This window comes from Halobacterium rubrum, assembly GCF_021729015.1.
GTDB classification, from domain to species: domain Archaea; phylum Halobacteriota; class Halobacteria; order Halobacteriales; family Halobacteriaceae; genus Halobacterium; species Halobacterium rubrum.
The window spans coordinates 54,652-109,343 of sequence record NZ_JAJQQZ010000002.1 but is presented as its reverse complement, the minus strand read 5'-3'; the positions used below and the strand labels follow the sequence as shown (position 1 = coordinate 109,343).

The 54,692-nt window shown below is 70.8% G+C and carries 56 protein-coding genes (2 of these 56 only partly in view); 25 read left to right on the top strand and 31 right to left on the bottom strand.

The genetic code is table 11. The annotated features are described in order from the left end of the window. Positions 1 to 87 carry the 5' end (the start) of a DUF373 family protein gene (locus LT971_RS08095; protein WP_237006381.1) on the bottom strand. It extends 1,065 nt beyond the left edge of the window, so 87 of the gene's 1,152 nt are visible here — the first part of the coding sequence; the start codon lies at positions 85 to 87; its stop codon lies off the left edge, out of view. A 182-nt stretch (positions 88 to 269) separates the two neighbouring features. After that, positions 270 to 1,172 (bottom strand): coiled-coil protein, encoded by a 903-nt coding sequence (locus LT971_RS08090; RefSeq protein ID WP_237006380.1) that lies wholly within the window; start codon positions 1,170 to 1,172, stop codon positions 270 to 272. Positions 1,173 to 1,473: 301 nt separating this feature from the next. Between LT971_RS08090 and LT971_RS08085 the strand changes: the two genes are divergently transcribed. After that, on the top strand, positions 1,474 to 1,887 hold the full coding sequence (locus LT971_RS08085; protein WP_237006378.1) for a DUF371 domain-containing protein: 414 nt from the start codon (positions 1,474 to 1,476) through the stop codon (positions 1,885 to 1,887). 45 nt (positions 1,888 to 1,932) lie between these two features. Then, entirely contained in the window at positions 1,933 to 2,793 is an 861-nt protein-coding gene (locus LT971_RS08080; RefSeq protein WP_237006377.1) for an endonuclease III domain-containing protein, read from the top strand. Between the two features lie 3 nt (positions 2,794 to 2,796). Here LT971_RS08080 and LT971_RS08075 read toward each other — a convergent pair whose 3' ends face one another. The 3 genes from LT971_RS08075 to LT971_RS08065 all read right to left on the bottom strand — a co-directional run bounded on the left by LT971_RS08075 (position 2,797) and on the right by LT971_RS08065 (position 5,744). Then, positions 2,797 to 3,171, bottom strand: a complete 375-nt coding sequence (locus tag LT971_RS08075; RefSeq protein ID WP_237006376.1) for a DUF7522 family protein — start codon at positions 3,169 to 3,171, stop codon at positions 2,797 to 2,799. A gap of 44 nt (positions 3,172 to 3,215) precedes the next feature. Beyond that, positions 3,216 to 3,692, bottom strand: a complete 477-nt coding sequence (locus LT971_RS08070) for a DUF7332 family protein (RefSeq protein WP_237006375.1) — start codon at positions 3,690 to 3,692, stop codon at positions 3,216 to 3,218. A gap of 126 nt (positions 3,693 to 3,818) precedes the next feature. Continuing rightward, the gene (locus LT971_RS08065; RefSeq protein ID WP_237006374.1) at positions 3,819 to 5,744 is read right to left on the bottom strand and encodes a beta-CASP ribonuclease aCPSF1; all 1,926 of its coding nucleotides are present in this window, start codon (positions 5,742 to 5,744) and stop codon (positions 3,819 to 3,821) included. A gap of 320 nt (positions 5,745 to 6,064) precedes the next feature. Between LT971_RS08065 and LT971_RS08060 the strand changes: the two genes are divergently transcribed. Beyond that, a complete protein-coding gene (locus LT971_RS08060) occupies positions 6,065 to 6,547 on the top strand; it encodes a cupin domain-containing protein (protein WP_237006373.1) in 483 nt (160 codons plus the stop codon). Between the two features lie 99 nt (positions 6,548 to 6,646). Here LT971_RS08060 and LT971_RS08055 read toward each other — a convergent pair whose 3' ends face one another. Together LT971_RS08055 and LT971_RS08050 are read right to left on the bottom strand one after the other, a co-directional pair. Next, on the bottom strand, positions 6,647 to 6,841 hold the full coding sequence (locus tag LT971_RS08055; protein ID WP_237006372.1) for a hypothetical protein: 195 nt from the start codon (positions 6,839 to 6,841) through the stop codon (positions 6,647 to 6,649). Positions 6,842 to 6,908: 67 nt separating this feature from the next. After that, complete coding sequence (locus LT971_RS08050) at positions 6,909 to 7,493, bottom strand: DUF5789 family protein (RefSeq protein WP_237006371.1); 585 nt, start codon at positions 7,491 to 7,493, stop codon at positions 6,909 to 6,911. 92 nt (positions 7,494 to 7,585) lie between these two features. Between LT971_RS08050 and proS the strand changes: the two genes are divergently transcribed. The 7 genes from proS (at position 7,586) to LT971_RS08015 (ending at position 17,719) form a co-directional block, all read left to right on the top strand. Then, positions 7,586 to 9,091, top strand: a complete 1,506-nt coding sequence (proS, locus tag LT971_RS08045; protein ID WP_237006369.1) for a proline--tRNA ligase — start codon at positions 7,586 to 7,588, stop codon at positions 9,089 to 9,091. Positions 9,092 to 9,176: 85 nt separating this feature from the next. Beyond that, positions 9,177 to 13,664, top strand: a complete 4,488-nt coding sequence (gltB, locus tag LT971_RS08040) for a glutamate synthase large subunit (protein ID WP_237006368.1) — start codon at positions 9,177 to 9,179, stop codon at positions 13,662 to 13,664. A gap of 116 nt (positions 13,665 to 13,780) precedes the next feature. After that, the gene (locus LT971_RS08035) at positions 13,781 to 14,347 is read left to right on the top strand and encodes a hypothetical protein (RefSeq protein ID WP_237006367.1); all 567 of its coding nucleotides are present in this window, start codon (positions 13,781 to 13,783) and stop codon (positions 14,345 to 14,347) included. Between the two features lie 55 nt (positions 14,348 to 14,402). Continuing rightward, entirely contained in the window at positions 14,403 to 14,939 is a 537-nt protein-coding gene (locus LT971_RS08030) for a hypothetical protein (protein WP_237006365.1), read from the top strand. Positions 14,940 to 14,974: 35 nt separating this feature from the next. Next, positions 14,975 to 15,964, top strand: a complete 990-nt coding sequence (locus LT971_RS08025; RefSeq protein ID WP_237006364.1) for an SDR family oxidoreductase — start codon at positions 14,975 to 14,977, stop codon at positions 15,962 to 15,964. A 154-nt stretch (positions 15,965 to 16,118) separates the two neighbouring features. Next, positions 16,119 to 16,592, top strand: a complete 474-nt coding sequence (locus LT971_RS08020) for a GNAT family N-acetyltransferase (protein WP_237006362.1) — start codon at positions 16,119 to 16,121, stop codon at positions 16,590 to 16,592. Between the two features lie 68 nt (positions 16,593 to 16,660). Continuing rightward, on the top strand, positions 16,661 to 17,719 hold the full coding sequence (locus tag LT971_RS08015; protein WP_237006361.1) for an NAD(P)-dependent glycerol-1-phosphate dehydrogenase: 1,059 nt from the start codon (positions 16,661 to 16,663) through the stop codon (positions 17,717 to 17,719). On the opposite strand, the gene LT971_RS08010 is transcribed toward LT971_RS08015, so the two are convergent. Genes LT971_RS08010 through LT971_RS07990 form a run of 5 tightly spaced genes read right to left on the bottom strand, consistent with a single transcriptional unit; the run spans position 17,712 to position 23,445 of the window. Further along, a complete protein-coding gene (locus LT971_RS08010; protein WP_237006360.1) occupies positions 17,712 to 18,737 on the bottom strand; it encodes a lysylphosphatidylglycerol synthase transmembrane domain-containing protein in 1,026 nt (341 codons plus the stop codon). The genes LT971_RS08015 and LT971_RS08010 overlap by 8 nt on opposite strands. A 21-nt stretch (positions 18,738 to 18,758) precedes the next feature. Next, positions 18,759 to 19,826 carry a M48 family metalloprotease gene (locus LT971_RS08005; protein WP_237006359.1) on the bottom strand — a complete coding sequence of 356 codons (1,068 nt, stop codon included), beginning with the start codon at positions 19,824 to 19,826 and terminating at the stop codon, positions 18,759 to 18,761. Between the two features lie 30 nt (positions 19,827 to 19,856). Further along, positions 19,857 to 21,650, bottom strand: a complete 1,794-nt coding sequence (locus LT971_RS08000; RefSeq protein WP_237006358.1) for a S9 family peptidase — start codon at positions 21,648 to 21,650, stop codon at positions 19,857 to 19,859. Between the two features lie 24 nt (positions 21,651 to 21,674). Then, positions 21,675 to 22,502: a formyltransferase family protein gene (locus LT971_RS07995; protein WP_237006357.1), complete on the bottom strand. Its 828-nt coding sequence runs from the start codon at positions 22,500 to 22,502 to the stop codon at positions 21,675 to 21,677. Next, on the bottom strand, positions 22,495 to 23,445 hold the full coding sequence (locus LT971_RS07990) for a polysaccharide deacetylase family protein (RefSeq protein ID WP_237006356.1): 951 nt from the start codon (positions 23,443 to 23,445) through the stop codon (positions 22,495 to 22,497). Before LT971_RS07990 ends, LT971_RS07995 begins: the two co-directional genes overlap by 8 nt. A gap of 110 nt (positions 23,446 to 23,555) precedes the next feature. On the opposite strand from LT971_RS07990, the gene LT971_RS07985 reads away from it, so the two are divergent. Beyond that, on the top strand, positions 23,556 to 24,623 hold the full coding sequence (locus tag LT971_RS07985) for a glycosyltransferase family 4 protein (RefSeq protein WP_237006355.1): 1,068 nt from the start codon (positions 23,556 to 23,558) through the stop codon (positions 24,621 to 24,623). 33 nt (positions 24,624 to 24,656) lie between these two features. Here the strand turns inward: LT971_RS07985 and folP are convergent, their stop codons facing one another. Continuing rightward, positions 24,657 to 27,113, bottom strand: a complete 2,457-nt coding sequence (gene folP / locus LT971_RS07980) for a dihydropteroate synthase (RefSeq protein WP_237006354.1) — start codon at positions 27,111 to 27,113, stop codon at positions 24,657 to 24,659. Between the two features lie 145 nt (positions 27,114 to 27,258). Between folP and LT971_RS07975 the strand changes: the two genes are divergently transcribed. After that, positions 27,259 to 28,104: a hypothetical protein gene (locus LT971_RS07975; RefSeq protein ID WP_237006353.1), complete on the top strand. Its 846-nt coding sequence runs from the start codon at positions 27,259 to 27,261 to the stop codon at positions 28,102 to 28,104. A gap of 269 nt (positions 28,105 to 28,373) precedes the next feature. Here LT971_RS07975 and purN read toward each other — a convergent pair whose 3' ends face one another. Beyond that, entirely contained in the window at positions 28,374 to 30,032 is a 1,659-nt protein-coding gene (gene purN, locus LT971_RS07970) for a phosphoribosylglycinamide formyltransferase (RefSeq protein ID WP_237006351.1), read from the bottom strand. A 169-nt stretch (positions 30,033 to 30,201) separates the two neighbouring features. Between purN and purB the strand changes: the two genes are divergently transcribed. Both purB and LT971_RS07960 read left to right on the top strand, forming a co-directional pair. Continuing rightward, positions 30,202 to 31,578, top strand: coding sequence for an adenylosuccinate lyase (gene purB, locus LT971_RS07965; RefSeq protein ID WP_237006350.1), 1,377 nt, complete (start codon positions 30,202 to 30,204; stop codon positions 31,576 to 31,578). Positions 31,579 to 31,632: 54 nt separating this feature from the next. Then, complete coding sequence (locus LT971_RS07960) at positions 31,633 to 31,836, top strand: zinc ribbon domain-containing protein (RefSeq protein WP_237006349.1); 204 nt, start codon at positions 31,633 to 31,635, stop codon at positions 31,834 to 31,836. Here the strand turns inward: LT971_RS07960 and LT971_RS07955 are convergent, their stop codons facing one another. Genes LT971_RS07955 through dapA form a run of 6 tightly spaced genes read right to left on the bottom strand, consistent with a single transcriptional unit; the run spans position 31,837 to position 37,452 of the window. Continuing rightward, complete coding sequence (locus LT971_RS07955) at positions 31,837 to 32,910, bottom strand: M20/M25/M40 family metallo-hydrolase (RefSeq protein WP_237006348.1); 1,074 nt, start codon at positions 32,908 to 32,910, stop codon at positions 31,837 to 31,839. It lies immediately after the preceding gene. Then, entirely contained in the window at positions 32,903 to 33,730 is an 828-nt protein-coding gene (dapF, locus tag LT971_RS07950) for a diaminopimelate epimerase (protein ID WP_237006347.1), read from the bottom strand. Before dapF ends, LT971_RS07955 begins: the two co-directional genes overlap by 8 nt. Continuing rightward, positions 33,727 to 34,974 carry a diaminopimelate decarboxylase gene (lysA, locus tag LT971_RS07945; RefSeq protein ID WP_237006346.1) on the bottom strand — a complete coding sequence of 416 codons (1,248 nt, stop codon included), beginning with the start codon at positions 34,972 to 34,974 and terminating at the stop codon, positions 33,727 to 33,729. The genes dapF and lysA overlap by 4 nt, the downstream gene beginning before the upstream one ends. Next, a complete protein-coding gene (locus LT971_RS07940) occupies positions 34,971 to 35,804 on the bottom strand; it encodes a 2,3,4,5-tetrahydropyridine-2,6-dicarboxylate N-succinyltransferase (RefSeq protein ID WP_237006345.1) in 834 nt (277 codons plus the stop codon). The genes lysA and LT971_RS07940 overlap by 4 nt, the downstream gene beginning before the upstream one ends. Next, positions 35,801 to 36,550 carry a 4-hydroxy-tetrahydrodipicolinate reductase gene (gene dapB, locus LT971_RS07935; RefSeq protein WP_237006343.1) on the bottom strand — a complete coding sequence of 250 codons (750 nt, stop codon included), beginning with the start codon at positions 36,548 to 36,550 and terminating at the stop codon, positions 35,801 to 35,803. Before dapB ends, LT971_RS07940 begins: the two co-directional genes overlap by 4 nt. After that, positions 36,547 to 37,452: a 4-hydroxy-tetrahydrodipicolinate synthase gene (gene dapA, locus LT971_RS07930; RefSeq protein ID WP_237006342.1), complete on the bottom strand. Its 906-nt coding sequence runs from the start codon at positions 37,450 to 37,452 to the stop codon at positions 36,547 to 36,549. The genes dapB and dapA overlap by 4 nt, the downstream gene beginning before the upstream one ends. 299 nt (positions 37,453 to 37,751) lie before the next feature. Here dapA and LT971_RS07925 point away from each other — a divergent pair, with 299 nt between their 5' ends. After that, positions 37,752 to 38,393, top strand: a complete 642-nt coding sequence (locus LT971_RS07925) for a metallophosphoesterase family protein (protein ID WP_237006341.1) — start codon at positions 37,752 to 37,754, stop codon at positions 38,391 to 38,393. Between the two features lie 36 nt (positions 38,394 to 38,429). Then, complete coding sequence (locus tag LT971_RS07920; RefSeq protein WP_237006340.1) at positions 38,430 to 38,927, top strand: LabA-like NYN domain-containing protein; 498 nt, start codon at positions 38,430 to 38,432, stop codon at positions 38,925 to 38,927. On the opposite strand, the gene LT971_RS07915 is transcribed toward LT971_RS07920, so the two are convergent. Then, positions 38,924 to 39,112 (bottom strand): hypothetical protein, encoded by a 189-nt coding sequence (locus LT971_RS07915; RefSeq protein WP_237006338.1) that lies wholly within the window; start codon positions 39,110 to 39,112, stop codon positions 38,924 to 38,926. The genes LT971_RS07920 and LT971_RS07915 overlap by 4 nt on opposite strands. An 83-nt stretch (positions 39,113 to 39,195) precedes the next feature. On the opposite strand from LT971_RS07915, the gene LT971_RS07910 reads away from it, so the two are divergent. Next, positions 39,196 to 39,672 carry a PUA domain-containing protein gene (locus tag LT971_RS07910; protein WP_237006337.1) on the top strand — a complete coding sequence of 159 codons (477 nt, stop codon included), beginning with the start codon at positions 39,196 to 39,198 and terminating at the stop codon, positions 39,670 to 39,672. Here LT971_RS07910 and LT971_RS07905 read toward each other — a convergent pair. After that, positions 39,669 to 41,012 (bottom strand): cytochrome P450, encoded by a 1,344-nt coding sequence (locus LT971_RS07905; RefSeq protein ID WP_237006336.1) that lies wholly within the window; start codon positions 41,010 to 41,012, stop codon positions 39,669 to 39,671. The two genes, LT971_RS07910 and LT971_RS07905, sit on opposite strands and share 4 nt — an antisense overlap. A 129-nt stretch (positions 41,013 to 41,141) precedes the next feature. On the opposite strand from LT971_RS07905, the gene LT971_RS07900 reads away from it, so the two are divergent. Continuing rightward, positions 41,142 to 41,546: a nascent polypeptide-associated complex protein gene (locus LT971_RS07900; RefSeq protein WP_237006335.1), complete on the top strand. Its 405-nt coding sequence runs from the start codon at positions 41,142 to 41,144 to the stop codon at positions 41,544 to 41,546. After that, entirely contained in the window at positions 41,546 to 42,265 is a 720-nt protein-coding gene (locus tag LT971_RS07895) for a methyltransferase domain-containing protein (RefSeq protein WP_425293288.1), read from the top strand. Before LT971_RS07900 ends, LT971_RS07895 begins: the two co-directional genes overlap by 1 nt. A 203-nt stretch (positions 42,266 to 42,468) precedes the next feature. Here LT971_RS07895 and LT971_RS07890 read toward each other — a convergent pair whose 3' ends face one another. Both LT971_RS07890 and LT971_RS07885 read right to left on the bottom strand, forming a co-directional pair. After that, on the bottom strand, positions 42,469 to 42,783 hold the full coding sequence (locus LT971_RS07890) for a transcription factor S (protein ID WP_237006333.1): 315 nt from the start codon (positions 42,781 to 42,783) through the stop codon (positions 42,469 to 42,471). Between the two features lie 40 nt (positions 42,784 to 42,823). Beyond that, on the bottom strand, positions 42,824 to 43,081 hold the full coding sequence (locus LT971_RS07885) for a DUF5789 family protein (protein ID WP_237006332.1): 258 nt from the start codon (positions 43,079 to 43,081) through the stop codon (positions 42,824 to 42,826). A gap of 93 nt (positions 43,082 to 43,174) precedes the next feature. Between LT971_RS07885 and LT971_RS07880 the strand changes: the two genes are divergently transcribed. Next, positions 43,175 to 44,440, top strand: coding sequence for an MFS transporter (locus LT971_RS07880; protein WP_237006331.1), 1,266 nt, complete (start codon positions 43,175 to 43,177; stop codon positions 44,438 to 44,440). Here LT971_RS07880 and LT971_RS07875 read toward each other — a convergent pair whose 3' ends face one another. Next, complete coding sequence (locus tag LT971_RS07875; protein WP_237006330.1) at positions 44,441 to 45,214, bottom strand: enoyl-CoA hydratase/isomerase family protein; 774 nt, start codon at positions 45,212 to 45,214, stop codon at positions 44,441 to 44,443. An 83-nt stretch (positions 45,215 to 45,297) separates the two neighbouring features. On the opposite strand from LT971_RS07875, the gene LT971_RS07870 reads away from it, so the two are divergent. Continuing rightward, positions 45,298 to 45,786 (top strand): DUF5797 family protein, encoded by a 489-nt coding sequence (locus LT971_RS07870; protein ID WP_237006329.1) that lies wholly within the window; start codon positions 45,298 to 45,300, stop codon positions 45,784 to 45,786. 10 nt (positions 45,787 to 45,796) lie between these two features. Here LT971_RS07870 and LT971_RS07865 read toward each other — a convergent pair whose 3' ends face one another. Both LT971_RS07865 and LT971_RS07860 read right to left on the bottom strand, forming a co-directional pair. Further along, the gene (locus tag LT971_RS07865; protein WP_237006328.1) at positions 45,797 to 46,855 is read right to left on the bottom strand and encodes a DUF5787 family protein; all 1,059 of its coding nucleotides are present in this window, start codon (positions 46,853 to 46,855) and stop codon (positions 45,797 to 45,799) included. Positions 46,856 to 46,982: 127 nt separating this feature from the next. Then, the gene (locus LT971_RS07860) at positions 46,983 to 47,411 is read right to left on the bottom strand and encodes a bis(5'-nucleosyl)-tetraphosphatase (protein ID WP_237006327.1); all 429 of its coding nucleotides are present in this window, start codon (positions 47,409 to 47,411) and stop codon (positions 46,983 to 46,985) included. 123 nt (positions 47,412 to 47,534) lie between these two features. Between LT971_RS07860 and LT971_RS07855 the strand changes: the two genes are divergently transcribed. After that, a complete protein-coding gene (locus LT971_RS07855) occupies positions 47,535 to 47,870 on the top strand; it encodes an uS10/mL48 family ribosomal protein (protein WP_237006326.1) in 336 nt (111 codons plus the stop codon). A gap of 131 nt (positions 47,871 to 48,001) precedes the next feature. Here the strand turns inward: LT971_RS07855 and LT971_RS07850 are convergent, their stop codons facing one another. Continuing rightward, the gene (locus tag LT971_RS07850) at positions 48,002 to 48,271 is read right to left on the bottom strand and encodes a DUF7513 family protein (protein ID WP_237006325.1); all 270 of its coding nucleotides are present in this window, start codon (positions 48,269 to 48,271) and stop codon (positions 48,002 to 48,004) included. After that, complete coding sequence (locus tag LT971_RS07845) at positions 48,268 to 49,818, bottom strand: Na+/H+ antiporter NhaC family protein (protein WP_237006324.1); 1,551 nt, start codon at positions 49,816 to 49,818, stop codon at positions 48,268 to 48,270. Before LT971_RS07845 ends, LT971_RS07850 begins: the two co-directional genes overlap by 4 nt. Before the next feature lie 96 nt (positions 49,819 to 49,914). On the opposite strand from LT971_RS07845, the gene LT971_RS07840 reads away from it, so the two are divergent. After that, positions 49,915 to 51,195 (top strand): amidohydrolase, encoded by a 1,281-nt coding sequence (locus tag LT971_RS07840; protein ID WP_237006323.1) that lies wholly within the window; start codon positions 49,915 to 49,917, stop codon positions 51,193 to 51,195. A gap of 61 nt (positions 51,196 to 51,256) precedes the next feature. After that, a complete protein-coding gene (locus LT971_RS07835; protein WP_237006322.1) occupies positions 51,257 to 51,850 on the top strand; it encodes a plastocyanin/azurin family copper-binding protein in 594 nt (197 codons plus the stop codon). Here LT971_RS07835 and LT971_RS07830 read toward each other — a convergent pair. Beyond that, on the bottom strand, positions 51,847 to 53,217 hold the full coding sequence (locus LT971_RS07830; protein ID WP_237006321.1) for a geranylgeranyl reductase family protein: 1,371 nt from the start codon (positions 53,215 to 53,217) through the stop codon (positions 51,847 to 51,849). The genes LT971_RS07835 and LT971_RS07830 overlap by 4 nt on opposite strands. 125 nt (positions 53,218 to 53,342) lie before the next feature. On the opposite strand from LT971_RS07830, the gene LT971_RS07825 reads away from it, so the two are divergent. Further along, positions 53,343 to 53,672, top strand: a complete 330-nt coding sequence (locus LT971_RS07825) for a 2Fe-2S iron-sulfur cluster-binding protein (protein WP_237006320.1) — start codon at positions 53,343 to 53,345, stop codon at positions 53,670 to 53,672. Positions 53,673 to 53,708: 36 nt separating this feature from the next. On the opposite strand, the gene LT971_RS07820 is transcribed toward LT971_RS07825, so the two are convergent. Next, positions 53,709 to 54,692: the 3' portion of an MBL fold metallo-hydrolase gene (locus LT971_RS07820; protein WP_237006319.1), read on the bottom strand. Its footprint extends 147 nt past the window's final position; 984 of the gene's 1,131 nt are visible here — the last part of the coding sequence; its start codon lies beyond the right edge, outside the window — the gene reads right to left on this strand; the stop codon is at positions 53,709 to 53,711.

Genomic DNA, 54,692 nt, shown 5'->3' with positions numbered 1-54,692 from the left:
CGCCTCCCAGCCGGCGACTGGCGTCCGCAGCCCGGTCTTCCGGGAGACGTCGCCCGTCCGGTCGACGCACACCACCAGCGTACGCATCTATCACCTCGACGGTCACGCCGCCACCACAAAAGCTTCGCGGGGACGCGGCCGCCGCTGTCGGGCGACGTGAAGAACGGGAGAACGGAGCGCCAGACGGGGAGCCCGGCGCTTCCGGAGATACTGCCGGCCCGTGTGACGGTGGCCGGCGTCGTCGGGGGTCGCAGTCGTCGCGTGCCGGCTTACAGGTGGCCGGACTTCTGGAGCTTCCGGAGGTCCTCGGTGTCGAGGGTCTCGCCCTCCTTGAAGCGCTCGTAGATCTCCTCGGCCTCCTCGCGGGCCTCTTCCTGCTCGGCCTGCCGCTGGTCTTTCTCCTCTTCCTCTTCCTGCTTGTCCAGTTCGCGCAGGCGCTTCTGGACCAGAACGAACGCCTCGTGGTGGGCGTCGGCGGCTTCCTGGGCCTCGACGAAGGCCTCGTGCATCTCGTCGGCCTCGTCGCGGATGTCGTCGGCCTCCCGGTAGGCCTCGATCATCTGGTTGTGGTGTTCCTGGGCCTCGTCGGCGAGCTCGGTGACCTTCTCGTGGTGCTTGGAGGCTTCCGCGCGAACGGACTCGGCCTCCTCGACGAGCTCCTCGAGGTTCCCGGACTGGTCGAGCTTCTCCTTGCGGTCCTGGTACTCCTCGCGCTTGTTCTCGATCTTCTCGATGAGTTCGCGCTCGTCCTCGGTAGACAGGACTTCGGTCTGCTGCTTGAACTCGAGCTCCTCGATCTCCTCTTTGAGCTGTTCGAGGTCTTTGCCCTCGTCGAGCTCGAGGTCCTGTTTGCGCTGTTCGACCTCGTCGAACAGCTCGTTGGCGTCCGCGTTCAGCTCGTTGCGGACTTCCTTGTGTTCCTGGACGCGCTCGTTGAGCTCGTCTCGCTTCTCGCGGTGCTCCTGTGCCTCGTCGACCTTCTCTCGGGTCTTGGCGTTCAGGTCGTCTCGCTCGGACGCGCGGGAGCTCGCGAGCTGGTTCAGCTCGTTACGCCGGTCGCGGAACTGGCCGGCGTTCTTGATGAGCTGGCCCTTGGACTTGTTCTGGAGTTCGTCGTCAGTAATGAGTTCGTCGGCGGTCGATACCTCGATTGTTGTTTCTTCCTCAGCCATTGTTCAAACCTCGATGCCATTCCGCTGGCGCGCCCGGTACAGCCGTCGCTCGAGAGGTAGTCCGTTCCGGTCGTGGGGAGAACGTCCTGTCATTCTCTCGGGCTGTGCACGAACGCTCGCAGCGTTCAGGTGGCAGGTAGTACTCCGGCCCGCCACTTAAAATTTGCGTGTGTCACACCGCCGCAATCAGTCCAGAGGGCCGCTCACGACCGTGGGAACGCCTCACAGACCACTCCGTGTGTAACTTAAAACGAGGGCGTCGAGCGAGGCCCACAAGTGCGTCCGGCGGCTCCCCGTTGCCATGAACGAGACTGTTCGCGCGCACGGCCACGAACACGTCACCGCCGCCCACGAGAGCACGCTCGAGCTCACCACCGACGACTACCTCACGCCCGCGGGCGACTGCATCCTCGGCATCGAGGCCGACCGCGCGCCCACCGACTTCGCCGACGACTTCGCCGACGCCTGCCGGGACGCCGACGCCACCATCACGCTCGTCCTCGAGGCCGACGGCCACCGCGAGACGGTCACCGGCTCCGGCCACCCGGACCTCGCCTTCGAGAACGACCGCAGCATGGTCGCTCGCACCAGCACGTACGTCGACGACCGCACGATTCTCGTCGACGCCGACACGGCAGCCGCCGACGTGGACCGCGACCTCGTCGCCGCGCTCGCCGACGGCGCCGACCTCACCGCGACCCTGCGCGTCGAGTAGCCGTTCGGAGCCACGCTTTTCCTCGCGGCGCCCCCACCGGCGGACATGGACGACGAGCCCTCGGTGAACATCTCCGGCGGCGACGCCGGCGGCGGGGAGTTCGCGGATGTCGACGCGGACGCCGACACGCGGGCCGCCGCCATCGTCGCCGACCTGGGGGACGTGTACTGGGAGAAGACGTACGGCGGGCGGGACGCCTTCGAGTGCCTCGTCCGGACCGTGCTCAGCCAGAACACGAGCGACGTGGCGAGTCAGCCGGCTCACGACGCCTTGTTGGACCGATACGACCCAGCAGACCCCGAGGACCGCCCCGCGTCGGACGGCGACCGCGAGAGTGGCGCCGGCAGCCGCGGAGACGGTGACCTCGCCGAAGCGCTCGCAGACGCCCACCGCGACGAACTCGCCGAGACCATCTCCTCGGCCGGCCTCTACAACCAGAAGTCCGAGACCATCGTCCGACTCGCAGGCCGAATCTGCGAGGAGTACGACGGCGAAGACGGCTTCGACGAGTTCGTCCGCGACGCCGACCCCGACGCCGTCCGGGACGCGCTGCTGGACATGAAAGGCGTCGGCCCGAAGACGGCCGACTGCGTGTTGCTGTTCGCGGGCGGCAAACCCGGCGTTTTCCCCGTGGACACGCACGTCCACCGCATCGCCCGGCGGATGGGGCTGGCGCCGCCAGACGCCGACCACGAGGGCGTCCGGGCAGCACTGGAGGCGTCGGTGCCGGCCGACGCCTGCGGCTTCGGGCACACGGCGATGATCCAGTTCGGGCGCGACTACTGCACGGCCCGGAAACCGGCGTGTCTCGACGGCCCGGAGGCCTGTCCGCTGTACGACTACTGCGACAGGGCCGGCGTCGACGAGGTCACGGAGACGGTCGTGGACCCGGCGGACGCCGACTGACGCTCACTCCGACGGCTCGAGGTACTCGCGGCAGGTGTCGGCGAACGACGCCAGCCGGACGTCCGCGTCGGCGTCGATGGAGACGAACAGACCGGTGTACTCGTCGGCGAGGAAGTGGAACGCGGTCAGGTCCTCGAAGCGGTGCACGGAGCAGTGCAGGCGACCGGCGTCGAACAGCGACTCGAGGTGCTCGCGGCCGACGCCCTGGAGGACGAGGTCGTCGTGGATGTCCGGTGCGCGCTCGGCCATCCGGCCGGCCACGTCGTCCCGGCAGTACACGGTCTCGTAGCCGTCGATGTCGTAGGTGGCGACGGCCCGCAGTGCGTCACCGGTTTCCGCCCGCAGGGCGGCCGTGAATCCGTTCGGGACGTCGACCATCTCGTGGAAGCGAAGCCACTCGCGCCGGATAACACTGCTGGCCGTCAGGCCGACCCGTTCCCGGCGGTCTCGTTCCCGATGGAGCCGTTCCCGTCGCCGCCGCCGATGGTCTCGTTGTCGCGGTACGTGAAGTCCTCGTCGGCGGCCGGGCCGGCCGACAGGAACGGGAGGTTGAGCTCCCACTCGGCGGTCACCGAGAACCGCGAGAACGGGTTCACGAGGAAGTCCCCGAGCGGCCCGACACCGTCGAAGTTCAGCTGGACGTCGATTGCGACGACCCGGGTGTCCATCGCTGTGCCGACCGCGCTGAACCCGAGGTCGCCGGCGGCGCCGAGGTTCGTGAGGAGGTCGAGGTGCAGCCAGAACGTGATGTGGGGGCTGTCGCCGCCGACGTCGAAGCGGTGGCCGCCGTCGCGGTCGACGTTCGGCCCGTTCGGCGCCGTCTGGGCGGCGGCGCCGCCGACCAACGCGACGAGCACGACGAGGGCGACTGCGGCGGCGCGAAGCGACGGACGGGACACGTTCGCCAGTAGCGAAACCGCGACAATAGGTCTGTCGGCGAGTGGTCGACGACAGGGGTGGAACTGGCCAGTACCCGGTGGCGGCAGGGGCTGGCAGGTCTCGGGCAGTGGAGTGGTCCGGTAGCCTCAGATGAAGCGGAAGGTCTCGAGGTTCTTCGGCGCGAACGTCCGCATGTTGAACTCGTGGTAGAGCGCCGAGGAGAGGTCCTGGGCGGACGACTCGTCGCCGTGCACGCACAGCACCTTCTCGGGCCGGGGGTTCATCGTGCGCACGAAGTCCTCGAGGCCCTGGCGGTCGGCGTGCCCGGAGAAGCCGTCGACGGTCTCGACGTCCATGTTCATCGTCAGGTGCTCGGTGCGGCCGCCGTCGCGGGCGTCCGGCATCGGAATCTCGTCGCGGCCGGACTGGATGCGGCGGCCGAGCGTGCCCTGCGCCTGGTAGCCGACGAACGTCAGCGTCGAGTCCGGGTCGGGCGCGATGTGCTCGAGCCACGACATGATGGGGCCGCCGGAGACCATGCCGGACGTCGAGAGGATGATGCACTGGTCGCCGTCGGCGACTTCCTGGCGTTCCTCCTCGCCGCCGTCGATGTGGTTGAACTGGGGCGCCAGGAAGGGGTTGGAGTCGCCGTGGAAGATGCGGTCGCGGAGGTCGTCACGGAGGTACTCGGGGTACGTGGTGTGGATGGCGGTGGCCTCCCAGATCATGCCGTCGAGGTGGATGGGCATCTCGGGGATGTCGCCCTCCCGCATCGCCTCCTCGAGGACGAGCATCATCTCCTGAGAGCGGCCGACGGCGAACGCCGGGATGAGGACTTTTCCGCCGTCCTCGTAGGTCTCGTTGATGACTTCCGTGAGCTTGCGCTCGGAGTCCTCCTGGTCGGTCTGGTAGTCGTTCCGACCGCCGTACGTCGACTCGAGGATGAGTGTCTCCACGCGCGGGAAGTCGTTGACGGCGCCGTTGAACAGCCGCGTGTCCTCGTAGTGGATGTCGCCGGAGAACGCGACGTTGTAGAGGCCGTCGCCGATGTGGAAGTGCGAGACGGCCGAACCGAGGATGTGGCCGGCGTTGTGGAGCGTGAGCTTGACGTCGGGTGCGATGTCCGTGACGTCGCCGTACTCCAGCGGGATGCAGTGCTTGATGGCCTCCCGCACCATCTCGGAGTCGTACGGCGGCGTGCGGCCTTCCTTCGCCGCGACGTCGAGGTAGTCCAGCGTCAGCAGGCCCATCAGGTCGCGGGTCGGTTCAGTGCAGTAGATGGGGCCGTCGTAGCCGTACTTGAACAGCAGCGGGATGAACGCCGAGTGGTCGAGGTGCGCGTGCGTCAGCACCACGGCGTCGATGGTGTTGGCGCCGCCCGCAAGCGCCTCTTGAACCTGGAGGTAGGGCACCTCGTCCTCGCTGCCGGGCTTGTCGCCGCAGTCCACGAGGATGCGCGTCTCGGGCGTCGAGAGGATGAAGCTCGCACGGCCGACCTCCCGGCAGCAGCCCAGCGTGGTGACGCGGACGTACTCGTCGTCCTGCATCTCCTCGCGGTGGATCTGGCGGCCGACCTTCTCGAGGATGTCGCGGCGCTCGTCGCGCTCCTGTTTGAGGAAGTTCCGGACGTTCGACACCGTGGAAGACTCGATGGGCGGCGTGCGAACGACCTCTGGCGTCCAGCCCGCCTCCTGGGTGATCTCGCGGAGCGTGGAACCGTGGCGGCCGATGACCATCCCGGGCTTCTCGGCCTCGATGACGACCTCGCCGGTGTCCTCGTGGAAGTCGAGGTTGGTGACGCCGGCGTCGTCGGGCACGACGTCCATGACCTTCTCGCGGGCCCGGTCGGGCTTCGAGAGCACGTCGGGGTCCGGACGGACGGTGATGCGCTTCCGGAGCTTCGACGCGAGCCGGCGCACGAGGTCGCCGTCCTGCGCGAACTGCTTGGGGTCGCGGGTGTAGACGACGAGCTCGGGGCCCTCGTACTTGACATCGGTGACCGAGATGTCCGGCGGAATTTCGCTGACAATTTCGTCCTGTAACTCCTCGAGTTGTCGGTCTACAGTACTCATAGTAGTCGGTGAGTGCGGGGTCCCTGGGTCGTGGCGTCACCGACGGGGGTGGCTCTGCGCCGGCGCGAGCCGGGACGAGTGGAGCCCGGAGAACGTGGTGACGACCACAGCTTCGTCATGGCAGTAGGGAGATGCTGTTCCCGGCCGGCCGACGGCCGGGCCGCGGGAACGGTGCGTGAGAACCCGCTTACAACCAGCTAAACAGGGCCGGTTATAAAAGCCTTCGCAAAGCCTGTGTGTCAGCCGACACGCTCGCCGGTCCCGTCGTGGGGCTGTCGGCGGCCGCCCACACTTATGCAGCCAGCGGCCGCCGTGCCCGCATGGAGAAAGTCACCGTCGAAGACGTGTCGAACCGACCGAACCCGATGGGCGTCCACAGCACCCGCAGGCCGGTCTCGCGCGCACTCGGCGCCGAGCACGTCGCGCTCGTCGAGTACGAACTCGAGCCCGGCGAGGAGTTCTCCGGCGGCCTCCACACCCACCACGACCAGGAGGAGATCTTCTACGTCCAGGAGGGCACGGCGACCTTCGAGGTGGGCGAGGACCGCGAGCACGTCACCGTCGAGGCCGGGCAGGTCATCCGGTTCCCGCCGGGCGAGTTCCAGAACGGCCACAACCACTCCGACGAGCCGGTCCGCGCGCTTGCGGTTGGCGCGCCGGGCGCACGCCACAACTGGTCGGACATCGAGTCGCTGGCGCCCTGCGGCGAGTGCGGCGAGGAGACCAGCCACGACGTCCGGCCGCCCGACGAGGACGGCGTGATGCAGCTAGTGTGTCGGGAGTGTGGTACCGAGATGTTCTGAAGGCGTCGCCCGGTCCGCGCCGGCCGACGACGGGGAACGCGACGGACGCGCGGCTGGTCGGTGTCGCGGTCGTCGAAAGAAACGGTGGGGTGCTGCGCCTCAGCTGGAGACGTTCTCGTCGAGGCTGATGTGGTCGAGGTCGACCTCGTCGAGGTCGACCGCTTCGTCGTCGGGGAACTCGGGCGGCTCCGCCGGCTCGTTCGTGGCCTCGAGGGTGCGCTCTACCTCGCGCTCGCGGAGTTGTTCGCGCTTCTTCTTGCCGTTGCGCTCGCGGCCACGCTTCGTGTCACCCATACCCTGTGAAATGCCTCCACACCACTTAATCTTCCCGGCGGTAGTGGTTCTCTCTCACACCGCCGGCTCAGGCGCCCAGCCAGTCGTCGTCCCGAACCTCGTAGCCGTGCTCCCGGCAGAACTCCGCCGCGAAGTTCCGGACGCGCCGGGACTTCGGTAGCGACCCCGTCTCCTCGAGGTGCTCGACGACCCACGCCGTCACGGCGGCGACGCCCTCGTCGTCGTCGTCCGCGTCGATGTTCTCCAGCGCGCGCAGCGTCTTCTCGAAGGTCTCCGCTTTCGCGCGGTACTCCGACCCGAGGCCGCCGTCGTCGCTGGCCGCCCGCAGCCGCCGCAGCGACGCGGCGACCGACGGCTTCTGGATGCGCTCGCGGGCCTCGTCCGGGGAGTCGAAGGCCTCGACAGTCGAGCGCTCCACGATCTCGGCGACCGGAATCGCCTCGTCGTCGCTGACCGCGACCTCGTAGTCGCCGACCGTCTCGGCGACCTCGTCGGCAGTCACGGGGTACGACAGTGACTCGAGTGCGTCCTCGAGCTCCCGGGGCGGCTCGGTCTCGTGCCAGCGGTCCAGCTCCTCCTGGACGGCGCGCTGTTGCTGTCGTTCGAGTTCCTCCTGTGCCTGGTCCTCGCGGCCCTTTCTCGTGTCACCCATGATAACACGTACACTGTCCGGCCGGATAACCCTGCGGGCGACTCGCGGTCGCTTCACGGGATTTAAGAGCGCGTCAGGCGAGTGTTCCAGCAATGAGCGACGACGACCAGGAACTCGGCATCACCGAGTCCAAGGAGCACAGCCCCGGCGACTGGTACGCCGAGGTCGTCCAGAAGGCCGGCCTCGCCGACTACGCGCCGATGGGTGGATTCATCGTCACCCGGCCGCGCGGCTACGCGCTCTGGGAGGCCATCCAGGACAACCTCGACGGCTGGTTCAAGGAGACGGGCGTGGACAACGCCTACTTCCCGATGTTCATCCCCGAGAGTTACCTCGAACGGGAGAAGGACATCGTGGAGGGCTTCGACCCCGAGGTCGCGTGGGTGACCCACGGCGGCCACGACGAGCTCGAGGAGCGCCTCGCCGTCCGGCCGACCTCGGAGTCCATCATCGCGCCGTACATGTCCCAGTGGGTGCGGTCCCACCGCGACCTGCCGCTGCGCGTGAACCAGTGGAACTCCGTGGTGCGCTGGGAGGCGACGGAGACGAAGCCGTTCTTCCGCACGAAGGAGTTCCTCTGGCAGGAGGGCCACACGGCCCACGCCAGCGACGAGGGCGCGTGGGCGGAGACGACGCTGCGGCTCGACCAGTACCAGCGACTCTACGAGGACGTGCTCGGCATCCCGGTGCTGCGCGGGCAGAAGCCCGACCACGACAAGTTCCCGGGCGCGGACACCACCACCACGGTCGAGGCGCTGATGCCCGATGGGAAGTCCGTGCAGGGCGGCACGAGCCACCACCTCGGGCAGTCGTTCGCCGACGCGTTCGACATCACGTTCAGCGACGAGGACGAAGCCGAGAAGACGGCGTACACGACGTCGTGGGGGCTGTCGTGGCGTGCCATCGGCGCGCTCGTGATGAGCCACAGCGACGACCAGGGGCTGGTGCTGCCGCCGACCGTCGCGCCCAAACAGGTCGTCATCGTCCCGATCTGGCAGGAAGACACGAAAGAGGAAGTCGAGCAGTACAGCGCCGAAATCGCCGCCGAGCTGGAGGCGCAGGGCGTGCGCGTGCACTTCGACGACCGCGACGGCCGGAATCCCGGCTTCAAGTACAACGAGTGGGAGCTCAAGGGCGTCCCCGTCCGGTTCGAGGTCGGGCCCAACGAGGTCGAGGACGAGGAGGTCACGGTCGTCCACCGGCCCGACGGCGAGAGCACAGTCGAGGACCGTGCGGACATCACTGCTCGCGTCCACGACCACCTCGATGAGGTCTACGAGAAGCTCTACGACGCGGCCGCCGAGCGCCTCGACGAGAACGTCCGCGAGGCCAGCGACCGCGCGGAGATCCTGGGCACCATCGGCCAGCACGGCGGCTACGTGAAGGCGCCGTGGTGTGGCGACGAGGACTGCGAGGCCGAGATCAAAGACCAGATCGCCGCCGAGATCGTGATGGTGCCGCTGGGCGAGGACTCCGCAGCGCGCGCGGCCTCCGAGTTCGAGGGCGAGCGGGTGCCCGAGCCCGACCACGAGGGCGAGGACTGCGCGGTCTGCGGCGAGGCCGCCGAGGAGACGGCGTACTTCGCGAAGTCCTACTGACTTCCTTATACGTCCTTAGTTTCTCCTCTGCCGTATCTAGTCATTCAGGGGTAGCGTCTTGTTTGCGTGTGCTACTCCATGCCATATGGACGGTATCGACGCCGGTGACGACGACAACCAGCTCCTCGCGGACCCGGGGGACGCGCGCTCGAACTGCGGGGTCGGGGTCGTCGTCGACCTCGACGGCGGCCAGTCGCATCGCGTCCTCGCGGACGCACTGGACGTCCTCGCGAACCTCGAACACCGCGGGACGACGGGCGCAGAACCGAACACGGGCGACGGCGCGGGCGCACTGATACAGACGCCCGAGGGCTTCTTCGCGGACGTCTTCGACGGCCTCCCCGACGAGTACGCCGTCGGGTCGCTGTTCCTCCCCCAGAGTCCGGTCGAGCGCGAGTCGGTGGTCGAGACGGTCGAGGCGACGCTGGCCGACCACGGGCTCGCCGTCGAGGGCTGGCGGACGGTCCCGACAGACAACGCCGACCTCGGGGAGACTGCACTGGGGTCAGAGCCACACGTCACGCAGGTGCTCGTCGAGCCCGCGGGCTGCGACGACTTCCAGCGGGCGCTGTACGTCGGCCGGCAGGCAGTCGAGGCCGCCGTCGACCACGACCGCTTCTACGTCTGCTCGCTCGACCCGGACACCGTCGTCTACAAGGGCCTGCTGAAGGGCGAACAGCTCGCCGACTACTACCCGGACCTCACCGACGACCGCGTCGAGACGGGGTTCGCGCTGGTGCACGCGCGGTTCTCCACGAACACGCTCGGCGCGTGGCACCTCGCCCACCCCTACCGGACCATCGTCCACAACGGCGAGTTCAACACCATCCAGGGGAACGTCAACTGGATGCGCGCCCGGGAGGCCGACATCGCGACCGAGGGGTTCACCGACGAGCAACTGGAGACGGTGCTCCCGGTCATCGACGACCCCGAGCAGTCCGACACGGCGAGCGTCGACAACGCCCTCGAGTTGCTCATGCAGTCGGGGCGGTCGCTCCCGCACGCGCTCCGGATGCTCGTTCCGGAGGCGTGGCAGGGCGACGACGAGCTGTCCGAGCCACGCCGGGACTTCTACGACTACCACGCCAGCCTCGTCGAACCGTGGGACGGCCCGGCGCTGGTCGTCGGCACGGACGGCGACCGGGTCGGCGCCGTTCTCGACCGGAACGGGCTGCGGCCCTGCCGCTACGAGGTACGCGACGACGGCACGCTCGTGATGGCGTCCGAGCAGGGCGCGCTGGACGCCGACGCCAGCGAGGTGAGCGAGCGCGGCCGTCTCCAGCCGGGCGAGCTGTTCCTCGCCGAGCCCGGCCGGGGCGTCGTCGACGACGAGGACGTCTTCGCCGACCTCACGGACGACCGGTACGGCGAGTGGGTCGCCGACGAACAGGTCCGCCTCGAGACGGGCGGCGGCGACCTGCTGCCCAGCGACCCCGCGGCGGACCTGCGCGCCGAGCAGGCGATGTTCGGCTACACCGAGGACGAGCTCGAGGAGCTGGTGGCGCCGATGGCCGAGGACGGCAAGGACCCCGTCGGGTCGATGGGCGACGACGCGCCGCTGGCCGGGGTCTCGACGTTCGACCTGCCGCTGGCCTCGTACTTCCGGCAGCTGTTCGCGCAGGTCACCAACCCCCCGATAGACTACCTCCGAGAGGACCTCGTGACGAGCCTGGAGACCCGGCTCGGCCGCCAGCGCAACCTCCTCGGAGAGTCCCCCGAGCACGCCCGGCAGGTCGTCCTCGACAGCCCAGTCCTGACGGACGCGGACCTCGACGCCGTCCGGCACGCCGGCCGGCCGACCGAGACCATCGACCTCGCGTTCGACCCCGGCGAGGACCTCGAAGCCGCCGTCGAGCGCGTGCAGGCGGCGGCCGCCGAAGCAGTGGAGGACGGCGCCGAACTGCTCGTGCTCTCCCAGCGGTCGGCGGGCGAGGACGCGCTCCCGGTCCCCTCCCTGCTGGCGACGGGCGCCGTCCACCACCACCTCGTTCGCGAGGGCCTGCGGGCGCGCGTCGGCATCGCCGTCGAGGCGGGCGACGTCCGGACGGTCCACCAGCTCGCCACGACGGTCGGGTACGGCGCCGGCGCCGTGAACCCCTACCTCGCGGTGCAGTCCGTCCGCGACCTCGTCGCCGGCCCCGACGGCCCGGACGCCGACGCGGCGGTGGCGTCGTACGTCGAGGCGCTCGAGGACGGTCTGCTGAAGGTGCAGTCGAAGATGGGCATCTCGACGGTGGAGTCCTACCGGGGCGCCCAGATCTTCGAGGCGGTCGGCCTCGACGAGTCGGTCGTCGACCGCTTTTTCGAGGGGACGCCGAACCGCACCGGGGGCGCGACGCTCGCGGACCTCGAAGCCGACGTGCGCGCCCGCCATCGGGCGGGCTTCGGCGAGACCGAGGACGGTGCTGGCGCGGCGGGCGTCGAGCGCGTCGGCGAGTTCGAGAACCGGACGAGCGGCCGGTTCCACCAGTGGAACCCGGACACCGTCCACAGCCTCCAGGAGGCGGTCGAGGCCGGCGACTACGGGGCGTTCGGCGAGTACGCCGGCTACGTGAACGACCAGACGGAGCAAACGGGAGCGCTCCGGGGGCTGCTAGACGTCGACACCGCCGACCGGGAGTCGGTTCCCGTCGACGATGTCGAGCCGGTCGCGGACATCGTCGAGCGGTTCTCGACGGCGGCGATGAGCCTCGGCTCCATCAGCCCGGAGGCCCACGAGACGAACGCCGAGGCGACCAACCGGCTCGGCGCGAAGTCCAACACCGGCGAGGGCGGCGAGCCGCCTGAGCGCTTCGACACCGACCGCGAGTGCGCCATCAAGCAGGTGGCGTCGGGTCGCTTCGGCGTCACGTCGACGTACCTCGGGGCGGCCGACGACCTCCAGATCAAGATGGCACAGGGCTCGAAGCCCGGCGAGGGCGGCCACCTCCCGGGGTCGAAGGTCAACGAGATGATCGCCGACGTGCGCTGCTCGACGCCCGGCGTCGGGCTCATCAGCCCGCCGCCCCAGCACGACATCTACAGCATCGAGGACCTCAAGCAGCTGATTGCCGACCTCCGGTCGGCGAACCCGGACGCCCGCGTCCACGTGAAGCTCGTCGCCGAGGCGGGCATCGGCACCGTCGCGGCGGGCTGCGCGAAGGCCGGCGCCGACTGCATCCACATCTCCGGGCACTCCGGCGGCACGGGAGCGAGCCCGAAGACGAGCATCAAGCACGCCGGCCTCCCGTGGGAGCTCGGGCTCGCCGAAGCCAACCAGCTGCTGCGCGAGACCGGGCTGCGGTCGCGGGTGACCCTGCGCGTCGACGGCGGGCTGAAGACCGGTCGCGACGTCGCCGTCGCCGCCCTGCTGGGTGCCGAGGAGTTCGCGTTCGGCACGGCGTCGCTCGTGTCGGCCGGTTGCGTGATGGCGCGCATCTGCCACACGAACAACTGTCCGACCGGGGTCGCCACCCAGGACCCGGAACTCCGCCAGCGCTACCGGGGGACGCCCGAGCGCGTCGCGAACTACCTCCGGTTCGTCGCCCGGGGGCTGCGCGAGATCACGGCCGCCCTCGGCTACGAGTCGGTCGACGACCTCGTCGGGCGCGTCGAACACCTCTCCCAGACCGACGTCGACGAGGGGCGGGCGAGTCGCCTCGATCTCTCCCGGGTGCTCGCCGAGCCGTCGGGCGACGACGACCGCATTCGGACGCGCGGGCAGGACGCCCCGGACGTGTCCCTCGACGAGGCCCTGATTGCGGCCGCCGAGCCGGCGCTGGCGGGCGACGGCAGCGTCTCGCTCGCGCGGGACGTCGACACGAGCGACCGCTCCGTCGGTGCCCGCCTGTCTCACGCCGTCACCAGCGAGCACGGCACCGTCGGACTCCCCGAGGACAGCGTCCACGTCTCCCTGGACGGCGCTGCGGGTCAGTCGTTCGGCGCGTTCCTCGCGTCCGGCGTCACGCTCAGTCTCACCGGCGCCGCCAACGACTACGTCGGCAAGGGCCTCTCGGGCGGCACGGTCGCCGTCCAGACGCCCCCGGACGCGGGCTTCGACCCGGCCGAGAACACGGTCGTCGGGAACGTCGCGCTGTACGGCGCGACCGACGGCGAGTGCTACGTGAACGGCGTCGCCGGCGAGCGGTTCGCCGTCCGGAACTCCGGCGCCCACGCCGTCGTGGAGGGCGTCGGCGACCACGGCTGCGAGTACATGACCGGCGGCATCGTCGTCGTGCTCGGCGACGTCGGCCGGAACTTCGCGGCGGGGATGAGCGGCGGCGTGGCGTACGTCCACGACCCCGACGGCGACTTCGCCGACCGCTGCAACACCGAGATGGTGCGGGTCTCCCGGGAGCTCTCCGAGCGCGACGAGGCGGCACTCCGGCGCCTCGTCGAGAACCACGCCGCCCGCACGGACAGCCGGCGTGCGGCCGACCTGCTGGCCGACTGGCCCGCCGCCGTCTCCGAGTTCGCCGTCGTGATGCCCGATGCCTACCGCGAGGCCATCGACGAGCGCCCGGAGGCCGACGCGCGCCGGTCGCTCCCGGCGAGCGTCCGCGACGACCGCTCGGTCCCCGGTAGCGCCGACTGACCCGCTCAGTCGGTTCGACCGGCCGCCGAATCCACTGACTGACCGCCGGGTCGCTCACTCAAACGCCGATTTGAGTCCGCGACACGTCTTTTGTCCGGTACTGCGTAGCCGCTGTCGTGTCTCGGAAGGTTACTCGCCGGGGAGCCATCGGCGTCCTCGGCGTGGGGCTGGCGGCGTTCACTGGCGCGTCCTCGCGGCGCTCGCGCTGTGCGACGGTGACCGGCCGGGGGGACGCGACCTGCGGCGACGCCCTCGCGCTGTCCGGTCCCGGAGAGGTCGCTACCGGCGGCCCGAACCCGAAGTTCGTCGCCGCCAACGACGCCCAGCACAGCGGCGCCGACAGCGGTGATGGCGGCGGTGACGGCGGCGGTGCGGTCGACGTGGCGGCGGGTGCGTGGGCGGTCTTCAGGCGGTCGAACGGCTGGGAGCGGGTGGCTGCTGGACCGGGTGGCGGCAGCGTCACGCTCGCACCGGGCGAGGAGACTGCGTGGGTGCTCCTGCTGGCCGGTGACGGCGGGGGAAGCGACGAGGACGGCGGTGGCGGCGGCATCGGAGCGTTCTCCACGCAGACGCGGTACGTCGGCCCGGTGGCGCTCGAGCCCGGTGACCACGCGTTCGTCGCGCGGGGCCGCCGCGACGGCACCCCTGTCGAGTCGGTCCTCGAGTTCGCCGTCGTGGAGTGAAATCGGTGTTTCACTGCCCACAAAGGTTTCTTCCGTGGCCGAAATCCGTACATCCATGAAACGCCGAGCGTTCCTCGCGACCGGTGCGGTGCTCGCCACGGCCGGCTGCCTCGGCCGCGCCGGCACGGGGGGCGACGACTCGACACCGACGAGCGTCGACGACGACTGTCCGGACGTCTCCGACGGCACCGACGCGACGGTGTGTTCGGGCACAGCGGAGAACCAGCCGGCGTCGTTCGGCCAGAGCGCAGACCGGGTTGCGGTCGGCGAGACGCTGGAGGTCACCCTCGCCAACGACTCGGCCGACGAGGTCGGGCTGAACCCCTACGACTGGCGCGTCCACCGCGAGACCGAGGACGGCTGGGAGCCCGTCGACCGCGGCGCCGTCATCGAGCCGTGGGTCGTCCTCGAGGCCGGCGAGCGCGTGCGCTGGCGGGTCGGCGTTGGCGAGACCGCCGACACCGACACCGGCCCCGAGGACGTCTACGGCGGAACGCTCGCGCTCGAGTCGGGCCAGCGGTACGCGTTCTCGGTGTCCGTCGACGTCGACGAGGACCGCGTGGTGTTCGTCGCGCCGTTCAGTGTCGAATAGCCACGGCTTTTGGGTCGGGGGCCGACCGTCCGGGCATGGACACGGCACTCGTCGTCGGCGGCACGCGGTTCATCGGCCGCCACCTCGTCGCGGAACTGCTCGCCCACGACTACGACGTGACGACGTTCAACCGCGGGAACCACGACGACCCGTTCGCGGACGACGACCGCGTCTCCCGCGTGGAGGGCGACCGCACCGACCGACGGGACCTCTTGCAGGCCAGGCGAGCGGTCGAGCCGGACGCCGTCTTCGACTGCGTGGCGTACAAGCCCCGGGACGTCGAGTCAGCCACCGAGATCTTCAGCGACGTCGAGGCGTACGTCTACGTCTCCAGCGGCGCGGCGTACGCCGACGAGGACGTGCCCAAACGCGAGGACGAGACCGAACTGGAGTCGTGCTCCGCCGAGGAAGCGACCGACGACTCGCCGGAGACCTACGGCGCGCGGAAGGCCGCCGGCGACCGTATCGTCTTCGAGGCCGCCGACCGCGGGGTGCCGGCGATGGCGGTGCGCCCGCCGGTCGTTTACGGCCCCCACGACTACACCGAGCGCCTCGCGTACTGGGTCGACCGCGTCGCCGAGCACGACGAGGTCGTCGTGCCCGGGGACGGCACGAACCTCTGGCAGCGCGTCTACGTCGAGGACGTCGCGCAGGGCCTCCGCCTCGTCGCCGAGGAGGGTACGCCGGGCGAGGCGTACAACGTCGGCGACCGCAACGCCGTCACGCTCGACCGCCTGCTCGACCTGATTGCCGACGCCCTCGACACCAGCGTCGAGCGCTCGTACACCAGCCCCCGGGAGCTCTCCATCGTCGACCTCGAGCTCGGCGACTTCCCGCTGTACCGCGACTACCCCCACGTGCTGGACACGTCGAAGGTCGCCGAACTCGGCTACGAGTCGACGCCGCTTGCCGAGGCGATGCAGCGCACAGTCGACGCCCACCGCGAGCACGGCCTGACGGGTCGGGACAACGGCCCGGACAGGGAGGTAGAGGAGCGGCTGCTGGACGTGCTGGACACGGTCTGAAACCGCAACCCACGCAGACCGAACGCTTTTGCACTGGGTCGTCGAACCCGAATCCGAGTGACCGATGACCTGGCTTCTCGTCACGTGACGGCGCCCCTCGAGGGGTTTCGTCGCTCCGCTTGCACCGCGCTCGACCGCCGACACACGCCCACAGATGCGAATTCGTGAAGCCACACCAGACGACGCACAGGCAGTCAAACAGGACCTCCTCGTTCCCGGATTCCGCGAGAGTGCAGCTCTCGACCCCGCGTTCAACGAACTCGACGAGGACGGGGTCGCCGACGCCGAAATCGACCGGTGGCTGGACGACGAGACTCGCGTCCTCTTCGTCGCCGAAACAGACGACGGGGAACTGGCAGCGCACATCTCCGGGTGCCGCCACGACAGCGTCCCCATCTACGCCCGGGGCGCGTACGCGAGCGTCGACGGCCTCTACGTGAAACCGGAGTACAGGCGGGAGGGGCTGGCATCCCGGCTGTTCGACCGAATCGAGGACTGGGCCGCCGACCGCGGTTGCGAGCACGTCGGCGTGTCCGCGCACGTCGACAACGACGCCGCCGTCGAGATGTACGACGAACGCTTCGAACGCAAGTACGTCTCCTACCGGGGCCGGGTCGGCGAGGAGTGAGGCGAGCGGCGCCCGGCAGGCTGGCCGGCGACGAGTAGGTTTTTACTCGTCCCCGAGGGAGTCCCGGTATGTTCGAGAAGTCGACGTGGATCCGGCTCCCGCGGAACGTCGTCGTGGGCCACGACGTGCTCGACGACACCGTGGAGGTCGTCCGCGACACCCACCTGACGGGGCGGCCGCTCGTGGTGACGAGCCCGACGCCGAAGACGGTGGCCGCCGACGACATCGTCGCGCAGTTCGAGGCCGTCGGCGACGACCCGGCGGTCGTGGTCGTCGAGGAGGCGACCTTCGACTCCGTCGAGCGCGTGCTCGGCGAGGCCGAGGCCGTCGACCCCGGCTACCTCGTCGGGGTCGGCGGCGGGAAGGCCATCGACATCGCGAAGATGGCAAGCGACCACCTCGGCGTCGGGTTCGTGAGCGTGCCGACGGCGGCGAGCCACGACGGCATCGTCTCCGGCCGTGGGTCTGTCCCGGAGGGCGACACCCGCCACTCGGTGTCGGCGGCGCCGCCGCTGGCGGTCATCGCCGACACGGGCGTCATCGCGGACGCGCCGTGGGAGCTGACGACGGCGGGCTGCGCGGACATCATCTCCAACTACACCGCCGTGAAGGACTGGCGGCTGGCGAACCGCCTCCAGAACGTCCCGTACAGCGAGTACGCCGGCTCGCTCTCCCAGATGACCGCGGAGATGCTCGTGGACAACGCCGCGAACATCAAGCCCGAACTGGAGGAGTCCGCGTGGGTCGTCGTGAAGGCGCTGGTCTCCTCGGGCGTCGCGATGTCCATCGCGGGGTCGTCGCGGCCCGCGTCGGGCAGCGAGCACCTGTTCAGCCACCAGCTCGACCGCATCGCGCCCGGGAAGGCGCTGCACGGCCACCAGGTCGGCGTCGGTTCCATCCTCGCGGAGTACCTCCACTCCGGCCAGGAGGGCCAGTGGATGGCGGTCCGGGACGCGCTGGCGAGCCTCGACGCGCCGACGACGGCCGAGGGGCTCGGCATCTCGGACGAGGAAGTGCTGGAGGCGCTCACCTCGGCCCACGAGATTCGGGACCGCTACACGATTCTCGGCTCCGGCATCAGCGAGGCGGCCGCCCGCGAGGCCGCCACGCGCACAGGCGTCATCTGAGCGCGACGTCCAGCCGCCAGAGCGCCGCGCCGCCGACGACCACGCGCGTGCCGTAGGTCGCCACCCGGAACAGCACCAGCGCCGACGCCAGCGCGCCCAGGGAGTGTCCGGTGAGCACGGCGACGATGCCGCCGAGGGCGGCGTCCATCGGCCCGAGGCCGCCCGGAACGGGGACGGCTCGTGCGAACCCGGCCAGCGGCAGCGCCACCAGCGCGACCGAGGGGGCGACCGGGAGGTCGACCGCGTGCAGGCAGAGGTACAGCGCCAGAACGGCGAGCAGCCAGCTGGCGTGGGCGGCGGCCACCGCGACAGCGAGCCGCCGCTGGTCTCGCGCGAGCGCGCCAACGTTCCCGAGAAAGGCGTCGAGCGCGGCGCGGACGCGCTCGCGGTCCAGCGAGGAGTCGACGCCGGGAAGCAGCCGGTCGACGCGCGCCGCCCACAGCACGAGGTCGACGACGACGGTCCTGTGTCGAGCGACGAGGCCGCCGGCGACGACGGCCGCCACAAGCACGCCCCCGAACGCTCCGACGACCACCGGTGCAGTCCCGGCGTCCCTGCCGGCCGCGAGCACCCCGACCAGTCCGGCAGCTGCGACCGTCGCAGACGCGAGCACGTTCAGCGCTTCCCAGCTCGCGACGCCCGCGACGGCCCGACTGGCGCTCGTCGTCCCGCCGCGGCCGACCGTGTACGCCACGAACGCGCCCTTCCCGACGCCGCCCGCGGGTAGCACGGACCGGAGGAACGTTCCGGCGAGGGCGGCGTAGCGCGCGAGCCAGACGTCCGGCGACCCCCGGGAGACGCCGATGGCGACCCGGAGCCCTTCGGCGCCGACGACCATGCCGACCAGCGACGCCGCGACTGCCGGCAGGAACAGGGAGGCATCCGTTGCTGCGAGGTGCTCGGTGACGCGCTCCCAGCCGACGCCGTAGACGAGCGCGGCCACGACCGCGGCGGCGACGCCGAACCGCACGACTGCTCGGCGGAGGCGCGGGCTGTGGTGGCGACGGAGGACGTCCACACGGACGGGTCGCGGGTCCGGTCAATGAGCGTTGTGGTCGCCGAGGCGGCCGCGGCGCGCGCCGACCGACGGGTGCAGCGCGAACGCGCCGGCGAGCCGGCCGCGCTCGGTCGCCAGCAGCCCGCGGGCCGCGAGCGTCGCGAGCGCGCGGTCCATCGCCGACGAGGTGGTGTGTCGGGCGGCGTACGCGTCGGCGTCGAACTCCGTCCAGCGGACGACCGGCCCGGCGGCGAGGAGCAAGCCGACCGAGGCCACAGCCGGGACGGCGAGCCCGGCGAGGACGCCGCTGGCTGCGAGGAACAGCGGTGCGAGCGCGGCGCCGACGGCGACGAAGCGGACCGCGACGTGGGCGCGGCGGTGGTGGCCGGCCTCGTGGGCGACGACCGCCGCGACCGCGCCGTCGTCCAGCGTCTCGAACAGCGCCTCCGTGACGAAGACGTACCGGTAGCCGGGGAGCGCGCCGGCAGCGAGCGCGTTCGCGACGGGCGACCGCGGCGTCTCGACGACGCGAACGCGGAGGTTGCGGGCGCACTCGGGGACGCAGGCGCGCTCGCGCTCGGTGAGGTCGCGGACGGCGCCGTGGCGGGCAGCGACTGCGGGGAGGCCGGCGGCGAGCGCGAACGCCGCGGCGGCGACGGCGCCCAGGCCGGGCAGCCCAGAGGGGGCGGCCAGCCAGACGGCGACCACCGCGAACGCCGGCGCGGTGAGCAGCGCCGCGAACCGCAGGTAGCGCGCCACGATTCGGCGGTAGTCCGGGGGTGCGCGCGTGACGGCGGCCCACGCCGGCCGGGAGCCCAGGTGGACGGCGAGCGCGGGCGCGACGCCGCCGACGGCCACAGTGCCCGCCAGTCCGGCGAGCACGCCGACGGCTGTCGGCCCGGGGACGGCGGCGACGACGGCGTCGTCGAGGATGGAGTCCGTGGCGAGCGCGACGCCCGCCACCGCCACGGCGACCTGCAGGACGCGGTTCGCGCGCCGCAGCCGCGTCGCTGCGGTCGTCCGGTCGGACGCGCGGGTGGCGAGCCTCGCGGTCAGCCGGCTCGCGGCGTACGCGACGGCTGGGAGGGTGCCGAGAGCGGCCGCGTGCATCACCCGTACCTAGGGCGTCGTGCCACTAAGCTACACGTGGTCGTCGAGGAACTCGACGACCTTCGAGTACGCCGTGACCTGGTTCTCCAGCTTCGAGAAGCCGTGGCCCTCGTCCTCGAAGACGAGCTGTTCGACGGGGACGTGTTCGCTGGCCTGCTCGACGATGCGTTCGGCCTCGCCAACCGGCACCCGGGGGTCGTTGGCCCCGTGCAGCACGAGCAGCGGCGACCGGATCTGGTCGGCGTTGTTCGTCGGGCTGATGGACTCGAGGAACTCGCGGTCCTCGTCGAGGCTGCCGTACTCGGCTTCGCGGTGTTCGCGGCGCCAGTCGCCCGTGTTCTCGAGGAAGGTGACGAAGTTCGCGATGCCGACGATGTCGACGCCGGCCGCCCACAGGTCGGGGTACTCGGTGAGCGACGCCAGCACCATGAAGCCGCCGTAGGAGCCGCCGTAGGCGACGACGCGGTTCTCGTCGACGTCGTCCCGGGCGGCGAGCCACTCGACGCCCGCCTTCCCGTCGGCGACCGAGTCCATGCGGTTGCGGACGTTGTCGAGGTTGAGGTACTCCTTCCCGTAGCCCGAGGAGCCGCGGACGTTCGGCTCGAAGACGGCGTAGCCGTTGTCCACGAAGTACTGGCGCAGGGACATGAAGAAGGGGCGGCGCTGGGCCTCCGGGCCGCCGTGGAAGTCGACGACGACCGGGTGGGGGCCGTCGCCGTCCGGGAGCGTGAGGAACGCGGGGATGTCGCGCCCGTCAAAGGTCTCGTAGTGGACGAGTTCGGGCTCGCGGAACGTCGACTTCGGGATGCCCGCCGTCGACGCCCGGGTCCACCGCTGGCTCTCGCCCGACTCGACGTCGAGGACGTGGACGTTCGTGTTCTCGGTGGCCCCGGAGACGGCGACGGCCAGCTCGTCGCCGTCGGGCCCCCACGAGAGCCCGAAGACGACGCCCTCAGGGAGGTCCGGGGACGGGTACTCGTCGAGACTCGTCCCGTCAGGCTCGGCGACGGTGAGTTCGCTGTAGCCGTCGCGGTTCCGGACGTACGCCAGTCGGCCGGCGTCGTGGTCGACGGAGACGGCCTCGATGGGCCAGCCGTCGCCGTCGGCGACCCGCTCGATGGTGCCCGTCTCGGGGTCGAGCAGACCGAGGTAGCGGGTGTCGGCCTCGTGGTCGGTGGAGACGTAGACGCCGTCGCCGTCGGGCTCCCACGCCACCGACGAGAACCGCGTGTCCGCCTCGAACGGCGTCGCGTGCGTCAGCTCGCCCGACTCGACGTCCAGCACGTAGACGTCCTCGTCGAAGTTCGAGTGGCCGTCCACGACCAGCAGGCGGTCGTCGCCGGGGCTCCAGCCGGCCACCGACGGCCAGTCGAACTCGTCGCCCGAAAGCACCAGCTCGGCGTCTTCCCCGGTCTCGTCGCGGCCCTGTACGTAGACGTCGAAGCGCCCCTGGTCGCGGCGGTTCGCCGCGTACGCGAACCGGTCGCCGTCGTGGCTCCAGCCGCCCCAGTTGTGCTTCGCGTCCGGGGCGTCGGTGAGCTGGACGTCCTCGCTGCCGTCGGCGGACAGCCGATACAGCTGCGTGAACTCGTCGCCGCCCTCGTCCATCCCGTAGACGAGCTCCTCGCGGGTCGGCGAGAACGACGCCCACAGCACGCGCTCGTCGTGGAACGTCAGCTGGTCGGGCCACGACTCGGGTTCGTCGACGCGCCAGACCTGGTTGGTGCCTGTGGTGTCCAGCGTGAACGCCAGTTCGCCGTTCGGCCCGAGCGTCGGCCCGCCGGCCCCCCGGATGTTGAGGTACCGCTCGATGTCGTACGCCATACAGTCACGTGGTCGCTGGCCCGGTTATCGGTTCGGGTCCCGGAAGCCGCCGTCCAGCAGGAGGCCGGCCGCCGTCTTCCGGACGTAGGTCGCGACCGGCTGTCCCTCCGGGAGCGTGTAGTGGTCGCCGAGGTCGGCCGCTGACGGCGACTCGGGCTCGAAGCCCGGCGACCGGAGCCGGCGGACGGCCTCGGCGAGCATCCCCTCCGAGGCGTCGAACAGGCGCTGCCGGACCGCCCCCCACGTCGGCGCGTCCCCGATGGCGACCTCGCGGGTGACGACGAGCTCCCCGCCGTCCAGCGTCTCGTTGATGCGCTGGAGGGTCACGCCCGCGGTCTCCTCGCCGTGGACGTACTCCCAGAACCCCATCGGCTGCCCCCGGTACTCCCGGATGTCGCCGTGGTGGAAGCTCAGCACGCCCCGGTCCGGCGCCGTCAGGGCGTCCCCGACGAGGAACCCGAACCCGAACCGGACGGCCACGTCGACCGCCCGCAGCCGGTCGACCACGCGCTCCGGCAGCCGGTGCTTCCAGCCGTCGACGGACTCGGGCTCGCAGGCCAGCCAGTCCGGCGCCGCCAGCCCGTCGAGATCCCGGATCCGGAGCGGCTCCAGCGCGGGCAGGTCGGGCCCGAATACCTCCTGGACGCCCGCGAGGACGCCCCACTCGCGCAACTCCACCAGTCGCTGCAGCACCTCGACCGCCGACCGCTCGCTGCCGGACGCGTCCGCGACCACGAGCGGAATCTCGACGCCGTCCACCGCAGTCAGTTGCTCGACGGCTGCGGCCGCCCACTGCGGCAGCGTCTCCCCGTGTGTCAGCAGCGCCACCCGGGTCGACGCGCCGTCAGTCATCCGTGGCCGCCACTTCGCGAGTCGACCGCACGCGCTCGTTCAGCGACGCCATCGTCACCACGTCGACCTCGCCGCGGTCCCTTCGCGCGCCGAGTTCGGTCAGGAACTCGCGGACCGGCGGCCACTGCGCGTCGTTCGCGAGGTCGTAGAGGTGACACCAGAGGTGGCAGTCGCCGTCGGACTCGACCGCGGCGTCGACCGCCCGGGAGAGGTAACGGCGGTGCAGCCGCTGGCGCAGCCCCACGGGGAGTGCGCGGAACGGCGGCGGCGGCGGCCGCTGGCCGGACGGCAGCGTCGACGCCGTCAGGGACGGGTACGACGTGCAGTACGTCTCCACCACACCGTCCACGAGCCGCGGCTCGAAGGTCGGATGCGGGCCGACCACGAGTTCGCCGGCGCGAGCCAACCGCCCCCGGTCGCTCGTGTCTCGGCTCACGCGAACGGTCTCGATGCCGGCGCCCCGAAGCGTCGCCCGCTCCGGCGGGCTGTGCCGGGGCGGGACGACCGAGTGGGCAGCCGACCCTGTCAGTGTCTCGAGCTGGGACTGAGCCCGCCTGAGCTCCCAGGCGACCGTCTCCGGGGAGGCGTCCCCGCAGATGACGTGCGAGTACGTGTGCGTGCAGAGCTCGTGGTCCGTCTGTCGGCCGAGTATCTCGTGCCCGACCGCCGGCGCATAGAACAGGGGATTCGCCTCGGCGTCCGTCCCCGGGTCCGCCTCGAACCAGCCGTTCCCGTGCGGGCCGTCGTGGGTGCCGTCGCACTCGTCCTCCAGGAGGTGGCCGACGACGTCGAACGACACCGGCACGTCGACGCGGTCGCAGTGGTCCAGCAGCCGCCCGAGCGCGTTCCGCTCGGCTTCGCCGTTCTCGCTCAGGTGCTCGCTCCCCTCGAGGTCGTGGACGCCCCAGCCCAGTTCCACTTCGATGCTGATGGTGACCGCCATCCCCAGAACCGTCCCCGACCACCGGGAAAAGTAGTCGGCGGCTACTCGCGGTCCCGAAGCGGCGGCCCGGAACGGAACGGTTTTTATCGGAGTGTTTCGTCTCCGGGAGTATGCGCGTGGCGTTCGTCTCCGAGACGACCGCCCAGCACGCGCGCGGCGACGATCTGGACCGGCTCGCGTTGCTCGCGGACCTCCTGACGGAGCGCGGCCACGACGTCCACGTCTGCTGTGCGCAGTGGTGGGACGGCCAGCCCGACGCCTTCGACCACGAAGGGGTCACCTACCACGCGGTGACGGCAGACCGCGGCCAGCGCTGGTTCGCGCCGAAAGTCGCCACTACGCTGTCCGGTCTCGACCCGGACGTGGTGCACGCGACGAGCCGGACGCCCGGCCACGTCTACGGCGCCCGCTGGGGCGCTCTGCTCGCGGGCGCGCCGGTCGTCCTCGACTGGTACGACACCCGCACCACGACCGACGGCCTCACCGGACGGGCGTACCAGTACGCCGCCCGGAAACCCGGCGTCGTCGTCACGCCGTCCCGGACGGTGAAGACCACCGTGCGGGAGCACGGCGGGAACGGCGAGGACGTCCGCGTCGTCCCGACCGGCATCGACATGGAGGGCATCCGGCGGGCCGTCCCCGGCGACGGCGGCGACATCGTCTGCAGCCGCCGCCTCGACGAGGACGCCAACGTCGAGTCGCTGTTCCTCGCGCTCGCGGAGTTCCGCGAGTACGACTGGAACTGCACCATCGTCGGCGACGGCCCCGAGCGCGCGAGCTACGAGCGGCAGGCCCGCGACCTCCGCATCGCCGACCGCATCGACTTCGTCGGCGACTGCTCGGTCGAGGAGCGCGTCGAGATCTTCAAGAACGCCCACGTCTACGTCCACACCGCCGAACGCACGCCGTTCGCGCTCGACCTGCTGCGGGCGCTGGCGTGTGGCTGCGTCGGCATCGTCGAGTACCACGCCCAGTCCTCCGCCCACGAGCTCGTGGAGACCTACGAGCGGGGGTTCCGCGCGACCAGCGACGAGGAGATCACGGAGTGTCTCGTGCGGGCGGGCGACCTCGAGCGGAAGGCCGTCGACGAGTCGTTCGCCGACTACGACCACGACCAGTTCCTCGACGCCTACCTCGACGCCTACGAGGACGCCCAGGCGTCGGCCGGCCTGTTCTGACGCGCTCTCACAGTCGCTGCTGCGCCAGTCCTCTCACTCGCCGTCGTCTGTTCCGGTGTCGGTCGCGTCGGCGACGCGGACGGCGGCGACGTTCTCTTCGACGTCGTGGACGCGCACGATGTCGGCGCCGCGGTCGGCCGCGAGCGCCGTGGCAGCCGTCGTGGCGTAGCCGCCCTCGTCGGGGTAGCAGTCGACCTCGCCGAACATCGACTTGTGGCTGTGGCCGACGAGCACCGGGCAGCCGAGCGCGTGGAACTCGTCGACGCGGTCCAGTAACTCGAAGCTCTCGGCGGCGTCCTTCCCGAAGCCAAGTCCGGGGTCGACGATGACGTGCTCGCGAGGCACGCCGGCTTTCTCCGCGAGCAGCACGCGCTCGGTGAGCTCGGCGAGCACGTCGTCGACCACGTCGTCGTAGTGGGGGTCGTTGTCGGGGTCGACGGGCGTGTCGATGGAGTGCATCACGACGATGGGGGCGTCGTACTCGGCGGCGACGAACCGCATCTCGGGGTCCTCCAGTCCCGTCACGTCGTTGAGGATGTCGGCGCCGGCTTCCAGCGCTTGCCGGGCGACCTCGGCCTTCCGGGTGTCGATGGACACCATCGCGTCGAGGTCGCTGATGCGCTCGACGACGGGGAGCACGCGGTCCAGTTCTTCCTCGACGGAGACGGGGTCGGCGCCCGGCCGCGTGGACTCGCCGCCGATGTCGACGACGTCGACGCCGACCTCCACCATGGCTTCGGCTCGCGCGACGGCGTCCTCGACGGCGTCGTACTCGCCGCCGTCGTGGAAGCTGTCCGGCGTGACGTTCAGGATACCCATCACGGCGGTGCGGTCGCCCTCCCACGGGTAGCCGTGCGTGGCCGGCTCGGTCTGGATGTCCAGCGCCTCGCGGAGGTCGTCGCCGAACGCGCTGAGGCCGTAGGGTTGTCCGTCCAGCTTCTCGCAGAGGCGCTTGAACTGCGCCATCGTCCCCATCAAGACGGCGTCCAGCGTCCCTCGCGGCTGGGCGTTCAGCCCCGACAGCGAGCACTCGCCGCCGAGGCTCAACAGCTCCTCTTTGAGGTACTGGGCCTGCCGCTTCTGCACACGGGTCTTCACGACGCGGTGGACGCCCTTCCCGCGCATCCGCCAGACACCCGGGGGCGTCACGTGCGCGCGCTCCAGCGCGTCCCGGGCGTCGTCGAGGTCGTCGATGTCGGTCTCGACGAACGACCGGGTCCACCGCGCTCGGGCCTCCGCGACGGCGAACAGCGACCCGGCGACGAGCACGAGGTCGTCCTCGCTGGCTTCCTCGACGGCAGCAGCGACCGCCGACTCGACGGCGCGCTTGACCGTCACCTCGCCTGCGCCCGCCTCCTCGAAGACGGTCGCGAGCACGTCGGCGTCCTCCGCGCGGTCGGTGTCCGGCTCGCTCACCCACGCCCGGTCGGCGGCCGGGAGCGCGTCCGCCATCCCCCGGTGGTCCTTGTCGTGCATCGCGCCGAACACCGTCAGCAGCCGGTCGTAGTCGAACTCGCCGACCGTCTCCGCCAGCGCCTCGCAGGCGCCGACGTTGTGCGCGCCGTCCAGCACTACCACCGGGTCGGCGCCCATCACCTCGAAGCGTCCCGGCCAGTGGGCCTTCCGCAGCCCCCGCGAGAGCGTCTCCGCGTCCACGTCGGCGACCTGTCGCGCGAGCGCCGCCGCCACGCCCGCGTTCTGCGCCTGGTACTCGCCGAGCAGGGGAATCTCGGCGTCGACCGACCAGTCGTCGCCCGCCAGCGAGACGGCGGCCTCCGTGTGGTTCGTGCGGCCGCCGTAGGTCGCCGTCAGGTCCGCCTCGTCGCGCTCACCGACTGTGAGCACGTCGCCGGCCTGTTCGCGGACGGCGTCGAGAGCCTCTCCCGTGGTCGCCGTCACGAGCAGATTGCCGCCGTCGGGCGCGACGTGCGCCTTGTCCCGCGCGATTTCGGGAATCGTGTCACCGAGCACGCCCGTGTGCTCCAGCGTCACCGACGTGACCGCGCTTGCCACCGGGTCGACCACGCTGGTCGCGTCCAGCCGGCCGCCGATGCCGACCTCGAGGACGGCGACGTCGACGTCCTCGCGGCCGAACTGCCACAGCGCCATCGCCGTCACCACCTCGAAGTACGTCGGCGCCTCCCCGTCCGCCGCGCGCTCGTTCACCCGCGGCTGGACGGCCTCGACGAACTCCGACAGCGCCGCCTTCGACAGCTGTCGGCCGTTCACGGTCACGCGCTCGCGCACGTCGTCGAAGTGCGGCGACGTGTACAGGCCGACGTCCAGCCCGGCCTCCCGGAGCGTCGCCTCCAGCAGCCGCGCGGTCGACCCCTTCCCGTTCGACCCCGCGACCTGCACGTACTGCGGCCCGCCCGCCCCCTCGTGGGGGTCGCCGAGGTGGGCGAGCAGGTCCGCCGTCGACTCGGTCCCCGGCTTCGGCCGGTACCGCCGGAGGTCGAGCAGGAAGTTCGCCGCCTCGTCGTAGCGCATACACGAGCCGAGCCACGCTGCCAGTATCAGGCTGTCGGAGCCGGCACCAGCGACGTGGTACCGCGACGCGTGCCAGCGGGAATCGTGAAACGGCTGTTTGACCCATCCGAACCGACTTTTCCCCGAGCCGTCTACGACGTTCCGCATGAACCGACGCGACTTTCTCGCCGGAACGGCAGCGTCCCTCCCGCTCGCGCTCGCCGGCTGCCTCGGCACCGGCAGCGGCGGCGACGACGACCCGACACAGACCCAGACACCGGAACACAGCCCCGGCGACGGCCCGTTCGCGGTCGGCGACGAGGTCGGCCTCGGCGACGACCGCGCGCTGACGGTCGCCGACTTCGACGCCTCCGCGTTCGTCGTCTCCCGGGACGGCGCCGACCGCACCGTCCACTCCGGGAAGACCACCCGGTACGTCCACGTCGCGCTCAAGCCCGACGGAATCGACGACCGCGAGGCCTTCGCCGCCGACAACGTCACGCTCGTCGTCAACGACGAGGAGTTCGGCGACCCGGTCTTCCCGCTCGGCGGCGGCCCCAGCCAGTTCGTCGCCGCCTACCCCGTCCCGACAGACGTGACGCCGTACACGGCCAGCGTCGAGGTCGACACTGGCGACGGCGAGACCGCGTCCTGGGAGATCGACGCGCGCGGCATCGAGAGCATCACCCAGACGGTCGACTACGCCGTCGCCGACGTCTCGCTGCCCGACGCCGTCGAGCCGGGCGCCGAGTTCACTGCCGAACTCACCGTCTCGAACAACGGCGACGCGATGGAGTTCGTCGTCCAGTATCGAGGCGGCGGGAACACGGGCCGCGAGACCCTCGACGTGCCCGCGGGAGAAGAGAGTACGCTCGAACTCGACCTCACGGCGCCAAGCGACCCCGGAGGCGACGACGGCTTCGGCGTCACCCTGGAGTGGGGGGCTCGAGGCGTCACCGAACTCGTCCTCTACGAAGAGTCCACGACGACGACGACGGCGTCCTCGGAGTAGTCGCAGTAGTTCAAACGCCGATTTGTCCCTACCGAGGGCCTTTGATATCCCCTCCACTACGACGAGGTGGAGCGCACCAGCCCTCTCTCCCACCCCGGCCCCCTGTGGCGGGCTCCCCCGGCCCGCCGCCGACCCCCGCTGGCGCTCCACCCCTCTCCGTCGGCCCCCACCGACGAGACGTTGTCAGTATCTCGCGGGTCCCCCGACCCGCACCCCATTCTCACAGAATTAGGCACCGGATAGCCACCGGCTCTCTCCCTCGCTGTCGCTCAGTCGTGCCGGAAACTGCGGTGGCCGGTGAACACCATCGCCATTCCGTGCTCGTCGGCCGCCTCGACGACCTCGTCGTCGTTCTTCGAACCGCCGGGCTGAATCACGGCCTCGACGCCGGCCTCGGCGGCGGCCTCGATGCCGTCCGGGAACGGGAAGAAGGCGTCAGACGCCATCACGGCGCCGTCGGCGTCTTTCCCTTCGGCGTCCCGATCGGCCTTCTTCGCCGCGAGTTCGACGGCGTCCACGCGGGAGACCTGCCCGACGCCGAGGCCGACGGTCTCCGTGCCGTCGGCGAACAGGATGCCGTTGGACTTCACGTGCTTGAGCGTGCGCCACGCGAACAGCATCGTCTCCAGCTCGTCGTCCGTGGGCTCGCGCTCGGTGACGACCTCGAGGTCGTCGGCTTCCGGCGCCCACGTGTCGCGCTCCTGGACGAGCCGGCCGCCGACGAGCGGCTTCTCGGTGACGGTCTCGGTCACCTCGCCGAGTGCTCGCGGCTCGTCGCCGCTCGCTTGTTCCGAGACGCTTCGCGCCTCGCGCCCGACCGAGAGCACCCGCAGATTCGACTTCTCGGTGAGCACGTCGAGGGCGTCGTCGGTGTAGTCGGGCGCGACGACGACCTCCTTGAACGAGTCGGCGACGCGCTCGGCCGTCTCGGCGTCGCACTCGCGATTGAGCGCGACGATGCCCCCGAACGCGCTCTTGGCGTCCGTCGACAGCGCGTCGCTGTAGGCGTCGGCCAGCGTGTCGGCGGTCGCGCAGCCCGCGGGGTTCGTGTGCTTGATGACGGCCGCCGCCGGCTCCTCGAACTCCTTGATCAGGTTCAGCGCGGCGTCGGCGTCGTTGTAGTTGTTGTACGAGAGGGCCTTCGCGCCCTCGTTGTGCTGGTCGGCGTGGACGACGCTGGCCTCCTCGCAGGTGTCGTCGCGGTAGACGGCGGCGTCCTGGTGGGGGTTCTCGCCGTACCGGAGGCCGTCCGCGCGAGTCGTGCCGGTGACGCGGCGCTCGCCGAAGCCGTCGGCGTCGTCGGCCGTGACCGTCACGTCGCTGCCGTCGACCTCGAGGTCGCCCTCGGCGAACCACCGAATCGCCCGGGGGTACGCCTGGAACTCGGCGTCGTACAGCACGCGCTCTTTCAGGGAGTCGCGGTCGTCGTCGTCGAACACCGGGACGGCCTCCTGGGTCACGATGGGGCCGGCGTCCACGTCCTCGCTGCGGACGGAGCCGTCGTCGGCGACGGCGTTCGTCACGACGTGGACGGTGCAGCCGGTGACCGAGACGCCGGCGTCGAGCACCTGCTCGTGGGCGTCGCTGCCGGGGAACGCCGGCAGCAGGCTCGGGTGGACGTTCAGCGTCGCCGGCACCGAATCGAGGAACGCCTCCGAGAGGATTCGCATGTAGCCGTCGAGGCAGACGAGGTCGGCGTCGTAGCCGTCGAGGGCGTCGACCACGCGGCGCTCGTGCTCGCGGCGGGACTCGTCGTCGCCGCGCTCGACCACTTCTGTCGGAATCCCGCGCTCCTCGGCAGCGTCGAGGACGGGCGCGTCGGCGTGGTTCGACACCACCACGGCGAGGTCGGCGCCGCCGGGCTGTCGGTCCGCTACGTGCAGGAGGTTCCGGCCGCGGTTGCTGGCGAGACCAGCGACGTTCGTCATACCGAATGGAGGCACCGCCTCCCGCAAAGCCGTTGCGGTTCCAGATCGGAACGTATGCACGAACGAGCACATAATCGTGGCGTTATGGCGGATTTAACCCTCTCTGTACCCACGACCGTGTGTCGTGTGGACCGGCAGGCTTTTGCTCGGGGCGCCGCCAGTCGCTGCCATGACCGACGAGAACGCCCTCTACGCGGTGTCGCCGCTGGACGGCCGGTACAGCGGCCGCACCGAGGCGCTCGCGCCCTACGCGAGCGAGGCCGCGCTGATGCGCGCGCGAGTCGAAGTCGAAGTCGAGTACCTGCTCGCGCTCACCGACCTCGACGCGATTCCGCTCACGCTCGCCGACGACGAGGCGGCGGCGCTGCGGGCCGCCTACGAGGAGTTCGACAGCGAGGACGCCGCCCTCGTCAAGCGCATCGAGACGGAGGGCGCCCGGGGCTACGACGCCACCAACCACGACGTGAAGGCCGTCGAGTACTTCCTCCGCGAGCACGCGCCGCAGCGCGCCCACGCCTGGATCCACTTCGGGCTCACGAGCGAGGACGTCAACAACCTCGCGTACCGGCTGCTCGTCGCCGGCGCCGTCGAGGACGTTCTGGTCCCCGAGCTCCGCGCGGTCCGGGACGAACTCGTCGACTTCGCCCACGAGCACGCCGACCTCCCGATGCTCGCGCGCACCCACGGCCAGCCAGCGACGCCGACGACGTTCGGCAAGGAGATGGCGGTGTACGCCGCCCGGGTCGGCCGCGCAATCGGGCGCGTCGAGGCCGCAAGCGACGACCTCGCCGGGAAGCTCGCCGGCGCCTCGGGCACGTGGGCCGCCCACCACGCCGCCTTCCCCGACGTGGACTGGCGGGGCTTCTCCCGGTCGTTCGTCGAGTCGCTGGGCATCGCGTACGTCGAGCCGACCACGCAGGTCAACCCCAGCGACGACCTCGCCGCGCTGTTCGACGCCGTCTCGGGCGCCAACGGCGTGCTCGAGGACCTCGCCGTCGACGCGTGGCTGTACGTCTCCCAGCGCTACCTCGGGCAGGAGGCCGCCGCCGGCGAGACCGGCTCCTCGACGATGCCCCACAAGGTCAACCCCATCGACTTCGAGAACGCCGAGGGGAACCTCGCGAAGGCCGACAGCGACCTCGACTTCCTCGGTGAGTACCTCACGTCGAGCCGGCTCCAGCGCGACCTCTCGGACTCGACGGTGAAGCGCAACGTCGGCGCGGCGTTCGCGCACTGTCTGCTGGCGTACCGCAAGCTCGGCGACGGCCTGGACGCCGTCACGCCGAACGAGGCGGTGCTGCGCGAGGACCTGCGTGCGAACCCCGAGGTCATCGGCGAGGCCGTCCAGACCATCCTCCGCCGGGAGGGCCACGACGACGCCTACGAGCGCGTAAAGGAGCTGACGCGCGGCGAGCGCGTCTCGCTGGACGACTTCCGGGAGCTGTTCGCGAACCTCGACGTCGACGAGAACACGCGCGACGAACTCCTCTCGCTGACGCCCGAGACGTACGTCGGCGTCGGCGCCGACGTCGCCCGAGACGCATAAGTCGCCGTTTCACCCTCCAGAAGGCCTATGCGGGCAGCGGCGGCACTGCCGGATATGCAAGAAGACGGCTGTCCCAAGTGCGGCCACGACGAGGTCGACGTCGGCAACATCTCGACGACCGGCTCCGGCCTCTCGAAGATGTTCGACATCCAGACGAACAACTTCCAGACGGTGACGTGCACGTCCTGCGGGTACACGGAACTGTACGCGGACGTGGAGTCCCGCGGGGCGGACCTCGCGGACATCTTCTTCGGGTAATCAGACCAGCGACGACAGCGCGTCGGTCACCACGTCCGCCGCGCGCTGGACGTCCGAGCGGTGGACGTACTCGCGGCTGGCGTGCGCGACCGGGCCGTCGTCGTCGGCGAGCACGCCCGGCCCGAACACGACCGTCGGCGCGTCGGCGGCGAAGTACGACGCCTCCGTCGCCGCGCCGAACGGCCGCGGCGACCCGGCTCCGGCGCCGACGAGCGCGTCGACCACGTCGGCGTCGGCGGGCGTGTCGAACGCTTCGAGGAACGGCGTCTCCCGCTCGGCCGGCACCACGTCGACGCCCACGTCGCCGGGCACCGTCTCCCGGAGGTGCGTCGAGAGGGCGTCGAAGAACACTTCCTGGGTCTCCGGCGGCACCGTCCGGCGGTCCACGGTGATCGAGCACTCGTCGGGAATCCGGTTCGCGGCGTCCCCGCCGCCGGCGATTCGGGTCGGCGTCAGCGTCGGCGGCCCCAGCTCGGGGTGCTCGTCGGGGCCGCGCTCGGCGTCGAACGACCGGAGCGCCCCGAGCGCCGACTCGACGGCGGTGACGGCGTTCACGCCCGAGCCCGGGTCGGCGGCGTGCGCGCCGACCCCCGACAGTTCCACGGTGAACTGGAAGCGGCCGCGGGCGCTCGTGCACGCCGCGAGGTCGGTCGGCTCGCCGACGACGTAGCCGTCCGCGTCGAGGTCGAGGGCAGCGCCGCCCGTCGACTCGGTCTCCTCGTCGGGCGTCACCGCCAGCGTCACCGACCCGGAGTCTGGCTCCACGGCGAGGAAGGCGGCGAGGAGCGCCGCCAGCGGCCCCTTCGCGTCACAGGCACCACGCCCCTGGACCACGTCGCCGTCCCGCTCGAACGGGACGTGTGGCGGCACCGTGTCGACGTGCGTGTTCAGGACGACGTGTGGGCGTCCCGCCCCCTGGGTCGCGAGGACGTTCCCGGCGTCGTCCACGCTCGGGTCGGCACCGTGCTCGCGCAGCGTCTCGACGAGCAGTTCCCGCATCGCGTCGACGGCCTCGTGGCTCGGCGTCCGCACGGCGTCGGCGTGGAACGACAGCGGGTCGAACGCCTCAGGCATCGGGCGCTCGTCGGGGCCGCGCCGGTAGCTCGCCGCTGGACTCGTGGACGGTCGGCCCGGTCAGGCGGGTGCGGCCACCGCTGGGGTCGACGCGGAGCGCGCCGCCCGGCGGCTCGACGGTGACTGCGGTCTCGCCGTCCAGCAGTCCCCGTCGCGCCGCCGCGGCCGCGACCGCGACGGCGCCGGTGCCACACGACTGGGTCTCGCCCTCGACGCCGCGCTCGAACGTCCGCTGTCGGAAGCCACCACTGCCGTCCCGGGACGCCACCGTGACGTTCGCGCCCTCCGGGAACGCGTCGTGGTGCCGGAGCGCCGGCGCGTCGGCGTCGAGGGCCACGCTGTCCACGTCGTCGACGAACGCGACGGCGTGCGGGACGCCCGTGTTCACGGCCGTCACGTCCTCGAAGCCCGCGAGCGACGCGCCGACGACGGGCGCTTCGCTGTCGACCGGCACCGACCCGGGGTCGAACTCGGGGGCGCCCATCTCGACGGTGACCGTCTCGTCGTCCACCTCGGCGCGCCGCGTGCCGGCCTGCGTGTCCAGCATCACGGTGTCGGCGTCCTCGCGCTCGGCGACCCAGCGGGCGGCACAGCGCGCGCCGTTCCCGCACATTGCCGCCGTGGAGCCGTCCGGCTGCACGAGTGTCATCACGGCACGGGGCGGCGTGTACTGTGCCTCGACGGCCAGGAACAGCACGCCGTCCACACCGAGTTCGGCGCACGCGTGCTCGGCGAACGCCGCCCGGTCGGGGACGTAGTGGGCCGCGTCTACAATCGCGAAGTCGTTGCCGGTGCCGTGGTACTGGTCGTAGCGTATCATCGTTCGAGTCTGGTGAGGGATTCGAGGGGTTCGCGTTCGCGGGCGAGCCGGTCGTCACCGCCGCCGTCGAGGGCGACGACCGCGGGCCGCGGCCGCGAGTTGTAGTTCGACGCCATCTCGACGCCGTACGCGCCGGCGTTCCCGACGGCGAACAGGTCGCCGCGCGCGGGCGCCGGGAGGCTGCGGTCGGCGGCGAGGACGTCCGTACTCTCGCAGATTGGGCCGACGACCGAGACGCGCTCGGTGTCTCGGTCGCTGGCATCGGGCGCGAGCGAGCGGACCTCGTGGTGGGCGTCGTAGAGCGCGGGCCGCAGCAGGTCCGTCATCCCGGCGTCGACGCCCGCGAGCGTCGCGCCGCCGGTCGGCTTCACGGTGTTCACCTCGGCCAGGAGGACGCCCGCGTCCGCCACGAGGTAGCGGCCGGGTTCGAGCACGAGGTCGGCGTCGACGTCGGCGAGCGCCGTCCGGACCGCGTTGGCGACCGCACCGAGGTCGAGTGGACGTTCGTCGGGCCGGTAGGGGACGCCGAGGCCGCCGCCGACGTCCACGAATTCGAGGTCCACGGGCGCGCTGCGGGCGACCGTGGCGATTCGGTCCAGCACCTCGCGGTGCGAGTCGAGGTCGGCGGCGTCGAGGATGCCGGAGCCGGCGTGCGCGTGCACGCCGACGACGTCGAAACCCCGCTCGGCGGCGCCCGCCAGTACGCCGGGCGCGTCGTCGTGGGGGACGCCGAACTTCGCGTCGGCGCCCGTCGCCACCTCGTCGCTGTGGCCGGCGCCGACACCCGGATGGACGCGCAGCGCCAGCCGGCCGTCGAACCCGCGCTCTTCGAGGCGGTCGAGGGTGTCGCGGGCGCCGACGACGACCGTCGCCCCGGGCGCGGCGTCGAGGACGTAGTCGAGGTCGCGAGCGGGCGGATTGACGGCGGTGTAGTGGATCTCGCCCGGCTGGAAGCCGGCGGCAAGCGCCCGGGAGACCTCGCCGGCGGAGGCGCACTCGGCGCCCGCGCCCACGTCCCGCAGCGCGTCGAGCACCGAGCCGCCGGCGTTGGCCTTCACGGCGTACAGCACGTCTGCGTCCGGGAACGCAGCGGCGACGCGCTCGTAGTTCGCGCGGACGCGGTCGAGGTCCTGGACGTACAGCGGCGAGCCGTACTCGCCAGCCAGCGAGCGCAGCCGGTCGGCGTCCCAGTCGGCGAGCCGTCGTACGTCCCCGCTGTCGGCCGCGTCCGCCGGCGTCGTCACGACCGCAGCACCTCCTCGCGCTGGGTCGCGTCCAGTGTCTCGGCCTCGAGGTCCATCGCGACGACGGCGGGCTTGTACGCGCCGCCGTCGAAGAGGTCGTGGTCGCCGACCGAGGACTCCACGTAGCGCGTGAACGCCCGGCGCTCCGGCGGCAACTCGCCGTACAGCACCTCGTCCTCGACGAGGTCGTAGACGGGAATCCGGGGCGTCAACAGGGTGTTCTCCCCGACGACGGCGTCCTCGCCGACGACGAACCCCGAGGTGACCCGGCAGCCCGCGCCCAGCGACACGCCGTCCTCGACGACGACCGGGGCGTCCTCGACCGGTTCGAGCACGCCGCCGACCAGAGTGTTCGCGCCGAGCTTCACGTCCGCGCCGATCTGCGCACAGGACCCGACGGTGTCACAGGAGTCGACGAGCGTGCCGTCGCCGACGTGCGCGCCGACGTTCACGAACGCCGGCGACATCAGGATGCAGTCCTCGCCGACGTGGGCGCCACGACGAAGCACGGTGCCGTCCGGCGTGTTCCGGGTGCCGCGCTCCAGCAGGTCGGCGGTGTCCCGCAGCGGCAACACGTCGTGGTAGGCGACGCCGCCGTACTCGCGGCGCTCGGTCCCCCGGAGCGCGAAGTTCAACAGGACGCCGCGCTTCACCCACTCGACGGCTTCCCAGTCGCCGTCTCGCTGCTCGGCCGCCCGGACCTCGCCCGTTTCGAGGGCGTCGAGGAACGCGTCCAGCGTGTCGGCGTCGTCGGCCGTCGCCGTCTCCACGGACAGGTCGGCGTCTTCGTGTCGGTGCCAGAGGTCCAGAATCTCGGTTTCCAGACTCATACGTCGGCAGCCACCTCCGAGAACTCGCAGTAGCCGGCCGGCTGGTCGACCAGCCACGCCGCGGCGTCCACCGCACCTTCGGCGAACACGCGCCGGTCGCCGGCGCGGTGGGTCAGTTCCAGCACCTCGCTGTTGCCGGCGAGCAACACCTCGTGCTCGCCGGTCACGTCTCCGGCACGGCGTGCGTGCACGCCGACCTCGCCCTCGCTCCGGGGCTGGTCGCCCTCGCGGCCGTGGACGCGCTCGCCTTCGCCCCGGGCGTCGTCGATGCGGTCCAGCAGGAGGTTGGCCGTCCCGCTCGGCGCGTCCACCTTCCCGCTGTGGTGAGTCTCCGTGACCTCCACGTCGTACTCGGGGAGTGCGCCGGCCGCTTCCTCGACGGCCGACAGCAGCGCCTGCACGCCGCGGGAGAAGTTCGCCCCGGCGAGCACCGGCACCGCGTCGCCGGCCTCCCGGAGCGCCACCCGGTCGTCCTCGCCCAGTCCGGTCGTCCCAGTCACGAACGGAACGCCGGCGTCGGCACAGGCCTCGGCGTACCGCACGGTCGCCTCGGGCACAGTGAAGTCCACGACGACGTCCGGGTTCCGGCGGTCGAGCAGGGCCGCGAACTCGGCCTCGTCGTCGAGCGCGCCGAACTCCTCGGGGTCGCGGGCGGCGGCGAACGACACCTCGTCGCCCCGGGACTCGAGCACGTTCCGGACGACTCGTCCCATGCGTCCGTCGGCGCCGGTCACGCCAACTCTCATCCGGACACCTCCGTCGTCGCGTCGAGTTCGTCCAGCGCCGCCTCGAGTTCGTCGCGGGCGTCGTCGCCGAGCTCGGAGAGCGGCGACCGGTAGTTGGCGGGGCCGTGGCCGCGAATCTCCTGTGCGGCCTTCACGGGGATCGGGTTCGACTCCAGGAACAGCGCGCGGTTCAGGCGAGCGAGGTCGTGGTGGATTTCGCGAGCGCGTTCGTAGTCGCCCTCGACGGCGCTCCAGACGACCCCGCTGACGCGCTCGGGTTCGACGTTCGCGGTGACGCTGATGGCGCCCCGGCCGCCCACCGAACAGACGGGCAGCGTGAGCGCGTCGTCGCCGGAGAGCACGGAGAACGCCTCGTCCCGGGTGCGTTCGACGACCTCGCTGACGCGGCCGACGTCGCCGCTGGCGGCCTTGTAGCCGACGATGCGGTCGTGGCTCGCCAGCGACGCCACCGTCTCCACGTCGACGTTCCGGCCCGTCCGGGACGGGACGTTGTAGACGATCTGCGGGGCGTCGATGCGGTCGGCGACCTCCCGGTAGTGGGCTTCCATCCCCGCCGGCTCCGGGCGGTTGTAGTACGGCGAGATGAGCAGGAGGGCGTCGGCGCCAGCGTCCACGGAGCGCCCAGCCAGCCCGACCGCCTCGTGCGTGGAGTTGCTGCCGGCACCCGCAATCACGGGCACCTCGCCGCCGACCTCGTCGGCGACGACCTCCACGACCTCGACGTGCTCGTCGTGGGTCAGGGTGGCGCTCTCGCCGGTGGTGCCGACGGGGACCACCCCGTCGACGCCCCGGTCGACGAGCCGGCGGGCGTGCTCTCGCAGTCGGTCGAAATCGATGCTGCCGTCGTCGAACAGCGGCGTCGTCATCGCGGGATAGACGCCGTCGAATGGTGTGTACGTCATGTGGTGTCGGGAAACGCGGTGTCGCAGGTCGTTCGCACAGCGGTGCACGCCGAACCAACCCACCACGGGGACGCTACGCCCGCGGAGAGCCTACTGGGACGGTGTGCGTTTGCGTTTCCCGAACGAGAAACAGCAGGCGACGCTCCCGGCAGCGTCGGAGCCGACGGCGACGGCGGGAGCGCCGAGCATACCTCCCAGTGGCAGGGCCTCCCTGATAGGTCTGTCGTCGCCGTCGGTCGTTGCCACTGTCGCAGCGGGTTCCACGGGTTTTTTGCGCCGTATTGCGTACCACCTCGTGAATGCTGGTCCTCGGAGACGCCCACGCGACCACCGCCGGACGACGGCGGTCGCTGTTCGCCGCCTACCGCGCGGCCGACGAGTCCGTCGCGGTGCAGGCAGGCGACCTCATGTACTACGACGTGCCCTACCAGACGTACTTCATCGGCGGCAACAACGAGGACTTCGACACCATCGAGGCGCTCCGGAACGGCCGTGTCGAGAGCGAGACCGTCTCGAACGTCACCCTCCTCCACAGCACGGCCGAGACCGTCGAAGGCCTCCGGGTCGCCGGGCTCTCCGGGAACTACGCGCCCACCCAGTTCGACAAACCCCGGGCAGTCCTGCGTGGCGACCGCCGCCGGCACTTCGTCCGCGACGACGTCGAGGAAGCGAAACAGCTCGAGGACGTCGACGTCTTCGTCGCGCACGAAGCACCGAACGGCCTCCCTGTCGAGGAGGACTACGAGGTCGGCTGCCAGTACATCGACGAGATTCTGGACGCCCTCGACCCCGACGTCTGTCTGGTCGGCCACCACCACCAGCACGCCGAGAGCGAGTACGGCGACACCCACGTCGTCGGTCTCGAACCGGCGTGGGAGTCCTACTACACCCTCGACCCCGACACGCTCGCCGTCGACCGCTACGACACACCACCCGCCTGACGTACATTCAAGGCGGTGCACGTACGAAGACGGGGTATGCCTCCTATCCAGTCCGACCAGCGGGTCGCCGTTCTCGCCGACTCGCAGAACCTCTATCACTCCGCACAGAGCGTCTACTCCCGGAACATCGACTACTCGTCGCTACTTGAGAAGGGCGTGCAGGACCGCAAGCTCACGCGCGCCATCGCCTACGTCATCCGCGCAGAAGCAGAAGACGAGGACTCCTTCTTCGACGCGCTGCGCGACATCGGCTTCGAGACGAAAATCAAGGCCATCAAGACGTTCGGCGACGGCTCGAAGAAGGCCGACTGGGACGTCGGCATGAGTCTGGACGCCGTCTCGCTGGCCGACCACGTCGACACGGTCGTGCTCTGCACGGGCGACGGCGACTTCTCCCGGCTCTGCCACCACCTCCGCCACGAGGGCGTGCGCGTCGAAGTGATGGCCTTCGAGGAGTCGACGGCCGACGAGCTGGTCGAGGCTGCGGACGCGTTCGTCGACCTCAGCGAGCGAGAAGAGACGTTCCTGCTCTAGACCATCCGGCCGTCGACGCCGGTGCTCCCCATGATGAGGGAGCCGGCGGCGAGGCCCGTCGTGGCGAGCCCAGCGGCGACCAGCAGCGTCGTCGTCGCCGTCGGTGTCAGGCTCGACCACAGCAGCAACGCGGCGCTCGCGAGCAACAGCACGCCCGCGACGCCGATCTTGGTGGTGTCGTTCATACCGCTCCCTTGCGACCCCCTCCACATAAGCGCATCCACTCGGTCTCGAAGCGGCTTTACGCGCGGCCCGCCGACGGCGATGCATGCAGGACGCGGGCATTCCGGCGCTGCGCACCGTCGCCGCCTACCAGTACGGCGCGGGCGCCGGCCGGGCGCTGTTCCCCGAGGACGAGGCCTATCGAGTGGAGCGGTCGAACACCGGCCGCCCCCAGCAGGTCCTCCGCGAGGACGGGAAGCGACTGGTGTCGGTGGGCCTCGACGGCCGGGTCACGCTCGGCCCCGCGGGCGGCCAGCGGCTCGTCGACGCCCTCGAGTTCCCCCGGGCGCGAGTGGTGGTCGGCGACGAGAGCGAGCCGTTCGTCCGCGACGGCAAGAACGTCTTCGCGAAGTTCGTCCAGACCGTCGACGGCGGCGTCCGGCAGGGCGACGAACTCGCGGTCGTCCACGAGAACGGCGACCTGCTGGCCGTCGGGCGCGCCGAACTGGACGCCGAGTCGATGCGGGACTTCGAGGCGGGGATGGCGGTGATGGTGCGGTCCGGCGTCGAAGCGGCCGACTAGCGCGGCTCGACGCGCATCCGCATCTCCTGTTCGGGGTGCATCGTCAGCGACGGCACGAACGACAGCGGCGTCTCCCCCTCGTAGCGGAGCCGGTAGTCGCTGGCGACAGTGGCCACGATGAGTTTCGCCTCCAGCAGCGCAAGGTGTTTGCCGATGCAGTGGCGGGGACCGGCCCCGAACGGGAAGTACGCGAACCGGTGGCGGTCGGCGCGCCGCTCCGGCCGCCAGCGCTCGGGGTCGAACGTCTCGGGGTCGTCCCAGTGGTCCGCGGAGCGGTGGACTGCCCACTGCGGGAGCATGATGGGGGCGTCCGGCGGCACCCTGTACCCGTCTAGCTCGACTGGCTCCTCGGGCGTCCGGAAGATGTTGTACACTGGCGGGTACAGCCGCATGGACTCGTGGATCACCCAGTCGAGGTAGTCGAGCTCCTGCACGTCGTCGATGGTCGGCTCCGACCCCTCATCGAGGGCGTCGTCCAGTTCCTCGTGGAGCCGCGCCTCCACTTCGGGGTGTTCGGACAGCAGGAACCACGTGTACGTCAGCGTCAGCGCCGTCGTGTCGTGGCCCGCCAGCAGCGTCGTCATCACTTCGTCGCGGAGCCGGTCCGGCGGCTGCTCGCCGCGGTCGCGAGCGCGCAGCAGCACAGACAGGAAGTCCATCGGCCCCTCCTCGTCGCTGTTCCCCACTGTCCCCTCGCGTGCCGCGACGATGTCGTCCACGAGGTCCTCGAGCTCGGCGACGGCGGCGGCGAACTCCCGGTCGTCGGGCATCGGCAGCCACTCGGGCGCCGCGAACCGCACGGGGTCCGGTTCGAAGCGCGCGCCCACTGGCTCCAGCGCGTCGCCGACGGCGTCCACGCGCTCGTCGGGCAGCGACACGCCGAGCATCACGTCCAGAATCACGTCCAGTGTCACGTGCGTCATCTCCCCCTCAACGTCGACGGTGCCGCCCACCGGCCAGTCACTGACCCGGTCGGTGGCGTGGTCGACGATGCCCCCGCCGAACCCGGCGACGCGCGCCATCGAGAACGCGGGGTTCGCGAGCCGCCGCTGTTCGCGCCACGTCTCGCCCTCGTTCAACAGCAAGCCGTCCCCGAGCAAGTCCCCGATGGCGTCGGCCTGGAAGTCCGGCTTCCGGAACCGGTCGGCGTCGCTCACGAGCAAGCGCTCGACGAGGTCGGGGTCGGTCACCACGTAGGTCTCCATCGGGCCCATGTCGAAGACAGCGACGCCGTCGTAGGCGCGCTCGACGGCCTCGAGGAACGACATCGGGTCGTCGGCGTACTGGCGGCTGCTCCCGAAGAGGGGCTCTCCGCGCGGACCGGGCGGTGCGTCCTCCATGCCCGACGGTTCGGACTGCACCACCAAAGCCACACGGCCCAACTGGAGGGCCAGACGCGACTGGGGCCGGCTGTGGGCCGCCGCGGCAACTGCGTGGGGTTTTTCTTCCCGCACCGCGAGCCTCTACCCATGTTTGGAGGCGGCGGCATGAACCCCCGGAAGATGCAGCAGATGATGGAACAGATGGGTATCGACGTCGACGAACTCGACGCCACCGAGGTCGTCATCTCGCTGGAGGACGGCAGCGAGCTCGTGTTCTCGGACCCGGACGTCACGAAGATGGACGCCCGCGGCCAGGAGACCTACCAGGTTCTCGGCGACCCCAGCGAGCGCGAGGGCGCGGCCGGTGCCGTCGAGAGCGGTGACGACGACGACGACGAGGAGGACGCTGCCGACGACGGCGGCGACGAGGGCATCCCGCAGGGCGACGTCGACATCGTCGTGCAGCGGGCGGGCGTCCCCGAGGACGAGGCCCGCGACGCGCTCGAAGCGGTGGACGGCGACCTCGCGGCGGCCATCGAGCACCTCGAGTAGTGATGCTGCTGGTGCGGGGCGACCGCGAGTTCCTCGTGGCGCCCGGTGAGGAGCTCCACACGGACCTCGGCGTCGTCGAAGCGCCCGAGGACCCCGAGCCCGGCGAGACCGTCGAGACACACCTCGGCGAACCGTTCACGGTCCGGGAGCTGCGCGGCCCCGACCTGTTCAACCACCTCGAGCGGACGGGTGCGCCGATGATGCCCAAAGACGTCGGGCTGGTGGCCGGGTTCACGGGCGTCAGTCGGTCGGACCGCGTGCTGGACGCCGGCACGGGAACCGGCGTGCTGGCGGCCCACCTCGGCCGGATGGGCGCGGAGGTGGTGACCTACGAGCGCGACGAGGAGTTCGCCGACGTCGCCCGCGAGAACATGGAGCTCGCAGAGGTCGCGGACACCGTCGAGGTGCGGACGGGCGACCTGACCGAGCACCTGGACGAACTGTCGGGGTTCGACGTGCTCACGCTGGACACCGAGAACGCGCCGGAGGTCGTCGCGGAGGCCGACGACCTGCTGGTGGGCGGCGGCTACGTGGCGGTGTACTCGCCGTTCGTGGAGAGCGCGAAGGCGACGGCGGACGCGGCCCGGGAGGCGGGGCTGTCGAGCGTCGAGACGACCGAGACCATCCAGCGCGAGATGGACTTCGACGACCGGGGGTCGCGGCCGTCGACGGCGGGCGTCGGCCACACCGGCTACCTGACGATCGCGCGCAACGAGTAGGGCTGTCCGGCGGCTCCGTCTGGGGGGCGGCTCGCCGCCTCGCTGCCGTGACCGCCCCGCAATCGATCACTCCATAGCCGCCGCTGGTCCCGTCACCGTACTTGAACCTCTGGCCGAAGAGACGGGGCCAGATTCGGGCCGCTGTCGAGCATCCGCGAGCGCCGAAGACGCGAGCGAGGAAACACCCCGCAGTACAGAGCCAGCTAGTTGTCGTCTTCGCGCCAGCGGTGTTCGCACTCCACGCAGATGAAAAAGCGCGTCTCGGACTCGTCGGCGGACCGGATCTGCTGCATGTACCAGTGGGCGCGGTCGTGCTCGCAGTTCGGGCAGACGACTTCGGTGGTGGGGAGCCCGCGGTCCTGAGCGTCGCTGACGTCGACGATCTCGGTCTCCTCCTGGCCTTCGGTGACGACGAAGCTGGCGTCGGGGTCTTTGGGCTGTTTGTTCCCGCAGCTGCCACACACCCAGAGTTCGTCGTCGGCTTTCATCATCGAACCGCAGTCGTCGCAGAATTCCATGTCCAGCGCCTAGCGCGGCCCGGCAGTTAAGCGCCGCGTTTCACCCGTCGCCCTCCGACTGGCCGGGTTCGCCGACGGCGTCCGTCGGCAGCAGGCCGTAGAGCTCGGACTCGAGGTCGTCGGGGCTGACGAAGACGTCGGCGTTCGAGCGGTCGAGGACGTCGGTGAGAGGTTCCTCGCCGTCGGCGTACTCGAGGACGACGTCCTGCAGTTCGACGGCGGCGTCGTCGATCGTCATCGGGTACTCGTGGGACTGTAGCTCGTCACTCAGTCGGTTGAGAGTGAGACGGCGACCCATAGTTCGTGCTACCGTTTCACGCGAGTTACGTGTTTCCCGTGTGTCGTGCCCACTCCCGAACCGTCAAGCCCCGCGAGACCGACGGTTGCCGTGATGGGTATCCTCGACACCGACCGGCGCGTCCTCGTGCTGGCGATGGCACGGATGGCCGACGCGGTCGGCAACTCCTTTCTCATCGTCGTACTCCCCGCGTACATCGGCGCCGAGGGTCGCGTCGCCGTCGAGTCGCTCACGGGCCAGCTGGCCGTCGCAGGGGTCGACGTGCTGGTGGTCACGCCCGCGTTGCTCATCGGCCTCGTGCTCTCGATGTTCGGGTTCCTGAACAGCTTCCTGCAGCCGTTCACCGGCCGGCTCTCCGACCGCGCCGGCGTCCGGAAGCCGTTCATCCTCGGCGGACTCGCGCTGCTCGCGGCCGCCTCCGGCGCCTACTCGCTGGTCTCCGACTACCGAATCGTGCTCGTCTTGCGCGCGCTCCAGGGCATCGGTGCCGCGCTCACGGTTCCGGCGACGGTCGCGCTCGTCAACGAACTCGGTACCACCGACACCCGAGGGAACAACTTCGGCGTGTTCAACACGTTCCGCCTCATCGGGTTCGGGTTCGGTCCCATCGTCGCGGGCGTGGTGTTGACGCGGTTCGGGTTCGACGCCGCGTTCGCCGTCGCCGTCGTCGGGGCGCTCGTGTCCTTCGTGCTCGTCGAGTGGCTCGTCGAGGAGCCGTCACGGGCCGAGGCCGACGCGGGCGAGGACCTCTCCATCGCCGTGCTCGGCGACCGGGGCCTGTTCGACCCCGTGTTCGCGCTCGGCGTCGCGACTGTCTGCATGGGAATCTGCATCGCGATGTTCGCGACCCTCGAAGCCACCATCAACGACCGCCTCGGGCAGTCCTCGGTCCTGTTCGGCGCGCAGTTCGGCGCGGTGACGCTGGCGAACGTCGTCTTCCAGGTCCCCATCGGGGACGCCAGCGACACCTACGGCCGCCGGCCGTTCATCGTCGCCGGGTTCGTGCTCCTGATTCCGGCGACGCTCGCTCAGGGGTACGCCCCGACGCCCGCGACGATGGTGCTCGCGCGGTTCGTGCAGGGCGTCGCCGTCGCTGCCGTGTTCGCGCCGTCGCTGGCCGTCGCCGGCGACCTCGCGCGAGCCGGCGCTTCCGGTAGCACACTGTCGGTGCTCACGATGGGGTTCGGGCTCGGGACGGCCATCGGCCCGCTCGCGTCCGGGTTCCTCGTGCGGTTCGGGTTCCCGGTTCCGTTCGCCGTGGGGAGCGCGCTCGCGGCGCTCGCGCTCGCCCTCGTCTACACACAGGTCAGGGAGACAGTCGAGAACGCGAAGTCCGTGCGAGCGACGCCCGGCGACTGATTACTCGAAGTCGGGGTCGCGGTCGTCGAGGAACGCCTGCATGCCCTCGCGCTGGTCGTGGCTGCCGAACAGCCCCGCCCACGTCCGCGCCTCGAAGTCCAGACCGGCGGCCAGACCGGTCTCGTGGCTCTGATTGATCGCTTCCTTCGCGGCGCGCAGCGCCGTCGCGGGCTGCGCCGCGAGGTCGCCGGCGAGGGCCGCGACGTGGTCGTCGAGTTCGTCGTGCGCGACGACCTCACCGACGAGGCCCGCCTCGTGGGCGTCGGTCGCGTCCATCCGATCCCCGAAGTAGACGAGCCGGCGCGCGGTCTCGTCGCCGACGAGTCGGGGCAGGCGCTGGGTACCGCCCCAGCCGGGGACGATGCCGAGGTCGATCTCTGTCTGGCCGAGCACCGCCCGCTCGCTGGCGACCCGGAGGTCGCAGGCGAGCGCGAGCTCCATCCCGCCGCCGAACGCGTAGCCGTTGATGGCCGCGATGACGGGCGCCGGGAACGACTCGATGGCGTTCGCGACGCCGTGCCCGAGTTCGGCGTACGCCTGCGCCTCGGCGGTGTCCATGTCCACCATGTAGGAGATGTCCGCGCCCGCGACGAACGCGTCGTCGCCCGCGCCCGTCAGGACGAGGACTCGCGCGTCGGCGTCCTCGGCGTCCTCCAGGGCCGCCTCGATGCCGTGCAGCGTCGGGACGTTCAGGGCGTTCAGGCGGTCCGGGCGGTCGATGGTGATGGTCGCGACGCCTTCGTCCGTCACGTCGAGGTCGACGGTGTCTGCCATACCGGGGTGGAGGACGCCGGCGGGCAAAAGACTCCGGGGTCTCCTTCGCAAATCCGAAATACCGGCTTCCCGAACGACGCCACATGACCCTCTCCGAGGAGGCCCGCGAGCGCCTGGCGGACCTCGTGGCCCTCCAGCCGACCAAGAACAGCGAACTCCAGGACCGCTGGGGCCTGGACTCCGGGAGCGACGTCCACCAGTACCTCGAGGACCACCTCCGCGACTACTACTACCGCGACGAGGACTCGATGATTCGCGCGACCGCCGAAGCGTCCGAACTCGTCGGCGACGTCGACGAGGACGGCGAGGCGCCCGCCGTTCACATGTCCGACACCGAACGGAGGGTCTTCGCGGTCATCGCCGGCCCCGACGAGCGTTCCGAGAGCGTCGTCTCCGTCCTGCACGCCGTCCGCGACGAGTACGGCGGCGACGACGCCGCCCTCGAGTCCGGGGACGTGCGGCGCGCGCTCCAGACGCTCAAGCGCAAGGGCATCGTCGCAGTCGAGAACCGAACCGTGCCGACCTACCGGCTCGCCGTCCCCCGCGACGACGTCACCGTCGCCGACGACTGACGGCGCCGTCTCACCCGCCGTCGCGCTGTCGCTGCCGTCGTTCCGCGAGCACGTCCCGAATCGCACTGCCGGGACCGCCCTCGATGGGCCACCCGCGCTGGCGCCACGCCGGCGGCTCGGGCTCGTACTCCGGACACGACCCCGAGCACTCTGCCGCCGACTGTTCTCGCTGTTTGGCCGCGCAGACCGGTACGTAGCCGTGGTCGGCGCGCGTCAGCCGGAAGTGCCGGCAGTCCGGCCGCATCGTGTCGACGTACGACCGCCAGCCGCGCTCGAACGCGCGCTCGGCGATTTCGAGGCGTTTCTCGGTCTTCCAGTCGGCGTCGACGTACTCGAACTCGGCGGCCGACTGGTCGAACGCGCTCCCCGAGGGCCGGTCGGTGATTCTGGTGCCAGTCGCGTCGGCGGCCAGCGTCCGCGGCAGCCACTCGACGGAGGCCGTCCACTCGTCGTTGCCGCCGCTGCTGTCGAAGGCCAGAATCCCGGCCTCGACCGGGAGTTCGGCGAGCAGCGCGCGCTCCACGCCCCCTTCCTCGTCGGCGGCCGTCGCGAGCCACACCTCGTCGGCGAGCCCGAGCGCCACGTCCCGCTGGAGCTGGTCCGCGAGCGCGTCCGCCGCCGACGCGTCGAGGTCGGGCTTGTTCTCGATTGCGACGACCCGCTGCACCCAGTCCGCCGGGTACTCCCACCTCCGCCGGAGCTCGATTCTGTTGCCGTCACGCCGGGTCTCTACGATGCCGCGGTCGCTCGCCCGGTGGATCGCCTCCCGGACGTACCGCCACGGGTAGCCCGGGTGCGGGAGCGCGTCCCGGTAGAACGCCCACTCCGGGGGCGCGTGCCGGACGACGTGCAGGAGGTCCGAGTCCAGCCGCTGCGCGCCGAACTTCGCGCGCTGTCGCAGGCCCGCCGGGTCGACTTCCAGGACCACCGTGTCCCAGCGCCGCCGCTTCGTGCCGAGCTGGCGGGCGACGAGCCGGGAGACGTCGTCGCCGTCGCTCCCGGGACGCCAGCACTGCTCGACCCACGCGCACACCCGGAGCTCGAACCCGAACTCGTGGCCGACGCTCACGGCCGGACTGGGGCCGTCGACCCACCTACCTCTTTCGGCGCACCACCGGCATCGACTGCCTGTACGGAGAAGCCAGCACAGCCGCTGCTGCTACTGCCGCCAGCGAGGCTGACCGGCGGGGCGCCGGTCAGATCTCCGCCTTCTCGTCGATGAACTTGTGGGCGTCCTCGAGAATCTCCCGGGGGCCGTCCTGCGTGATGGTGTTGACCGCCTGCTCGTAGTCCCGCCACTGGAGGTCTGAGTGCTCGCTGGACAGCTCGGCACTCGCCTCGAAGGACTTCGCGATGAACAGGTGGACCGTCTTGTGGATGCGGTCGCCGTTCGCCTCGAACACGTAGTCGTACTCGTCTCTGAACCCGTCAACGAGGCGAAAGTCCTCGATGCCGGCTTCTTCCTGTACCTCTCGAATCGCCGTCTGCTGGAGCTCCTCGTCCCCCTCCACGCCGCCCTTCGGGAACTCCCAGTCCCCGGGCCGGCTCTTCAGGAGGAGGTACTCGCGCCGGTCCCGCGTATTGCGGAACAGAATCGCACCGGCGCTAGTCGCTTCGACCGTCATTGCCCGCAGATAGTGGTGCGCCAGTTAAGTGAATGTCGGAGTGGGGGTCGGTCGCACGCGTGGTCCGCCAAGCACACGGTTTAACAGGGTGGGCCACGTCACTCGTCGGTAGCACCCCCAGCTATGACCTTCGTAACTAAACTATCCCTCGAGAGTGGGGACCGGACGGCCCTGGACGCCGTCGTCTCCGACATCAAGGAGACGTGCCGGCGGAAGGGCGCCCAGCTCAAGGGTCCGCACTCCGACGCTCCCGCCGAGATTCGGGTACCGCTGTACGCCCGACTCGGCGGCGACCCGGAGGAGAAGACAAACGACTGGCACTACACCGTCTACCGGCGCCGCGTGGCGCTGCACGGCCACGACGACCTCGCTCGCGAGATCATGGAGCGGGACTTCCCGTCGAGCGTGCACGTCGAGGCCGAAGTCGAGCGCATCGAGCCGCTCGGTTCCTCCGTCTGAGGGTCTCCGTCGCAGTTCTCAGTGTCGTCCCGACCCGCCAGCAGCGGCGCTGGTGTCGTTCGGGGCAGCGCGTCGAAGCGCTCGGCACGGACGAGGCGATTCGCGAAGAGAATACCGCTGCCGTCGGCCGGCTAGAACGCGCTCTCGCCGACGGTCTCGACGTACTCTGCCTCGCCGACGTGCTCGCTGTCGTCGAAGCTCGTCACCTTCAGGCGGACGCGCTTGTCCAGCAGGCCGTCCGGCGCGTCGTCGTCTAGCCGGAGTTTGGAGTCGCCGACGCGAGCGATCTGCGCGCCGTTCTCGCGGCCGGTGACGAACAGCTCGACCTCGTCACCGACGTCGAAGCTGGGTTTGTTCGTGCGGAACGACCAGCCCGCGAGGTACTTCTCGAGGATGCTCATGCGCGAGCCACCTCCTCGCTCTCGCGGTCACTGATGTACTCCAGCCCGAAGCCGGTGAACGCGGCGACGATGAACACCGAGACGAGCAGCCAGCCGTGGAAGACGAACGGTACGACCTCGATGGGGTTGACGACCATCGACTGCTCGAACCACGCGTACTCGTCGGGCAGCCCCTGGAGGGTGGCGTAGCCGACGAGCACGCCGCCCGACCACGGGAAGATGTAGCCGAGCGCGCTCGTGTTCGCGTCGAGGATGTTCGCGCGCCGGTAGCCGTTGATGTTGAAGCGCTCGCCGAGCCGCGCGATGTACGGCGCGATGGCGATCTCGGCCGCGGTGTTGATGGTGATCATGGAGTTGACGAACGCGGTGCCCAGCACCATCGTCAGCTCGGCGCGGCGGACGGTGGTGGCGACCGAGTTCAGCAGCCACTCCTGGATGGCGCGGAAGCCGCCGCCCCGGATCATGATCTGGGCGCCGGCGACGATGAGCAACACGAGGACGATCAGCGGGAAGAAGCCCTGCGCGCCGGCGTAGAGGCTCCCGCCGACGCTCGTCTCGCCGGCCTCCACGAGCTCGACGAACGGCAGGAACGCGAGCTCCTGGGCGATGCCGATGTCTTCGCTCGCGCGGAAGACGAGCATCTCCGAGAAGTCCGCCAGCCCGAACACGAGGTTGAACACGAACGCGACGACGATGCCCCACGAGATGGCTTCGACGATGTGGCGGCCGGCGACCGCGGTGCCGATGACGGCCGCCATCGAGCCGAGGTGGAGCAGGCCGAGCGGTTCGGCGCTCGACACGAGAATCTCGCGGGCGTCGCCGGCGATGTCGAGCCCGGACATCGAGGCGCCCGCCACGAGGTAGGCGCTGAACGCCAGGACGGCCGCGACGATGGCGTACTTGAACCGGGAGGCGACCACGCCGCCGATGTCGGCGTCCTGCGTGACCGCGCTCACGATGGTGGTGTCGCTGACGGGCGCGAGGTTGTCACCGAAGACGGCGCCCGAGAGAATCGACCCGAACAGCAAGGCGGGGTTCGCGCCGAGCAGCACGCCCGCCGGGAAGAACAGCGCGCTGAACGCGACCGTGGTGCCGTAGCCGGTGCCGATACCGGTCGCGAGCAGGCCGGCGAGGATGAACGTCACGGCCGGGAACATCGAGGCGCCGACGCCGACTGCGTCGGCCGCCCAGACGAGTCCGGAGACGAACTCGCCGGTCTGGATCGTCTCCGCGAACATGCCCGCCCAGAGCCACGCGACGACTGCGGTCGCGGCGACCCGGCGGGTCATGCCCTCGAAGATGGTGTTCGCGTACCCCGTCCACGACCCTTTTACGAGGAAGAGGCCGAGGATGAGCGCGACGAGCATCCCCGCGACGAGGCCGGTCGTGTCCCCGATGCGGAGGATGCCACTCTGTACGATTGCCCACACGACGAAGAAGACGAGCGGGAACGCGCTCGCCAGTTTGCCGCCGTAGAACTCGATGTCGGGTTCGCCGTCGTCCGCGAGGTCGTCGTCGCCGAACCCGTCAGTCTGGTCGGTGCTCATTATGCTACGGTTGGCAATTTTCGGGGAGGGTGAAATATGTTTCCGGGTCTCGCTGGTACTCCCACATTTATACCGGCGCCGCTCCCGCGGTACGGCATGGACTACACGGACCGCGAGACGCTGGTGGGGCTGCGGCGCGAGCTACACCGGGTACCGGAGCCGGCGTGGTGCGAGTTCCAGACGACCGCGCGGATCGTCGAGGCGTGCCGGGCGATCGGCGTGGACGACCTGCACGTCGGCCGGGACGTGGTAGACGCCGACGCCCGGATGGCGGTGCCCGAGGACGCCGAGCTCTCGAAGTGGCGGGACCGCGCCAGCGCGGCGGGCGTCGACGAGGTGCTCCTCGACGAGATGGCGGGCGGCTTCACGGGCGCCGTCGCCGTCCTCGAGCGCGGGGAAGGGCCGACGGTGGGGCTGCGCGTGGACATCGACGCGCTGCACATCACCGAGAGCGAGGCCGACGACCACCACCCCGCGAGCGAGGGGTTCCGGTCCGAGCACGAGGGCTGCATGCACGCCTGCGGCCACGACGGCCACGCAACCATCGGCGTGGGCGTCCTCGCGGCGGTCGCCGAGAGCGACTTCGAGGGCACGCTGAAGGTGGTGTTCCAGCCGGCCGAGGAGCGCGTCGGCGGCGGAAAAGCGGTCGCGCAGAGCGGCCACCTCGACGACGTCGACTCCCTCTACGCCGTCCACCTCGGCCTCGACCACCCGACCGGCGAAGTGGTCGCGGGCGTCGGCGGCTTCCTCGCCGTCAGCCACCTGCTGGCGGAGTTCGAGGGCGCCGGCGCGCACGCCGGCGCGCACCCCGAGCAGGGACGCAACGCCGTGCAGGCGATGGCGACGGCCGTCCAGAACCTCTACGCGATTCCGCGCCACGACGAGGGTGCGACGCGCGTGAACGCCGGGCGTGCGGGCGGCGGCACCGCGACCAACATCATCCCCGAGGAGGCGTTCGTGGAGGGCGAGGTCCGCGGGGAGACGACGGAGCTGATGGAGTACATGAAGGAGAAGGCCGACCGGGTCGTCCGGTCGGCGGCGGAGATGCACGAGTGCACGGTCGAGACGCACACCGAGGGCGAGGCGCCGAGCGCGGAGAGCGACCAGTCGCTGGTCGACGTGTTCTCGGCGGTCGCCGGCGAGCACGGCGGCGTGGACTCGCTGGTCGAGCGGGACGCCCTCGGCGGCAGCGAGGACGCCACCTACCTGATGCAGCGCGTGCAGGAGACCGGCGGGCAGGCGTGTTACGTCTGCGTCGGCACCGACCACCCCGGCGGCCACCACACGCCGACGTTCGACGTCGACGAGCGGTCGCTGGCCGTCGGCATCGACACACTGACGGACGCCGTCCGGCGCGTCGCGTCCGAACAGCCCTGAGCTGGGTCGTCTGAGGGCGGCCGGGAGTAGCTTCTTGTGGTCTCGAAGAGAACAGTTACGTATGAGCGACGCGACCACCCGCCGCGGCTTCCTCGCCGGCGTCGCGGGCGCCGGCGGGGTCGCAGCGGCGGGCACGGCGGCTGGCCAGGAGCAGACGACCACCGTCGACATGACCGACAGCCTCGTCTTCGACCCCGAGGAGGTCACCGTGCAGGTCGGCACCGAGGTGGTGTGGGAGAACGTCGGGTCGGTCGGCCACTCCGTCACCGCCTACGAGGACGGCATCCCGGAGGGCGCCGACTACTGGGCGTCCGGCGGCTTCGACGACGAGTCGTCCGCGCGCGGCGCCTACCCCAGTCAGGGCGACGTGCCGGGCGGGGAGAGCTACAGTCACACGTTCGAGACGACCGGCACGCACGAGTACTTCTGCATCCCCCACGAGTCGGTGGGGATGGTCGGTGAGGTCGTCGTCACGGAGGACCCGCCGCCCGAGGACACGGGCTACGAGACCATCGTCCCGAACAGCGCACAGACACTCGCCGTCTGGCTGGTCGCCGGGCTGACGGCGGTCCTCGGGCTCACGTGGTTCTTCATGAAGTTCGGCGGGGACTACGAAGCCGGAGAAGAGGGCGGTGGCGGCGGTGGTGGCGTCTAGTACTTCGGGTCGGCGCCGGTGACCTCGTAGACGTCGGTCATGATGTCGTCCCGGCGGGCCTGCCAGTCGGCGAGTCCGTCCGGCGAACTCGGGTAGTCCTGGTAGTGGTCCAGCAGGCGGTCGGCCTGCTGTTTCGCGCGGTAGAAGTCCGCGATCTCCGTCCAGTAGCCGAAGGACTTCAGCGCCGTCACGAGCTTGAGCTTGAGGCCGAACTGGGTGCTCCCGTCGTAGAGGGCTTCGGCGAGCTTCTGGCCGGGGAGCGCAGCGAGCAGCCCCATCAGGTCGTCGACGTCGATGGCCGTCGACATGATGTTGTAGACGTCCAGCGCGGCGTACCGGGCGCCGAAGTGGTCCATGACGTTCTCGTTGTACTCCCAGAGCATCGACTCGGAGGCGTCGCCGGTCTCGACGGCACGAATCGCGCGCTCGCCGGCGTACTTCCCGGCGTATGCGGCGCCGGCGATGCCGCCCCCGGTCGTCGGATTGACGTGGCCGGCGGCGTCACCGACGGCGACGAACCCGGGGGCAGTCGCGGAGTCGTAGGGCCGCCGGGTCGGCAGCGCGGCGCCGAGCTTGTCCTTGACCTCGGCGCCCTCGAACTCGGGGCGCTGCTGGAGGTCGGCTTTGAGGTCGTCGACGAGCTGCATCGGCTCCTCGTTCATCTGGAAGCCCAGCCCGGCGTTGATCTCGGTGTCCGTCCGCGGGAAGTACCAGAGGTAGCCGGCCGCGCGGTCGGTCGGCTTGAAGACCAGGGCGTCGTCCCAGTCGACCGGCTCCGGCACCTCGACGATCTCCCGGTACGCCGAGCAGAACTGCGAGTAGGAGACGTTCGTGTCGAAAGTGGCGTTCGACACGTCGACCTTGTCCTGGAGGACGGACAGCGACCCGGCGGCGTCCACGACGACGTCCCCGGTGAACTCGTGGACGCGGCCGTCGCGCTTGCCTTTCACGCCGGTCACTCGCCCGCCGCCGTCCTGTTCGACCTGCTGGACGACGACGTCGTAGAAGAAGTCGACGCCCGTCCGCTCGGCGCCGTCGATGACACACCGGCCGTACTCCCAGCGGTCGATGACCGCCAGCTCGCCCGGCACCGGAATATCGAGGACGGTGTTCTCCCGGGGAATCTCGAAACGGCCGTGGTCGACGCCGGTGTTCGTGAACGCCGGCTCGAGCTGGGACTTCGGGATGACCTCGGGGAAGTTGTCGGCACCCTTGAGCGCGTCACCGCACGCGATGTGGCCGGCTTCCTCCTCGGACTTCCGCTCGACGATGGCGACGTCGTACCCCGCGTCGGCGACCGTCGCCGCAGTGTAGCAGCCGGACGTCCCGGCCCCGACGACGACGACGTCGTACTCGTGGGTGGGCATACCCCCGAGTTGCTGCCCGCGAGGAAAACTCTTTATGACGACCGTCCGGCTCGCCGGGAATGCGTCGCCGCCGCGGGGACACGGGGGTGGAAAGCGTTTTGTCGGCGCTCGTGCAAGCCGCTGGCATGACCGAGTACACCGTGGAGTTCGCCGGCACCGGCGAGACCATCGAGGTGTCGGACACGGAGACCGTCCTGAAGGCGTGCCTGCGGGAGGGCATCGCCCAGGAGTACTCCTGTCGCGTCGGGATGTGTCTCGCGTGCTCCGCGAAGATCGAGGAGGGCGACGTCACGCAGCCTGCCGCCCGCGGCCTCACCGACGAGGAAGCCGAGGAGTACGCGCTGACGTGCATGGCGCGCCCGCAGAGCGACCTCGTGCTCGACCGCGGGAAGTACCCCGACAGCATCGAAAACGGGGCCGCAGCCGCGGACCAGGCCGCAGCGGACGACGACTGACCGACGCCCAGCCGCCTTCTCCCCGACCTCGCAATCCTACTCCACCGAGGACACCGCGCAGTTGTTCGGCCCGCGTTCCAGTTCCAGCGCGTCCTCGTCTACCTCTTCCCGGCCGAGGTTCACGCCCACGATCTCCTCGTAGTTCGCCGGCCGGGGCGGCAGGTCGGTGGTGACGCGGTCCACGAACGCCGGTCTGTCCAGGTCCAGTAGTGACAGGCCCGCCCGGACGTCGCCGAGCGGGCGCGCGAACCCGGCGTCGGGCCCGTCGCGCTCCGTTGACGGCTCGACGTGACCCGGGAGCACCCGGACCTCGTGGTCTCTGTCGAACACTCGCTGGAGCGTGTCGTACTGCTGGCCGGCCAGTTCACGGGCGGCGTCCTCGTCCTCGAGGTCGGGGCGGCCGACGCTGTCGAGGAACAGGCAGTCGGCCGTCAGCAGGTTCTCGGTCCACGCGAACACGACCTGTTCGGAGGTGTGGCCGGGCGCGTGCTCCACGCCGAGCGCGCGCTCCCCGACCGGAATTTCGTCGCCGTCGCCGGCGAGCGTGGCGTCGTCGTCGAGGCCGCGCTCGGTCGCACCAGCGGGAAGCACTGGCTCCGCGTCCGTGGCGTCGGCCAGCGCCCGGACCCCGGAGACGTGGTCGGCGTGGACGTGCGTGTCGACGGCGTACTCGACAGTCAGGTCGCGTTCCCGTGCTGCGTCGACGTACTCCTCGACGGCGGCGGCCAGCGGGTCGACGACCGCCGCCTCGCCGCCGTCGGCCACGAGGTACGAGAGACAGCCCGAGGAGGGACGCTCGAACTGCACGACACTAGCCCCGAGGTCGTGGGCCACCACGAGGTCGGCCCACGCCTCCATGCCGCCGGCGAGGTTCACGGCGTCGACGCCCTCGCTGCGGAGGTCCGTGGCGACCTCCGCGCTGGCCTCGCCCACGGCGCAGACGGCGACGACCGGCTCGCCGAAGTCCTCGGGCACGAGGTTCGCCGGGTCGCCACTGACACCGGCGGCGACGAACTCCAT

Bases quoted from the DNA above. Each gene is read 5' to 3' on its own strand.
- LT971_RS08090 (WP_237006380.1), bottom strand. From the start codon at position 1,172: ATGGCTGAGGAAGAAACAACAATCGAGGTATCGACCGCCGACGAACTC.
- LT971_RS08085 (WP_237006378.1), top strand. From the start codon at position 1,474: ATGAACGAGACTGTTCGCGCGCACGGCCACGAACACGTCACCGCCGCC.
- LT971_RS08080 (WP_237006377.1), top strand. From the start codon at position 1,933: ATGGACGACGAGCCCTCGGTGAACATCTCCGGCGGCGACGCCGGCGGC.
- LT971_RS08075 (WP_237006376.1), bottom strand. From the start codon at position 3,171: ATGGTCGACGTCCCGAACGGATTCACGGCCGCCCTGCGGGCGGAAACC.
- LT971_RS08065 (WP_237006374.1), bottom strand. From the start codon at position 5,744: ATGAGTACTGTAGACCGACAACTCGAGGAGTTACAGGACGAAATTGTC.
- LT971_RS08060 (WP_237006373.1), top strand. From the start codon at position 6,065: ATGGAGAAAGTCACCGTCGAAGACGTGTCGAACCGACCGAACCCGATG.
- LT971_RS08055 (WP_237006372.1), bottom strand. From the start codon at position 6,841: ATGGGTGACACGAAGCGTGGCCGCGAGCGCAACGGCAAGAAGAAGCGC.
- LT971_RS08050 (WP_237006371.1), bottom strand. From the start codon at position 7,493: ATGGGTGACACGAGAAAGGGCCGCGAGGACCAGGCACAGGAGGAACTC.
- proS (WP_237006369.1), top strand. From the start codon at position 7,586: ATGAGCGACGACGACCAGGAACTCGGCATCACCGAGTCCAAGGAGCAC.
- gltB (WP_237006368.1), top strand. From the start codon at position 9,177: ATGGACGGTATCGACGCCGGTGACGACGACAACCAGCTCCTCGCGGAC.
- LT971_RS08030 (WP_237006365.1), top strand. From the start codon at position 14,403: ATGAAACGCCGAGCGTTCCTCGCGACCGGTGCGGTGCTCGCCACGGCC.
- LT971_RS08025 (WP_237006364.1), top strand. From the start codon at position 14,975: ATGGACACGGCACTCGTCGTCGGCGGCACGCGGTTCATCGGCCGCCAC.
- LT971_RS08020 (WP_237006362.1), top strand. From the start codon at position 16,119: ATGCGAATTCGTGAAGCCACACCAGACGACGCACAGGCAGTCAAACAG.
- LT971_RS08015 (WP_237006361.1), top strand. From the start codon at position 16,661: ATGTTCGAGAAGTCGACGTGGATCCGGCTCCCGCGGAACGTCGTCGTG.
- LT971_RS08005 (WP_237006359.1), bottom strand. From the start codon at position 19,826: ATGCACGCGGCCGCTCTCGGCACCCTCCCAGCCGTCGCGTACGCCGCG.
- LT971_RS08000 (WP_237006358.1), bottom strand. From the start codon at position 21,650: ATGGCGTACGACATCGAGCGGTACCTCAACATCCGGGGGGCCGGCGGG.
- LT971_RS07995 (WP_237006357.1), bottom strand. From the start codon at position 22,502: ATGACTGACGGCGCGTCGACCCGGGTGGCGCTGCTGACACACGGGGAG.
- LT971_RS07990 (WP_237006356.1), bottom strand. From the start codon at position 23,445: ATGGCGGTCACCATCAGCATCGAAGTGGAACTGGGCTGGGGCGTCCAC.
- LT971_RS07985 (WP_237006355.1), top strand. From the start codon at position 23,556: ATGCGCGTGGCGTTCGTCTCCGAGACGACCGCCCAGCACGCGCGCGGC.
- folP (WP_237006354.1), bottom strand. From the start codon at position 27,113: ATGCGCTACGACGAGGCGGCGAACTTCCTGCTCGACCTCCGGCGGTAC.
- LT971_RS07975 (WP_237006353.1), top strand. From the start codon at position 27,259: ATGAACCGACGCGACTTTCTCGCCGGAACGGCAGCGTCCCTCCCGCTC.
- purN (WP_237006351.1), bottom strand. From the start codon at position 30,032: ATGACGAACGTCGCTGGTCTCGCCAGCAACCGCGGCCGGAACCTCCTG.
- purB (WP_237006350.1), top strand. From the start codon at position 30,202: ATGACCGACGAGAACGCCCTCTACGCGGTGTCGCCGCTGGACGGCCGG.
- LT971_RS07960 (WP_237006349.1), top strand. From the start codon at position 31,633: ATGCAAGAAGACGGCTGTCCCAAGTGCGGCCACGACGAGGTCGACGTC.
- LT971_RS07955 (WP_237006348.1), bottom strand. From the start codon at position 32,910: ATGCCTGAGGCGTTCGACCCGCTGTCGTTCCACGCCGACGCCGTGCGG.
- dapF (WP_237006347.1), bottom strand. From the start codon at position 33,730: ATGATACGCTACGACCAGTACCACGGCACCGGCAACGACTTCGCGATT.
- LT971_RS07940 (WP_237006345.1), bottom strand. From the start codon at position 35,804: ATGAGTCTGGAAACCGAGATTCTGGACCTCTGGCACCGACACGAAGAC.
- dapB (WP_237006343.1), bottom strand. From the start codon at position 36,550: ATGAGAGTTGGCGTGACCGGCGCCGACGGACGCATGGGACGAGTCGTC.
- dapA (WP_237006342.1), bottom strand. From the start codon at position 37,452: ATGACGTACACACCATTCGACGGCGTCTATCCCGCGATGACGACGCCG.
- LT971_RS07925 (WP_237006341.1), top strand. From the start codon at position 37,752: ATGCTGGTCCTCGGAGACGCCCACGCGACCACCGCCGGACGACGGCGG.
- LT971_RS07920 (WP_237006340.1), top strand. From the start codon at position 38,430: ATGCCTCCTATCCAGTCCGACCAGCGGGTCGCCGTTCTCGCCGACTCG.
- LT971_RS07915 (WP_237006338.1), bottom strand. From the start codon at position 39,112: ATGAACGACACCACCAAGATCGGCGTCGCGGGCGTGCTGTTGCTCGCG.
- LT971_RS07910 (WP_237006337.1), top strand. From the start codon at position 39,196: ATGCAGGACGCGGGCATTCCGGCGCTGCGCACCGTCGCCGCCTACCAG.
- LT971_RS07905 (WP_237006336.1), bottom strand. From the start codon at position 41,012: ATGGAGGACGCACCGCCCGGTCCGCGCGGAGAGCCCCTCTTCGGGAGC.
- LT971_RS07900 (WP_237006335.1), top strand. From the start codon at position 41,142: ATGTTTGGAGGCGGCGGCATGAACCCCCGGAAGATGCAGCAGATGATG.
- LT971_RS07890 (WP_237006333.1), bottom strand. From the start codon at position 42,783: ATGGAATTCTGCGACGACTGCGGTTCGATGATGAAAGCCGACGACGAA.
- LT971_RS07885 (WP_237006332.1), bottom strand. From the start codon at position 43,081: ATGGGTCGCCGTCTCACTCTCAACCGACTGAGTGACGAGCTACAGTCC.
- LT971_RS07880 (WP_237006331.1), top strand. From the start codon at position 43,175: ATGGGTATCCTCGACACCGACCGGCGCGTCCTCGTGCTGGCGATGGCA.
- LT971_RS07875 (WP_237006330.1), bottom strand. From the start codon at position 45,214: ATGGCAGACACCGTCGACCTCGACGTGACGGACGAAGGCGTCGCGACC.
- LT971_RS07870 (WP_237006329.1), top strand. From the start codon at position 45,298: ATGACCCTCTCCGAGGAGGCCCGCGAGCGCCTGGCGGACCTCGTGGCC.
- LT971_RS07860 (WP_237006327.1), bottom strand. From the start codon at position 47,411: ATGACGGTCGAAGCGACTAGCGCCGGTGCGATTCTGTTCCGCAATACG.
- LT971_RS07855 (WP_237006326.1), top strand. From the start codon at position 47,535: ATGACCTTCGTAACTAAACTATCCCTCGAGAGTGGGGACCGGACGGCC.
- LT971_RS07850 (WP_237006325.1), bottom strand. From the start codon at position 48,271: ATGAGCATCCTCGAGAAGTACCTCGCGGGCTGGTCGTTCCGCACGAAC.
- LT971_RS07845 (WP_237006324.1), bottom strand. From the start codon at position 49,818: ATGAGCACCGACCAGACTGACGGGTTCGGCGACGACGACCTCGCGGAC.
- LT971_RS07840 (WP_237006323.1), top strand. From the start codon at position 49,915: ATGGACTACACGGACCGCGAGACGCTGGTGGGGCTGCGGCGCGAGCTA.
- LT971_RS07835 (WP_237006322.1), top strand. From the start codon at position 51,257: ATGAGCGACGCGACCACCCGCCGCGGCTTCCTCGCCGGCGTCGCGGGC.
- LT971_RS07830 (WP_237006321.1), bottom strand. From the start codon at position 53,217: ATGCCCACCCACGAGTACGACGTCGTCGTCGTCGGGGCCGGGACGTCC.
- LT971_RS07825 (WP_237006320.1), top strand. From the start codon at position 53,343: ATGACCGAGTACACCGTGGAGTTCGCCGGCACCGGCGAGACCATCGAG.